The 55,914-nt window shown below is 63.3% G+C and carries 59 protein-coding genes and 1 CRISPR repeat array (2 of these 60 running past the window's edge); of the genes, 14 read left to right on the top strand and 45 right to left on the bottom strand.

Annotated elements, in window-relative coordinates; translation table 11 throughout:
- Window positions 1–250, bottom strand: partial view of an NUDIX hydrolase gene (locus tag GE073_RS10920; RefSeq protein WP_028599835.1) — the beginning only. Its footprint begins 332 nt before the window's first position; the window shows 250 of its 582 coding nt (coding positions 1–250); the start codon lies at window positions 248–250; the stop codon falls past the left edge of the window.
- An 84-nt stretch (window positions 251–334) separates the two neighbouring features.
- Between GE073_RS10920 and mciZ the strand changes: the two genes are divergently transcribed.
- On the top strand, window positions 335–487 hold the full coding sequence (gene mciZ / locus GE073_RS10915) for a Z-ring formation inhibitor MciZ (RefSeq protein ID WP_153783459.1): 153 nt from the start codon (window positions 335–337) through the stop codon (window positions 485–487).
- 133 nt (window positions 488–620) lie between these two features.
- Here the strand turns inward: mciZ and GE073_RS10910 are convergent, their stop codons facing one another.
- The 6 genes from GE073_RS10910 to lpdA form a co-directional block, all read right to left on the bottom strand.
- Complete coding sequence (locus tag GE073_RS10910) at window positions 621–1,748, bottom strand: M20/M25/M40 family metallo-hydrolase (protein ID WP_028599836.1); 1,128 nt, start codon at window positions 1,746–1,748, stop codon at window positions 621–623.
- A gap of 359 nt (window positions 1,749–2,107) precedes the next feature.
- A complete protein-coding gene (lipB, locus tag GE073_RS10905) occupies window positions 2,108–2,794 on the bottom strand; it encodes a lipoyl(octanoyl) transferase LipB (protein WP_153783458.1) in 687 nt (228 codons plus the stop codon).
- A gap of 49 nt (window positions 2,795–2,843) precedes the next feature.
- The gene (locus GE073_RS10900) at window positions 2,844–4,235 is read right to left on the bottom strand and encodes a dihydrolipoamide acetyltransferase family protein (protein WP_153783457.1); all 1,392 of its coding nucleotides are present in this window, start codon (window positions 4,233–4,235) and stop codon (window positions 2,844–2,846) included.
- A gap of 73 nt (window positions 4,236–4,308) precedes the next feature.
- Window positions 4,309–5,292 (bottom strand): alpha-ketoacid dehydrogenase subunit beta, encoded by a 984-nt coding sequence (locus GE073_RS10895; protein WP_028599839.1) that lies wholly within the window; start codon window positions 5,290–5,292, stop codon window positions 4,309–4,311.
- Between the two features lies 1 nt (window position 5,293).
- Complete coding sequence (locus GE073_RS10890; RefSeq protein ID WP_101809013.1) at window positions 5,294–6,316, bottom strand: thiamine pyrophosphate-dependent dehydrogenase E1 component subunit alpha; 1,023 nt, start codon at window positions 6,314–6,316, stop codon at window positions 5,294–5,296.
- Window positions 6,317–6,474: 158 nt separating this feature from the next.
- A complete protein-coding gene (gene lpdA, locus GE073_RS10885) occupies window positions 6,475–7,902 on the bottom strand; it encodes a dihydrolipoyl dehydrogenase (protein WP_101809012.1) in 1,428 nt (475 codons plus the stop codon).
- A 219-nt stretch (window positions 7,903–8,121) separates the two neighbouring features.
- Here lpdA and GE073_RS10880 point away from each other — a divergent pair, with 219 nt between their 5' ends.
- Window positions 8,122–8,406 carry a DUF2627 domain-containing protein gene (locus GE073_RS10880; RefSeq protein ID WP_028599842.1) on the top strand — a complete coding sequence of 95 codons (285 nt, stop codon included), beginning with the start codon at window positions 8,122–8,124 and terminating at the stop codon, window positions 8,404–8,406.
- Window positions 8,407–8,487: 81 nt separating this feature from the next.
- Window positions 8,488–8,790 carry a hypothetical protein gene (locus GE073_RS10875; RefSeq protein WP_084137433.1) on the top strand — a complete coding sequence of 101 codons (303 nt, stop codon included), beginning with the start codon at window positions 8,488–8,490 and terminating at the stop codon, window positions 8,788–8,790.
- A 73-nt stretch (window positions 8,791–8,863) separates the two neighbouring features.
- Here the strand turns inward: GE073_RS10875 and spo0A are convergent, their stop codons facing one another.
- The 31 genes from spo0A to GE073_RS10720 form a co-directional block, all read right to left on the bottom strand.
- A complete protein-coding gene (gene spo0A / locus GE073_RS10870) occupies window positions 8,864–9,685 on the bottom strand; it encodes a sporulation transcription factor Spo0A (protein WP_153783456.1) in 822 nt (273 codons plus the stop codon).
- Window positions 9,686–9,881: 196 nt separating this feature from the next.
- Complete coding sequence (gene spoIVB / locus GE073_RS10865; protein ID WP_028599844.1) at window positions 9,882–11,207, bottom strand: SpoIVB peptidase; 1,326 nt, start codon at window positions 11,205–11,207, stop codon at window positions 9,882–9,884.
- Between the two features lie 116 nt (window positions 11,208–11,323).
- A complete protein-coding gene (gene recN / locus GE073_RS10860; RefSeq protein WP_028599845.1) occupies window positions 11,324–13,024 on the bottom strand; it encodes a DNA repair protein RecN in 1,701 nt (566 codons plus the stop codon).
- A gap of 33 nt (window positions 13,025–13,057) precedes the next feature.
- On the bottom strand, window positions 13,058–13,507 hold the full coding sequence (gene ahrC / locus GE073_RS10855) for a transcriptional regulator AhrC/ArgR (protein ID WP_028599846.1): 450 nt from the start codon (window positions 13,505–13,507) through the stop codon (window positions 13,058–13,060).
- A gap of 3 nt (window positions 13,508–13,510) precedes the next feature.
- Window positions 13,511–13,978, bottom strand: coding sequence for a hypothetical protein (locus GE073_RS10850; protein ID WP_028599847.1), 468 nt, complete (start codon window positions 13,976–13,978; stop codon window positions 13,511–13,513).
- Window positions 13,979–14,123: 145 nt separating this feature from the next.
- Complete coding sequence (locus GE073_RS10845) at window positions 14,124–14,999, bottom strand: TlyA family RNA methyltransferase (protein WP_052333434.1); 876 nt, start codon at window positions 14,997–14,999, stop codon at window positions 14,124–14,126.
- Window positions 15,000–15,007: 8 nt separating this feature from the next.
- The gene (gene dxs / locus GE073_RS10840) at window positions 15,008–16,966 is read right to left on the bottom strand and encodes a 1-deoxy-D-xylulose-5-phosphate synthase (RefSeq protein ID WP_373864115.1); all 1,959 of its coding nucleotides are present in this window, start codon (window positions 16,964–16,966) and stop codon (window positions 15,008–15,010) included.
- A 47-nt stretch (window positions 16,967–17,013) separates the two neighbouring features.
- Entirely contained in the window at window positions 17,014–17,925 is a 912-nt protein-coding gene (locus GE073_RS10835; protein WP_028599850.1) for a polyprenyl synthetase family protein, read from the bottom strand.
- Window positions 17,922–18,185, bottom strand: a complete 264-nt coding sequence (xseB, locus tag GE073_RS10830; RefSeq protein WP_028599851.1) for an exodeoxyribonuclease VII small subunit — start codon at window positions 18,183–18,185, stop codon at window positions 17,922–17,924. The genes GE073_RS10835 and xseB overlap by 4 nt, the downstream gene beginning before the upstream one ends.
- Complete coding sequence (gene xseA, locus GE073_RS10825) at window positions 18,182–19,540, bottom strand: exodeoxyribonuclease VII large subunit (protein ID WP_028599852.1); 1,359 nt, start codon at window positions 19,538–19,540, stop codon at window positions 18,182–18,184. Before xseA ends, xseB begins: the two co-directional genes overlap by 4 nt.
- A gap of 3 nt (window positions 19,541–19,543) precedes the next feature.
- A complete protein-coding gene (gene folD, locus GE073_RS10820) occupies window positions 19,544–20,398 on the bottom strand; it encodes a bifunctional methylenetetrahydrofolate dehydrogenase/methenyltetrahydrofolate cyclohydrolase FolD (protein WP_028599853.1) in 855 nt (284 codons plus the stop codon).
- A gap of 32 nt (window positions 20,399–20,430) precedes the next feature.
- Window positions 20,431–20,877: a transcription antitermination factor NusB gene (gene nusB, locus GE073_RS10815; RefSeq protein ID WP_028599854.1), complete on the bottom strand. Its 447-nt coding sequence runs from the start codon at window positions 20,875–20,877 to the stop codon at window positions 20,431–20,433.
- A 115-nt stretch (window positions 20,878–20,992) separates the two neighbouring features.
- Complete coding sequence (locus GE073_RS10810; protein WP_028599855.1) at window positions 20,993–21,223, bottom strand: DUF2273 domain-containing protein; 231 nt, start codon at window positions 21,221–21,223, stop codon at window positions 20,993–20,995.
- Between the two features lie 13 nt (window positions 21,224–21,236).
- Complete coding sequence (gene amaP / locus GE073_RS10805; protein ID WP_028599856.1) at window positions 21,237–21,797, bottom strand: alkaline shock response membrane anchor protein AmaP; 561 nt, start codon at window positions 21,795–21,797, stop codon at window positions 21,237–21,239.
- Between the two features lie 82 nt (window positions 21,798–21,879).
- Entirely contained in the window at window positions 21,880–22,287 is a 408-nt protein-coding gene (locus tag GE073_RS10800) for an Asp23/Gls24 family envelope stress response protein (RefSeq protein ID WP_028599857.1), read from the bottom strand.
- 108 nt (window positions 22,288–22,395) lie between these two features.
- Window positions 22,396–23,772 (bottom strand): acetyl-CoA carboxylase biotin carboxylase subunit, encoded by a 1,377-nt coding sequence (accC, locus tag GE073_RS10795; RefSeq protein WP_153783455.1) that lies wholly within the window; start codon window positions 23,770–23,772, stop codon window positions 22,396–22,398.
- A gap of 29 nt (window positions 23,773–23,801) precedes the next feature.
- Window positions 23,802–24,290, bottom strand: coding sequence for an acetyl-CoA carboxylase biotin carboxyl carrier protein (accB, locus tag GE073_RS10790; RefSeq protein WP_028599859.1), 489 nt, complete (start codon window positions 24,288–24,290; stop codon window positions 23,802–23,804).
- Window positions 24,291–24,534: 244 nt separating this feature from the next.
- The gene (locus GE073_RS10785) at window positions 24,535–25,233 is read right to left on the bottom strand and encodes a SpoIIIAH-like family protein (RefSeq protein ID WP_101809010.1); all 699 of its coding nucleotides are present in this window, start codon (window positions 25,231–25,233) and stop codon (window positions 24,535–24,537) included.
- 67 nt (window positions 25,234–25,300) lie between these two features.
- Window positions 25,301–25,945, bottom strand: a complete 645-nt coding sequence (spoIIIAG, locus tag GE073_RS10780; RefSeq protein ID WP_028599861.1) for a stage III sporulation protein AG — start codon at window positions 25,943–25,945, stop codon at window positions 25,301–25,303.
- Window positions 25,946–25,961: 16 nt separating this feature from the next.
- Window positions 25,962–26,690, bottom strand: a complete 729-nt coding sequence (gene spoIIIAF / locus GE073_RS10775; RefSeq protein ID WP_153783454.1) for a stage III sporulation protein AF — start codon at window positions 26,688–26,690, stop codon at window positions 25,962–25,964.
- 37 nt (window positions 26,691–26,727) lie between these two features.
- Window positions 26,728–27,939 (bottom strand): stage III sporulation protein AE, encoded by a 1,212-nt coding sequence (gene spoIIIAE / locus GE073_RS10770; RefSeq protein WP_052333436.1) that lies wholly within the window; start codon window positions 27,937–27,939, stop codon window positions 26,728–26,730.
- A 5-nt stretch (window positions 27,940–27,944) separates the two neighbouring features.
- Entirely contained in the window at window positions 27,945–28,340 is a 396-nt protein-coding gene (gene spoIIIAD / locus GE073_RS10765; RefSeq protein ID WP_153783453.1) for a stage III sporulation protein AD, read from the bottom strand.
- Between the two features lie 23 nt (window positions 28,341–28,363).
- Window positions 28,364–28,567, bottom strand: coding sequence for a stage III sporulation protein AC (gene spoIIIAC, locus GE073_RS10760; RefSeq protein WP_028599864.1), 204 nt, complete (start codon window positions 28,565–28,567; stop codon window positions 28,364–28,366).
- Between the two features lie 13 nt (window positions 28,568–28,580).
- Complete coding sequence (spoIIIAB, locus tag GE073_RS10755) at window positions 28,581–29,099, bottom strand: stage III sporulation protein SpoIIIAB (protein WP_101809008.1); 519 nt, start codon at window positions 29,097–29,099, stop codon at window positions 28,581–28,583.
- Entirely contained in the window at window positions 29,092–30,156 is a 1,065-nt protein-coding gene (spoIIIAA, locus tag GE073_RS10750) for a stage III sporulation protein AA (protein WP_219623329.1), read from the bottom strand. Before spoIIIAA ends, spoIIIAB begins: the two co-directional genes overlap by 8 nt.
- 111 nt (window positions 30,157–30,267) lie before the next feature.
- Window positions 30,268–30,534: a YqhV family protein gene (locus GE073_RS10745; RefSeq protein ID WP_028599866.1), complete on the bottom strand. Its 267-nt coding sequence runs from the start codon at window positions 30,532–30,534 to the stop codon at window positions 30,268–30,270.
- A gap of 1,016 nt (window positions 30,535–31,550) precedes the next feature.
- Window positions 31,551–32,804: an aspartate kinase gene (locus GE073_RS10740; RefSeq protein WP_028599868.1), complete on the bottom strand. Its 1,254-nt coding sequence runs from the start codon at window positions 32,802–32,804 to the stop codon at window positions 31,551–31,553.
- Window positions 32,805–33,808: 1,004 nt separating this feature from the next.
- A CRISPR array of direct repeats spans window positions 33,809–34,899; the repeat unit is 32 nt; unit sequence GTTTCAATCCACGCTCCCCCACGGGGAGCGAC.
- A 295-nt stretch (window positions 34,900–35,194) separates the two neighbouring features.
- Entirely contained in the window at window positions 35,195–35,752 is a 558-nt protein-coding gene (gene efp, locus GE073_RS10735; RefSeq protein ID WP_028599869.1) for an elongation factor P, read from the bottom strand.
- Between the two features lie 24 nt (window positions 35,753–35,776).
- A complete protein-coding gene (locus GE073_RS10730) occupies window positions 35,777–36,844 on the bottom strand; it encodes a M24 family metallopeptidase (RefSeq protein WP_028599870.1) in 1,068 nt (355 codons plus the stop codon).
- Window positions 36,845–36,885: 41 nt separating this feature from the next.
- Entirely contained in the window at window positions 36,886–37,332 is a 447-nt protein-coding gene (aroQ, locus tag GE073_RS10725) for a type II 3-dehydroquinate dehydratase (RefSeq protein WP_028599871.1), read from the bottom strand.
- A gap of 79 nt (window positions 37,333–37,411) precedes the next feature.
- On the bottom strand, window positions 37,412–37,939 hold the full coding sequence (locus GE073_RS10720; RefSeq protein ID WP_153783452.1) for a YqhR family membrane protein: 528 nt from the start codon (window positions 37,937–37,939) through the stop codon (window positions 37,412–37,414).
- A gap of 179 nt (window positions 37,940–38,118) precedes the next feature.
- On the opposite strand from GE073_RS10720, the gene GE073_RS10715 reads away from it, so the two are divergent.
- Window positions 38,119–39,099 carry a DUF1385 domain-containing protein gene (locus tag GE073_RS10715; protein ID WP_153783451.1) on the top strand — a complete coding sequence of 327 codons (981 nt, stop codon included), beginning with the start codon at window positions 38,119–38,121 and terminating at the stop codon, window positions 39,097–39,099.
- A 31-nt stretch (window positions 39,100–39,130) separates the two neighbouring features.
- The gene (locus GE073_RS10710) at window positions 39,131–39,457 is read left to right on the top strand and encodes a hypothetical protein (RefSeq protein WP_153783450.1); all 327 of its coding nucleotides are present in this window, start codon (window positions 39,131–39,133) and stop codon (window positions 39,455–39,457) included.
- Between the two features lie 145 nt (window positions 39,458–39,602).
- Here GE073_RS10710 and mntR read toward each other — a convergent pair whose 3' ends face one another.
- Complete coding sequence (mntR, locus tag GE073_RS10705) at window positions 39,603–40,028, bottom strand: transcriptional regulator MntR (RefSeq protein WP_028599874.1); 426 nt, start codon at window positions 40,026–40,028, stop codon at window positions 39,603–39,605.
- Between the two features lie 201 nt (window positions 40,029–40,229).
- Here mntR and splB point away from each other — a divergent pair, with 201 nt between their 5' ends.
- The gene (splB, locus tag GE073_RS10700) at window positions 40,230–41,273 is read left to right on the top strand and encodes a spore photoproduct lyase (RefSeq protein WP_043111623.1); all 1,044 of its coding nucleotides are present in this window, start codon (window positions 40,230–40,232) and stop codon (window positions 41,271–41,273) included.
- A 12-nt stretch (window positions 41,274–41,285) separates the two neighbouring features.
- On the opposite strand, the gene GE073_RS10695 is transcribed toward splB, so the two are convergent.
- From GE073_RS10695 to yidD, 3 genes are all read right to left on the bottom strand, one after another.
- Entirely contained in the window at window positions 41,286–41,996 is a 711-nt protein-coding gene (locus tag GE073_RS10695; RefSeq protein ID WP_028599876.1) for a cytochrome c biogenesis CcdA family protein, read from the bottom strand.
- 45 nt (window positions 41,997–42,041) lie between these two features.
- Window positions 42,042–44,045, bottom strand: coding sequence for a methionine--tRNA ligase (gene metG / locus GE073_RS10690; RefSeq protein ID WP_028599877.1), 2,004 nt, complete (start codon window positions 44,043–44,045; stop codon window positions 42,042–42,044).
- Window positions 44,046–44,434: 389 nt separating this feature from the next.
- Window positions 44,435–44,644, bottom strand: a complete 210-nt coding sequence (yidD, locus tag GE073_RS10685; RefSeq protein ID WP_153784714.1) for a membrane protein insertion efficiency factor YidD — start codon at window positions 44,642–44,644, stop codon at window positions 44,435–44,437.
- Between the two features lie 208 nt (window positions 44,645–44,852).
- On the opposite strand from yidD, the gene GE073_RS10680 reads away from it, so the two are divergent.
- The 3 genes from GE073_RS10680 to GE073_RS10670 are packed head-to-tail and all read left to right on the top strand — an operon-like array spanning window position 44,853 to window position 47,937.
- Entirely contained in the window at window positions 44,853–45,857 is a 1,005-nt protein-coding gene (locus GE073_RS10680; RefSeq protein ID WP_028599879.1) for a Gfo/Idh/MocA family protein, read from the top strand.
- Window positions 45,854–46,825, top strand: coding sequence for an AraC family transcriptional regulator (locus tag GE073_RS10675; protein ID WP_043111596.1), 972 nt, complete (start codon window positions 45,854–45,856; stop codon window positions 46,823–46,825). The genes GE073_RS10680 and GE073_RS10675 overlap by 4 nt, the downstream gene beginning before the upstream one ends.
- A complete protein-coding gene (locus GE073_RS10670) occupies window positions 46,822–47,937 on the top strand; it encodes a Gfo/Idh/MocA family protein (RefSeq protein ID WP_153783449.1) in 1,116 nt (371 codons plus the stop codon). Before GE073_RS10675 ends, GE073_RS10670 begins: the two co-directional genes overlap by 4 nt.
- A 1,031-nt stretch (window positions 47,938–48,968) precedes the next feature.
- Here the strand turns inward: GE073_RS10670 and GE073_RS10665 are convergent.
- The 3 genes from GE073_RS10665 to GE073_RS10655 all read right to left on the bottom strand — a co-directional run bounded on the left by GE073_RS10665 (window position 48,969) and on the right by GE073_RS10655 (window position 52,294).
- Window positions 48,969–50,921, bottom strand: a complete 1,953-nt coding sequence (locus GE073_RS10665; protein WP_052333406.1) for a stalk domain-containing protein — start codon at window positions 50,919–50,921, stop codon at window positions 48,969–48,971.
- 437 nt (window positions 50,922–51,358) lie between these two features.
- Complete coding sequence (locus tag GE073_RS10660; RefSeq protein WP_101809002.1) at window positions 51,359–51,559, bottom strand: hypothetical protein; 201 nt, start codon at window positions 51,557–51,559, stop codon at window positions 51,359–51,361.
- Between the two features lie 240 nt (window positions 51,560–51,799).
- Window positions 51,800–52,294 (bottom strand): Hsp20/alpha crystallin family protein, encoded by a 495-nt coding sequence (locus tag GE073_RS10655; protein ID WP_028599641.1) that lies wholly within the window; start codon window positions 52,292–52,294, stop codon window positions 51,800–51,802.
- A gap of 180 nt (window positions 52,295–52,474) precedes the next feature.
- Between GE073_RS10655 and GE073_RS10650 the strand changes: the two genes are divergently transcribed.
- The 5 genes in view from GE073_RS10650 to GE073_RS10630 are tightly spaced (at most 24 nt apart) and all read left to right on the top strand, a layout consistent with a single transcriptional unit that may run on beyond the window.
- Window positions 52,475–52,714: a spore germination protein gene (locus tag GE073_RS10650; RefSeq protein WP_153783447.1), complete on the top strand. Its 240-nt coding sequence runs from the start codon at window positions 52,475–52,477 to the stop codon at window positions 52,712–52,714.
- The gene (locus tag GE073_RS10645) at window positions 52,711–52,926 is read left to right on the top strand and encodes a spore germination protein GerPB (protein ID WP_028599639.1); all 216 of its coding nucleotides are present in this window, start codon (window positions 52,711–52,713) and stop codon (window positions 52,924–52,926) included. The genes GE073_RS10650 and GE073_RS10645 overlap by 4 nt, the downstream gene beginning before the upstream one ends.
- A gap of 24 nt (window positions 52,927–52,950) precedes the next feature.
- Complete coding sequence (gene gerPC, locus GE073_RS10640) at window positions 52,951–55,344, top strand: spore germination protein GerPC (RefSeq protein WP_153783446.1); 2,394 nt, start codon at window positions 52,951–52,953, stop codon at window positions 55,342–55,344.
- A gap of 6 nt (window positions 55,345–55,350) precedes the next feature.
- A complete protein-coding gene (locus tag GE073_RS25950) occupies window positions 55,351–55,701 on the top strand; it encodes a hypothetical protein (protein WP_307719969.1) in 351 nt (116 codons plus the stop codon).
- Window positions 55,698–55,914: the 5' portion of a spore germination protein GerPE gene (locus GE073_RS10630; protein ID WP_028599637.1), read on the top strand. 380 nt of this gene lie beyond the right edge of the window; only the first 217 of its 597 coding nucleotides appear in the window; the start codon lies at window positions 55,698–55,700; the stop codon falls past the right edge of the window. Before GE073_RS25950 ends, GE073_RS10630 begins: the two co-directional genes overlap by 4 nt.

Genomic DNA, 55,914 nt, shown 5'->3' with positions numbered 1-55,914 from the left:
CGGCGGGAATCTCGACCTGGTACTTGTCCATCGGCTTGCGGTACTGGCCGACGGTCAGCAGCTTGCCGTCCACGATGCAGATGACCGCCGCCGCTCCGGGATGGCGGACGATCTCGCGCGAGGCGGTCGCGCCGCTCGGCAAGCGCACCTGGTCGACCTGCAGCGTGATGATCTTCCCGGAATATTTCATTTCGCTCGACAGCGTCACTTCCGCTCCCGGCCGTCCGTCCGTCTGGCTACGCTCGTTCATGCGCTTCTTCCTCCCTTGATGGCATAGCTTGTCCGCTTCCTGCATATCGTGAAGGCATAACGATCCGGAAGGCGGAATGTCGTCATGAAAATGTATATCGGCGAAAAAGAGCTGAGGCTCGTCGGAAAAGCATGGGAAATCCGCCATACGCTGCGAAGGCTCGCGCGCGAGGAAGGAGCAGGCACCCCTCTGCGGCAGGCAGCCGGCCCTGCGGGCAAAAAGGGCGCCCGGCGCTAGGCGCGGCCTGCTCGGCGCGCATGCAGGCAGGCGCGGCCTGCTTGGCCCGCCGGCAGGCGGGCCGCTTGCCGTGCCGCCGCTCGCGGCAAGAGCGTTCGGTCCGCCTGCCATTTCGGGACGGACCCGGCCCTCGCTAGCGGCTGGCCGCGCGCTCGATGATCGCTTTCACCAGCTCGGCGGTACGGACGAGATCGTCCGCCTTGAGCTGCTCCTTGGTCGTATGGATATGCTCGTAGCCGATCGCCAGATTGACCGTCGGCACGCCGAAGCCGTTGAAGATGTTGGCGTCGCTGCCGCCGCCGGAAGGGAATGTGCGCGGCTGCAGGCCGATCGCGCGGATCGCCTCGGCGGCCGCCTGCACGACCGGCGAGTCGTCGCTGTGCTTGTACGACGGATACAGATGCGTCGCCTCCAGCTTCGCGGCGGCGCCGAACTCCGCGGCCGCGGACTCCGCCGCCTGGCGCATCGCCTCGATCTGCCGCTCCAGCTTGGCGCGGTCGGCGCTGCGCGCCTCGGCCAGCAGCAGCGCCGAGTCGCAGACGACGTTCGTCGCGCCGCCGCCCTCGAAGCGGCCGATGTTGGCCGTCGTCTCGTGGTCGATGCGGCCGAGCGGCATGCGCGCGATCGCTTTGGATGCGACCTGGATCGCGCTGATGCCGTCCTCGGGATTGACGCCGGCATGCGCGCTCCGGCCCGTCACCTCGATCCGGATCTTCGCCTGCCCAGGTGCGGACGTCGCGATGCCGCCGATCTCCCCGTTGGAGTCGAGCGCGTAGCCGAACTCGGCGCGCAGCTTCGAGCGGTCGAGCGCCCTCGCCCCCGCCAGGCCTGATTCTTCGCCGACGGTGATGACGAACTGCACCTCGCCATGGCGCGCTCCCGTCTCCTTCAGCACGCGCAGCGCCTCGAGCATCGCGGCCAGCCCGGCCTTGTCGTCGCTGCCGAGAATCGTCGTGCCGTCGCTGCGCAGGTAGCCGTCGCCGTCGAGCCTAGGCTGGATGCCTTTCCCCGGACGGACCGTATCCATATGCGAGGTGAAAAAGATCGTCGGTCCCGAGACGCCTTCCGAGGCCGGCAGCGTGACGAACAGATTGTTCGCGCCGTGGCCGGTCGCCTGCGCCGCCTCGTCCTCCTCGATCGTCAATCCGAACGCTCCGAACTTCGCTTTCAGCACCTCGCTGATCGCCGCCTCGTCGCCCGTCTCGCTGTCGACGCGCACCAGCTCCATGAATTCCTCGATCAGCCTTTCGCGCTGGATCATCGTTTTTTTCCGCCTTTCCGGCTCCGCCCGCAGGCTTGCCGCTGCTTGGTCTTCCGCCTTGCCGAAGCCGCCTGGGGAGGCTTGGCTTTTCGCGGAGGTTTTCGGTACAATAGAGAGGTGAAGCTGACTCGCCTCGCCGCAGCCGCAGGCGACCTTCGGAAGGAGTAGATCTCATTGAATCCGCAAGGACGAGCCATCAAGATCGTCATCTACGTCGTGCTGATCACCTTGCTGGTGACGACCGTCGTATCGAGCATCGGTCTGCTGTTTTAAGAAAGGACGGGACTTTCGGCGCGCCGCGCCGCGAGTCCCGTCTTTTTTTTCAGCGGCCAGCCAGTCCGGACGGCCAGCCCGGACGGTCAGCCCGGACGGAAGCCGAAGCGCCGCATGAAATGCGGCAGAATTTCCCGGGCCGCCCGCTCCGGCTCCATCGCCTGGCCGGTCAGATCCTCGAACGAGGTGACGCCGAACTGCTGGATGCCGCATGGAACGATGCCGGAGAAGCCTTCCTCGCCGATCCCCGCCTTGAGGTTCAGCGCGAAGCCGTGGCTCGTCACGAAGCCGCGGCGGGTCCGCGAGCGGTTGAACTTGATGCCGATCGCGGCGATCTTCCGGTCCCCGACCCAGACGCCGGTGAATTCCGGCTTGCGCCCGCCCTCGATGCCGTAGCCGGCCAGCCAGTCGATCAGCACCTGCTCGAGCTCGCGCAGGAAGCCGTGCAGGTCGAGCCCTTTGGCGTCCAGCCGGATCAGCGGATAGCCGACGAGCTGCCCCGGACCGTGATAGGTGATGTCGCCGCCGCGGTCGATCTCGTAGACCGAGATGCCGCGCGCGCTCAGCTCCTCCGAGTCGAGCAGCAGATGCTCCGGATGGCGGTCCGTGCCGAGCGTGTAGGTCGGAGGATGCTGAAGAAGGAGCAGCGTCTCCACGCGCTCCTCCCGGTCGATCTCCCCTACGAATTCCTTTTGCAGCTCCCAGGCCTCTCCGTAATCGATGAAGTCGATGTATCGCGCGGCCAGCGGCCGCGCTTCATGATTCGCGTCCATCCGCGGTTCCTCCTGCTCCTGTTGTCGTTGTCGTAGGTGCTTTTTAGGCTCAGTACAGATGCGTTTCCGAATTGAAGCTCTCCAGATTCTCCTTGACGCGCTGCAGGAAGCGCCCGCAGATGACGCCGTCGAGGATGCGGTGGTCGAGCGACAGGCAGATGTTGGCCATCGAGCGCACGGCCAGCATGTCGTTGATGACGACCGGCCGCTTCACGATCGACTCGAACGTGATGATCGCCGCCTGCGGGTAGTTGATGATCGGCTGCGTCAGGATCGCTCCGAACGAGCCGGTGTTGTTGACGGTGAACGTGCCGCCCTGCACGTCGTCGAGCTTCAGCTTGCCCTCGCGCGTCTTGCGGGCGAGCATCTCGATCTCATGCGCCAGGCCGGCGATGTTTTTCTGGTCGGCGTTTTTGATGACCGGGGTGACGACCGAGTCCTCCGTGCCGACCGACAGCGAGATGTTGATGTCGCGCTTGACGATGATCTTGTCGACCGCCCAGACCGAGTTGATGATCGGGAAGTCCTTGATCGCATTGACGACCGCCTTGATGAAAAAGGCCAGGTACGTCAGGTTCGTGCCCTCGCGCTTGCGGAAGTCGTCCTTGAGCTTGCCGCGGAGCACGACGAGGTTGGTCACGTCGACCTCGATCATCATCCAGCCATGCGGAATTTCCGTCACGCTCTGGCGCATGCGCGAGGCGATCGTGTTGCGGACCGGCGTGACGTCGATGAACGTCTCCCCGCGCCCTGGAATCGCCTGGCCTTCGATCTCTACGGACGGGATGCGCGGCGTCTCGGTCAAATGCAGCCCGGTGGAGCGCACCGGACCTCTCGCCTCGACGATCCGGTCGCCGGCGCCCGGCTGCGACGCCGCGGCAGGAGCGGCGGATGCCGCCTGCGCCGCTTGCGGAGCAGGCGTCTGAGACGCGGCCGGACGGCCGCCCGCTGCGGCATAGGCCAGGATGTCCTTGCGCGTCACGCGGCCTCCCGCGCCCGTGCCGGGTACGGCGGACGGGTCGATGCCATGCTCGGCGGACAGCTGGAGCACGGCCGGGGAATAGCGGCCGCGCATGCCCTCGGCGGCCGCGGGACGGCCCGCAGGCGTTCCCGCCGAGGCGGGCGCGGCTGCTGCGCGCTCTCCGCTCGTTGCCGGAGGCTGCGCCGCCGGCACGGCCGGCTCGCCGGCCGCCTCCGACTCGATCAGGCAGATCGGCGTGCCGACCTCGACCGTCTCGCCGGCGCCGACGAGCAGCTTGACCAGCGTGCCTTCGATCGTCGACGGAATTTCGGCGCCGACTTTTTCGGTGATGATTTCGCATAAGGGCTCGTACATGCTTACTTTGTCGCCAGGCTGCTTCAGCCAGCGCTCGATCGTCGCGTTGACGACCGACTCGGCCAGCTGGGGCATGACGATTTCGTGGATCGTTGCTGCTTTCATCGGAATTCGCTCCTTGCCGGGAAGGCCGGTCGCAGGCCCCCGGATCAGTATGCTGGCGGACAGGATCCGCCGATCAGTACAGCGCGAGCTCTCTCATCGCGGCCAGCACCTTGTCCTTGTTCAGCATGAAGAACTTCTCCCCCGGAGGGTTGATCGGCATCGCCGGCACGTCCGGACCGCACAGCCGGCGGATCGGCGCGTCGAGCTCGTAGAGCATCTCCTCGGCGATGATCGCCGACACTTCGGCTCCGATGCCGCCGGTCTTGTTGTCCTCATGGATGATGAGCACCTTGCCGGTGCGGCGCGCGGCGGCCAGGATGCCCTCCTTGTCGAGCGGCTGCAGCGTGCGCAGATCGAGGATGTGAGCGCTGATGCCCTCCTCCTGCAGCTCCTCCGCCGCCTGCAGCGCGAAGTGCAGCGGCAGGCTGTAGCTGATGACCGTAATGTCGTCGCCTTCGCGCAGCACGTTCGACTTGCCGATCTCCACGACATGCTCGCCCTCCGGCACCGGGCCGGTGACGAGGCGGTAGCATTTCTTGTTCTCGAAGAACAGGACCGGATCGGGATCGCGGATCGCCGCCGTCAGCAGCCCCTTGGCGTCGGCCGGCGAATACGGCGCGACGATCTTCAGTCCCGGCGTGCCGAAGAACACCGACTCCGGACACTGCGAGTGGTACAGCCCGCCGAAGATGCCGCCGCCGATCGGCGCGCGGATGACGACCGGACAGCTCCAGTCGTTGTTGGAGCGGTAGCGGATCTTGGCCGCCTCGCTGATGATCTGGTTCGTCGCGGGGAACATGAAGTCGGAATACTGCATCTCGGCGATCGGCTTCATGCCGTACATCGCCGCCCCGATCGCCACGCCGGCGATCGCCGACTCGGACAGCGGGGTGTCCATCACCCGCGCCTCGCCGAACTGCTCCTGCAGTCCTTTGGTCGTCGTGAAGACGCCGCCCTTGACGCCGACATCCTCGCCCAGCACGAATACGTCCGGATCGCGCTCCATCTCTTCCTTCATCGCGAGGCGGATCGCCTCGATATAATCCATGACCGGCATGTTAACGTCCTCCTTGCGGCGCATCGCCTTCATACACATGCCAGAGCGTGCTCTCCGGCGTCGGGAACGGAGCCTCGTCCGCGTAGCGCGTCGCCTCGTCCATTTCCTTGCGGATCGCCGCGGCGAGCTCGTCTTCCTGCTCCGCGCTCCAGATACCGGCTTCCTCCAGATAGCGCTTGAACGCCGCTACGCCGTCGCGGCCGCGATTTTCCTCGACCTCTTCCTTGGTCCGGTAGGCCAGGTCGTTGTCCGAGGTGGAATGCGGCGACAGCCGGTACATCATCGCCTCGATCAGCGTCGGTCCGCCGCCGGCAAGCGCCCGCTCGCGGGCTTCCTTGACCGCGGCGTATATGGCCAGCGCGTCGTTGCCGTCTACGCGCAGCCCCTCGAAGCCGTAGCCTAGAGCGCGATCCGCGACACGTCCGCCGAGCTGCTTGTGCACCGGCACGGAGATCGCATACTGGTTGTTCTCGCACATGAGGATGACCGGCAGCTTGTGGACGCCCGCGAAGTTGCAGCCTTCATGAAAATCGCCCTGATTGCTCGAGCCCTCGCCGAACGTCACGAAGCTGACCAGCTTCTGCCCCTTCATCTTGGCGGCGAGCGCGATGCCGACCGCATGCGGCACCTGCGTCGTCACGGGAGACGAGCCCGTAACGATGCGCAGCTTCTTGTGGCCGAAATGGCCCGGCATCTGCCGGCCGCCGCTCGTCGGATCCTCCGCCTTGGCGAACACCGAGAGCATCAGCTCGCGCAGCGTCATGCCCACCGACAGCACGAAGCCGTAGTCGCGATAGTACGGGAGGAAATAGTCCTCGTCCCGATCGAGCGCCCACGCGGCTGCGACCTGAGCCGCCTCCTGTCCGATGCCGGAGACGTGGAAGTTGATCTTGCCGGCGCGCTGCAGCAGCAGCACCCGCTCGTCGAACATCCTCGCGCTCCTCATCATCTTGTACATTCCGACGGCTTCCTCGTCGGACAAGCCCAGCTCGCGATGGCGGGAATCCACCTGTTGTCGGCTCATGGAGGAACCTCCTTCATCTCCAGTTTTGATACCTGGTACTAATACTTGATAGCAGTATTATAACGCTCAAGAAGGAAAAAGGGAACCTTTGCCGTCCTCCGGCCGATTCCCTTCGCCTTCACAGCGGGATGACCGGCCGCTTCGCCGGTCGTCCCTTCTTAGAAGCTCAGCGATTTGCCGAGCGTCGCCAGCATCGCATCGCCGAGCCCCTCCGACAAGCTTGGATGCGGATGGAAGCTCGCTCCGACCTCCCATGGAGCCGCGTCGAGGAACTGCGCCAGCGAAGCCTCGGCGATCAGCTCCGTCACATGAGCGCCGACCATATGCACGCCGAGCAGATCCTGCGTGCCGCGGTCGGCGATCACCTTGACGAAGCCGTCCGGATCGCCTTGCACGATCGCCTTGGCGATCGCCGCGAACGGAATCCTGGCCGTGATCGGATCATGGCCCGCGGCGCGCGCCTGCTCCTCCGTATAGCCGACGCTGGCCGTCTCCGGGCGGCTGTAGACGCAGCGCGGAATGCGATGCGGCGCCGCAGGATGCGGAGCGAGTCCGAGCAGATGCTCGACGGCGGCGATGCCTTCATGAGCGGCGGCATGAGCCAGCTGCACCCCGCCGGTGACATCGCCGATCGCATAGATATGCGGCTCGGCGGTCTGCAGCGTCGGCTTCACCTTGATCCAGCCGTCCTGCACGGCGATGTCGGTATTTTCCAGGCCGATGCCCTCGACGTTGGCCTGGCGTCCGATCGAGACGAGAAGCCTCTGCGCCTGCAGCCGCTCCTCCGTCTCTCCCTTGCGGACAGCCACGCTCACTCCGTCGCCGTCCTTGCGCAACGATTCCGGCAGCAGCGCAGCGCCGGTCAGAATACGTACTCCGCGTGCCGCCAGCGCTTTGGAGACGGCCGCGGATACGTCCGAATCCTCTCCCGGCAGCACGCGCGATGCGGCTTCCACGAGCGTCACGCTTACGCCGAAGTCGCTCAGCATCGACGCCCATTCGATGCCGATGACGCCGCCTCCGGCGATCAGCATCGAAGAAGGCAGCGTCTCCATGCGCAAGGCGTCATCGCTCGTCAGCACCTGCTCGCCATCCGCTTCCAATCCCGGCAGCAGCCGCGGCCGGGAGCCGGTCGCGACGATCAGATGACGGGAGACGACGGACTCCATCTCGCCGTCCTCCAGCTCCACGGCCAGCGAGCCGCTTTTTGGCGAGAAGATCGACGGTCCGATGATCCGTCCCCGGCCTCGGATGATTTCGATCCCATGCTTTTTCATGAGCTGTTGCAGCCCTCGATGCAGCTGATCGACCGTTTTTTCCTTGCGCTCTTGCACGCCGGCGAAGTCAAGCTTCACCGCTTCCCGGTCCACTTTGATTCCATATGTATCTGCATGGAGCAAGGTAGCATAGACCTCCGCGCTGCGCAGCAGCGCCTTGCTCGGTATGCATCCTTGATGCAGGCAAGTGCCGCCCAGCTTGGCTTGCTCCACAATCGCGACTTTTTTTCCCTCTTGCGCGGCTCGGATAGCGGCTGTGTAGCCTCCGGGCCCGCCGCCGAGCACGGCGACGTCCACTTGAATTGGCATGCGATCGATCCCTTCCGTTGCATGCGGAACGCTTCCGCATTCGTCATGTCGAGGTGAAGGGGGACATTCCCTTCTCCTCCGAGAACCTATTCTACTCCTTTTCGCCGGAGAAGAACACCGCATGGACAAGCCGGCATTTGTTGAAGTATGATGAAATAAGGCTGTTCCTGCACTTGGCCTCATTTTTCCGCAATCAGGTCGGTTGAAGGAGAGAACGACATGAAAGCAGTCATTTCCAGGTTTGTCGCCATTCTCATTCTGGTCATTCCCGGCATCGTCGCCTGTTTTGGCTTTCTCCAGATGAAAACGGCTACGTTCGACTATTTTGCCGCGTTCGGCAACGACGCCGTCATACCGAAATTCAGCTGGCTGACGTTCATTGTCGGCTTCATTCTGTTCGCGGTCGGCATCGGCTTCATCGGCGGCTGGATTTTCTTCCGCGACCGCAAGCACAATTACGTCGCTCCCCGCTTCAAGAAGAAGCGCCCGAGACCCAACGTTTAGCCCGCCATGGCATTGGCACAAGCAATCTTTCCTTCGGACTCGTACAATGTAGCATCTCACGAAGGAAAGGAGCTTTTCCCAATGTCCTGCCGTCATTCTCATTGCTCTCCCGAAACGGTCGTCGATCCCGTTCAAACCGTATACCGCGATGTGTATCATCCTCAACAAGTCACGGTGGTCCACCCGATCGAGATCGTCACGCGGCATCACTGCGTTCCGGTCCGCTGCGACGTGTACAAATATATTTGTCGCGACGAAAACGTAGGCGGAGTCGAGTCGGTATCTGAAGAAGGGCATAATCACGAAGGTTATGACCGTTCTACGATTTCCCGCAAGAAATCGGCCAAGAAATCCGTCAAATCCCGCGCCCGCTCCCGCAAGTAGCCTGATAAAGAAGACCGTTGCGGCCATCGGCCCAACGGTCTTTTTTTTATTCCCCTCGCCGCGGCATCCCCGCTCAGCTCACCTTATGCTCGATGCGCAGCTTGTCGGCGACCATCGCGATGAATTCCGAGTTGGTCGGCTTGGATTTGCTGATGTTGATCGTATAGCCGAACAGATGGCTGATCGAGTCGATGTTGCCGCGCGTCCAGGCGACCTCGATCGCGTGGCGGATCGCGCGTTCGACGCGCGATGGCGTCGTTTTGAACTTTTCGGCGATTGCCGGATAAAGCGTTTTGGTGATGGCGCCAAGAATTTCGATGTTGTTGTACACCATCGTAATTGCTTCGCGCAAATACTGGTAGCCTTTGATATGGGCGGGAACGCCGATTTCATGAATGATGCTCGTAATGTTCGCGTCAAGGTTTTTGCCTTTGGCGATCGGAACGACATTCGACTTGATCATCGACGAAGCGGAGGAGAAGGCGCCGGAGCTCGATGTCGCCACAACCGCCTGGTTGCCGACGAGCTGGCGGACGCAATTGGCCAGCATCTCCATGTCGAACGGCTTCAGGATATAGTACGAAGCGCCGAGCTGAACGGCTTTTTGCGTGATGTTCTCTTGACCGAAAGCGGTCAGCATGATGATTTTCGGCATCGGATTGAGCCCGCTTTCACGCAGCTTCTCCAGCACGCCCAGCCCATCGAGATGAGGCATGATGATGTCCAGTATAAGCACGTCGGGGATGCGGTCCGTTTCCTTCAGCAGACGCAGCACTTCTTCGCCGTTATAAGCGATGCCCGTTACTTCCATATCCTCCTGCTCCGTTATGTATTCGGACAGCAGGTTCGTAAATTCACGGTTATCATCGGCCAGCAGTACCTCAATCTTTGGCAAGGTTGGTCCTCCTTCATCACGTTGGGATGGTCTGTTTTTTGCTTGTACTATCGTTTCGACACCCCCAAGGGATTTCCTTCTGTCGAATATTATTTTTCTTTCTTTTTGATTCTCAATTCGGTATAATAATTATTTTACTCCATTTCCCGATCTTATCCGATAAAATTCGATAAAAACCAACAAAGATCTCAAGGCTTTAAGCAGCCTTGAGATCTTTGTTCGCCGTACGAAGAATAATGCCGGCATCATGCAGCATCCACTCGATGAAACAGCCATAACCGGATGAAGGATCGTTGACGAAAACATGCGTCACAGCTCCGATCAGCTTGCCATCCTGCAAAATCGGACTGCCCGACATGCCTTGCACGATGCCTCCGGTTTTCTCCAGAAGCTTCGGATCGGTCACTTTGATGACCATGCCTTTTGTCGCGGGCTGCTTCTGCTTGCTGACGTGGCTGATTTCGACGTTGAACCGTTCGACCTTTTGACCGTTCAGCACCGTGAGGATCTCGGCCGGCCCTTCATGGACTTCCTCCGAAAAAGCGACCGGCACCGCCTCGGCCTGATAGCCGTGACCGGGCTTCTGCTCCATTTTTCCAAAGATGCCGAACGGAGTATTCCGTTCGATATTGCCGAGCACATGGCTTTCGTTGACGAAGGTGGCTCGCTTTTCGCCAGGCTCGCCGTTTTGGCTTTTGTTGATCGACGTTACATTCGACTCCAGGATTTGCCCGTCGCCGACTTCGATCGCCGTGCCCGTATCCAGGTCGGTGATGACATGCCCGAGAGCTCCGTATACGCCTTGATCCGGCGCGTAGAACGTCAGTGTCCCTACGCCTGCGGCGGAATCGCGGATATACAATCCGATCCTCCACGCGCTGTCTTCCTTGTCATAGGAAGGCTTGAGCTTGACGTTCAAAAGCTTCCCGGAACGCTTTACCGTCAGCTTCAGGGGACGGTCGCGGGAGCCTGCAATCTCGGTGTAGCGAGCGATTTCCTTGACTTCCCGCACCTTGCGGCCGTCGATTTCGACGATCAGATCGCCGAGACGGAGGCCGGCTTGCTCGCCGGGCGAGACTTTGGCATCGCCTTTTTCTCCTACAAGATGATGGCCGACGACAAGAACGCCTGCAGACTTGACCTTGACTCCGATCGTTTGTCCGCCGGGGATGACTTTGAGATCAGGGACGACATCGACATGAACGGTCTTGAATGGAATCTTGCCGAACAGCTTCAAAGACAGGACGGCTTGCCCGGTTTGTCGCGGTTCAAGGGATATCGGCTTTTTTAGATCCAGCAACTGGCGATGCTCCGCTTTGCCGTTGACATGAAGGATGGAGGAATCCACCGTCATGTCCGCATGGACAGGCATATGATAGTCCAGCCGTTTCATTTGCCCGGAGAATAAACGCAGTTCATTCGGGAAGGAGGCATAATTTTGGAACGGACTGGAGATGCCGATCATGCAAACGAAGAATACGAGAACTAATCCGAACCACCGCTTGCGCTGGTTGGCGTTCATGATCTCACGCTCCCTGTAGTTCCATCGCTTGACGATTGGTCTCGCCATTTGCGTACCTATAAGGTACCCCCGCCCCCCCGATTTATGTCCATCAAAACCTTCCCTGAAAGCCTGACTCAGGCTCCTTTTTGGCGATCTGCCAGCACAAGCATTTCCTGTGCATGATGCCTCGTCTTGTCCGTCACTTCGACGCCGCCGAGCATCCGCGCCAGCTCCTCGATCCGCTCCCGGTCGGTGAGCTCCTTGACCGAGGTGGAGGTCCGGTCGTGGACGACATGCTTGCTGATCTCATAATGGTAATCGGCCATGCAGGCCACCTGCGGCAGATGCGTAATGGAGAATACCTGGCATTTGCCGGATAATTGCGACAACTTTTCCGCTATCGCTTGAGCGGCGCGTCCGCTGACGCCGGTATCGACCTCGTCGAAGATAAGCACGGGCACCTGATCGATCTCGGCGAAGATGCTCTTGAGCGCAAGCATGATGCGCGACATCTCGCCGCCGGAGGCGATCTTGCTGAGCGGCTTGAGCGGCTCGCCCGGGTTCGGAGCGAGCAGGAATCCGGCTTCGTCGATGCCATGCAGCGTCAGCTTGTAGGATTCCTCCGCAGGCTGGGCGTCCACATGGGCTCTGAACTGCGTACGTCCCATGCCGAGATCCTTGAGCTGGGACTCGACGGAGACGGACAGCAGCTCTCCGGCTTGCTTTCGTCTTGCCGACAGCCGCTCGGCCAGCTCTGCCGCTTCCGCATACGCTTCCTTCAGCGCGGCTTTGAGCTCGCGAATATGATCGTCGCGATTTTCGATCAGGCTCGCTTCATGCTTGATTTTTTTGTAATAGGCCATAATATCCGGCAAGGTGTCCCCATATTTGCGGCGAAGCCCTTTCAGCAGCGTGATCCGGTCCTCGATGCTGGCTAGACGCTCCGGATCGGATTGGATGCCTTCCTGATAGCCGCGGAGCTGATGGACCGCATCCTCCGCTTGGAAATACGCGCCCTTGATCTGCTCCACGAGCGGCTCAAGCAGCGTCGGCTGATAAGGGGCGATCTCCTCCAGCTTGGCGATGGCGGCAGCCATCGACTCCAGCGCCCCGCTGTCATGCAGCAGTCCGTAAGCGCCGGCCGCATGCGACATGATCTTGTCCGCATGCGCCAGCGTCTCCTTCTCTTGCTGGAGCTGCTCCCATTCGTCCTTGCGGAGCGCGGCCGAACGGATCTCCTCCAGCTGGAACTTGTACAGGTCGAGCATCTGCATATTTTGGCGGCTGCCCTCCATCAAGCTCTTCAACGAGGAGCGAAGCTCCCCGTACCGGAAGAACGCCGCTTGGTAAGCCCGCTTCAGCTCCGCCACCTGCTCCCCGGCGAACAGGTCTAGCCATTCCAGATGCTGCTCGGTCCGCAGTAGCGACTGATGCTCGTGCTGTCCATGGACGTTCACGAGGCATTCGCCGATTTCGCGCAGCATCGTCAGGTTGGCGATGGAGCCGTTGATCCGGCATGAGCTCTTGCCCTGAGCGGACAGCTCCCTCCGGACCGTCAGCAGATCCTCGGAGCTGCCTTTAAGCCCGAGCCGCTGCAGCACATGCCAGACCGGATGGGCGGATCCCAGCTCAAAGGAGGCCTCCATCTCCGCTTTGTCGCATCCGTAACGGACCATGTCGGACGATCCCCTCCCGCCGATGAGCAGGATGAGCGCATCGATCAGAATGGATTTTCCGGCGCCGGTCTCCCCAGTCAGCACATGGAAGCCGTCGTGGAAGCCGACGGTCACTTCTTCGATGACGGCAAGATTTCGAATGGACAGTTCGCGAAGCATAAAAACACTCCTTTGATCCGAATGGATATGAAATCAGTTCATCATGGCGAGCAGCTGCTCGACGATCTTGCTGCCGTGCTCCTTCTTGCGGCAAATCAGCAGCAAGGTGTCGTCCCCGCTGATCGTGCCCATGATCTCCGGCCATTCCATGCCGTCGACGAGCGAGGCGATCGCGTTGGCCGTGCCCGGCAGGCACTTCATGACGACGAGGTTTTCCGCCTGGTCGACATGCAGGAAGTTGTCGAGCATCGCGCGCTTGAGCTTGTTCACCGGGATGAAGCGCTGCTCCTGCGGCAAGGAATATTTGTAGCGGCCATCCTCGGACGGAATCTTGATCAGCTGCAGCTCCTTGATGTCGCGCGACACGGTCGCCTGGGTCACCTGCAGCCCGGCGGTGCGCAGAGCTTCCACAAGCTCGTCCTGCGTCTCGATGACATGCCGTCCGATGATCTCGCGGATCTTGACATGGCGTAGTCCTTTCATGCTTCAGGCCTCCTTCTTTTTCGGTACTTCGTTTACCTCGAATTTAACCGTCCTGATCCTATTCTCCTCGGTGTCGATCACCAGTATGCCCTCCAGCTCCGGAAGCAGGAGGTGGAAGACGAGGAGCCGGTCCCGCAAGCCGCTGCCTGTCCAGTCCAGCGGCTGACGCTCGCGCATGAGCTTGACGGCATACATGTCGCCGTCGCGGATCGCCACGTAATCCACATACAGGCGGCTCGCCAGCTCCTGCCCGTCCAGGTCGACGACGAGCGGAACGCGATGCTTGCCCGAGACGACCTCGTATCCGTGCGATTCGAGAAAAAGCACATGCGGGTCGTCCGGGGCCAATATCTCTCCGCGGCCGAGCACGAGCCGCTTCAGTCCCTTGGGCTCATGAAGCCAGTTGTAGAAGGCCCGGTAGGCCCAATACACGATCAACAGCGCCGAGATTACCATCACCAGCCGGTCCAAGCGATCCCTCCCGCTTCATGGTGAGGGTAACATTCGCTTTTCGACGGCGGATTTCCTTCCGGCGGAGCTGGAGAGAAGTCCGAACATTTGTTTGCTGAATTCAGAATAGCAGAACATGCGTTTGCTTGTAAAGAGGGGGACGGAATTATTTGCCGGAATGGAAATGAGCCGAAGCCTCGGTCACGATTCTCTCCAGCAGCTCTCCGTCCGGAACTGCCGCGCCGTCCTCGCGCACCCAATGCGCGAGGAACTCGATGTTGCCCTCGCCCCCGGTGATCGGCGAGAACGTGAGGCCATCAAGCTTGAATCCGGCCGCTGCGGCCTCGCCGCATACGGCCTGCAGCACCTCCAGATGGACGGCCGGATCGCGCACGATGCCGGCTTTTCCGACCTTTTCGCGCCCCGCCTCGAACTGCGGCTTGATGAGGCCGGCGACTTCGCCGCCTTGGGGCAGCAGCGGAGCGAGCGCCGGCAGGATCAGCTTGAGCGAGATGAAGCTGACGTCGATCGAGGCGCAGTCCGGCGCCGGGCCGGACAGATCCTCCGGACGGATGTACCGGAAATTCACCCGCTCCATCACCTTCACATGCGGATGCTGGCGCAGCGACCAGTCGAGCTGGTTGTAGCCGACGTCGATGGCGTACACATAAGCGGCTCCGTGCTGGAGGGCGCAGTCGGTGAAGCCTCCCGTCGAAGCCCCGATGTCGAGCATGACCCGTCCGTCCATCGCGATGCCGAACTCGCGGATCGCCTTCTCCAGCTTCAGCCCGCCTCGGCTGACGTACGGATGGAGGCTTCCCTTGACCTTGATCTCGGAGTCGCGCCTCACCTTCGTTCCGCTTTTGTCTACCGGCTCGTTGTCCACGAGCACGAGGCCGGCCATGAGCGCGGCCTTCGCCTTCTCGCGGCTGGGGTAATAGCCGAGCTCCACGAGCAATAGGTCGATTCGTTCTTTGGTCGTCACTTCCGGTTCGCTCCTTATAACCGTAGAATGGCCTGCAGCCGGATCGCCGCAGGCCATACAAGGGTTCATGAATGCTGGTTGGTGGCGCGCTTGCGCCTCGGCTGCACGGCCAGCACCTCGGCCGCCAGCCGCTGCGCGGTCAAGCCGCAGGCTTCGCGCTGCTCCTGGATGGAGGCATGCTCGACGAACTCGTCGGGAATGCCGATCAGGCTGACGCGGACCCCCGAGCGGCCCGTCAAGGCGAAATGCTCCTGGACGGCGCTTCCGAGCCCGCCCATGACCGCTCCTTCCTCCATGACGATGAGCGGCAAGCCTTCGTCGGCCAGCTCATCCAGCATCGCTCCGTCGAGCGGCTTGATGAAGCGGGCGTTGACGACACGCAGCGACAGTCCGTCGCGGCGAAGCAGCTCCGCCGCCTGCTCGGCGACCTCGACCATCGGGCCGACCGCCAGGACGGCCGCCGCGTCTCCCGGCCGGACGATTTCCCATGTCCCGATCGGGATCGGCGTCATCGCCGGATCGAGCTCGACGCCCCTGCCGCTGATGCGGGGATAGCGCACAGCGATCGGTCCGTCGTTGTAGTCGACGGCCGTCTGCATCATGTTGCGCAGCTCGTTCTCGTCCTTCGGCATCATCAGGACGATGTTCGGAATATGGCGCAGGTACGGAATGTCGAACACCCCGTGATGCGTCTCTCCGTCCGGTCCGACGAAGCCGGCCCGGTCGATGGCGAAGATGACGTTGGCGTTATGCCGGCAGATGTCGTGGACGACTTGGTCGTACGCCCGCTGCAGGAACGTCGAGTAGACGGCGTAGACCGGCTTCATGCCGTCCATCGCGAGCGCGGCGGACATCGTGGCGGCATGCTGCTCCGCGATGCCGACGTCGATCATGCGGCCGGGGAAGCGCGCGGCGAACTTCATCAGGCCGGAGCCGGCGGGCATCGCCGGCGTGACGGCGACGATGCGCTCGTCGCGCTCGGCCAGCTCGATCAGCGCGTCGCCGAAGACGTCCGTGTACATCGGCGGACCGACCGCCTTCAGCATCTGGCCCGATTCGATCTTGTATGGCGAGGCACCATGCCATTTGAACGAATCGGCCTCCGCCGGCTTGTAGCCTTTCCCCTTGACCGTGACGACATGCACGAGCACCGGCCCTTGCACGTTCGACGCCTGCTGCAGCGTCTCGAGCAGCCCTTCGAGGTCGTGTCCGTCGACCGGTCCGATGTAATGCAGGCCGAACTGCTCGAAAAGGATGCCGCTGACGAGCAGATACTTGAGGCTGTCCTTGAACCGCTCCGCCGTCTTGGCCAGCTTGCCCCCGATCGCCGGCACCTTCTGCAGCAGCGACTGAAGATCCTCCTTGGCCTTTTGGTAATGGCGGTCGGTGCGGATGCGGCCGAGATACTGATGCATCGCGCCGACGTTCGGCGCGATCGACATCTCGTTGTCGTTCAGGACGACGATCATGTCGCGCTTCTCGTGGCCGATATGGTTGAGCGCCTCCAGCGCCATGCCTCCGGTCAGGGCGCCGTCGCCGATGACCGCGACGACCTTGTTGGTCCCGCCTCTGAAGTCGCGCGCCATCGCCATGCCCATGGCGGCCGACAGCGACGTGCTGCTGTGGCCAGCCTCCCAGACGTCATGATCGCTTTCGCTCCGCTTGATGAAGCCGCATAGGCCGCCTTGCTGGCGCAGCGTATCGAAGCGGTCCTTGCGGCCGGTAAGGATCTTGTGCACGTAGGACTGGTGGCCGACGTCAAAGATGAATTTGTCCGTCGGGCTGTCGAACAGGAAGTGCAGCGCCAGCGTCAGCTCCACGACGCCGAGATTCGGCGCCAGATGTCCGCCCGTCACGGAGAGCTTTTGGACCAGGAACTCCCGGATCTCGCTTGCGAGCTGTTCCAGCTCCGGCACGGACAGGCCTTTCAGATCTTCGGGTCCGTTTAGTTTGTCGAGCAGCACGATAGGTTCCTCGCTTTCGTGAGCGGCGGGCGGATCGCCCGCCGTCCCGTCAATACACATTATTCACCATTATACCATACGAAGCGACATGAAACCTCATGCCCGCCTCAGCGGTCGCGATTCATCAGGTAGTCGGCCAGCTCCGCGAGGCGCTCCGGCTTGGGAAGCCTCGCCTCGAGCAGAGCCTGCTTCGCTTCGGCGGTGAACTGTCCGAGCAGCCTGCGGCTCTCGTCCATTCCGACGAGGTAAGGATACGTCACTTTCCCTGCGGCGGTGTCGCTGTTCGTCTTTTTGCCGAGCTTGCTCTCGTCGCCGATCAGGTCGAGGATGTCGTCCTGGATCTGGAACGCGAGGCCGAGCTTGCGGCCGAACTGCTCCAGCCGGGCCAGCTGCTCCGAGCTGGCTCCTCCGAGCCGAGCGCCGGCGGTGACGGAGAAGATGACCAGATCGCTCGTCTTGTGCTCATGGATATATTGGAGCTCGGGCAGCGTCGTCGCGCCTTGCTCGCCCTGCATGTCGGCCGCCTGGCCGCCGACCATGCCGGCCGGGCCGGACAGCCGCGACAGGTCCTCGACGATGTCGAGCACGACGGCCGTGTCCGCGCCGAAGCGGCGCGCCGAGGACGCCATGTGGAACGCATGCGTCAGCAGCCCGTCGCCGGCAAGGATCGCCATCGCTTCACCGAACACCTTATGGTTTGTCGGCTTGCCGCGGCGGTAATCGTCATTGTCCATCGCGGGCAGGTCGTCGTGGATGAGCGAGTACGTGTGGATCATCTCCACCGCGCAAGCGACGCGCAGCGCCGCCTCGCGATCCGCCTCCCCGCCTCGGGCCGCCTCGGCGGCGGCCAGCACGAGCACCGGACGGAGCCGCTTGCCTCCCGCCGACAAGGAGTAGTCCATCGACTCCCGCAGGCGCGGCGGCACGGCCCATGCTTCGGGCAGCGACCGCTTCAGCTCCGCCTCGATGAGGGCCGCATTCGTCGCCAAATAATCTGCCAGCATCGGCTGCGCGCTCATCGGGCTTCTCCCCGATCGTCCGGCAGCGCGTCGAAAGGCTCGGTCGCAAGGCCCGCGCCTCGTTCCAGCAGCGTCTCGATGCGGCGCTCGACCTGCTCCAGCTTGCCGCCGCACAGGCGGGAAAGCTCCATGCCCTCCTGGAACAGCTCGATCGCCGTCTCCAGCGGGACGTCCCCGCTCTCTAGACGACCGACGATGCCTTCCAGCTTTTCCATCGCCTGCTCGAAGCTCAGCGCCTGATCCTGCTTGCTATCGCTCATTCCTGCTCATCCTCCTTGATCGCCCACACATGGCATTCGGCACGTCCGTCCGGCAGCCGCACCTGGATCAGATCGCCTGGCTCCAGATCCTTTACGGAGCGGACCAGCTTATCGTTGCTATCTTCATATACGAGACTGTAGCCGCGCGCCATGACCTTGAGCGGACTGAGCGCGTCGAGCTGCCGCACCGAGGAGAGGATCCGCTGGCGAGCGTCCTTGACGGCGCCTCGCGCCGCTTTGGCGAGCCGCTCGTCCAGCTGCCTCAGGTCCCGCCCGGCAAAAGCGGCGCGGCTGGAAGGCGACTGGCTCTGCAACCTCCGCTCCAGCCGCTCCAGCCGCTGGCCCGAGCGCTCCGGCAGTCGCCGAGCCAGCTCCTCGAGCCGCTGCGTCAGCCGGTCCAGCCGCTGCGCCTGATCCAGCAGATAACGCCTCGGATGGACAAAATAAGGAGAGCGGCGCGCCCTCTGCAGCCGCTGCCTGCGGCTGTCCAGCGTCCGCTCCATCGCGGCATGCAGACGCTGCTCCAGCCGCCGGAGCGATTCGCCGATCTCCCCGATATGGGGAGCCGCGAGCTCGGCGGCGGCCGTCGGCGTCGCCGCCCTCCGGTCAGCCGCGAAGTCAGCGATCGTAAAATCGGTCTCGTGGCCGACAGCCGATATGACCGGAATCGCCGAAGCGGCGATCGCGCGCGCCACCGTCTCCTCGTTGAACGCCCACAGCTCCTCCAGCGAGCCGCCGCCGCGGCCGACGATGAGCACGTCCGCGCGGCCGTGCCGGTTCATCGCCTCGATGCCCTTGACGATCGACGGCGCGGCTCCGGCGCCTTGCACGACGGCGGGATAGACGAGGATCGCCGCGGCCGGATAGCGTCTCTGCAGCGTCGTGATGATGTCGCGCACCGCCGCTCCGGTCGGCGACGTGACGACGCCGACGACCGACGGATGACGGGGCAGCTCCCGCTTGCGCGACTCCGCGAACAGCCCTTCCTCCTCGAGCTTGGCCTTGAGCTGCTCGTAGGCGAGATACAGGCTGCCGAGTCCATCCGGCTGCATGGAGATGCAGTAGAACTGATAGTTTCCGTCCCGTTCGTAGACGGAGATGTTGCCGCGCGCGATGACCTTCGCGCCTTCGCGCGGACGGAACGGCAGCCGCTGGTTGTGGCTGGCGAACATGATGCATTTGAGGCGGCTGTCCTTGTCCTTGATCGTGAAGTACATATGGCCGCTGGAATGATGCGTGAAGTTCGAGATCTCGCCCCGGATCCAGACGTCCCCGAGCAGGCGGTCTCCCTCCAGCTTCATCTTGATGTATCGGGTCAGCTCCTTGACCGAATAGATCCTCGGCGTATCCGTCACGGGCTACACGCCCGCTTTCCGCTTCGCCGCCTTGAGCGTGTTCTGCATCAGCATCGCGATCGTCATCGGGCCGACGCCGCCCGGCACCGGCGTGATCGCGCCGGCGACGTCCAGGCAATCGTCGTAATCGACGTCGCCGGCGAGCTTGCCGGTCTCCAGCCGGTTGACGCCGACGTCGATGACGACCGCTCCCGGCTTGACATAGCGGCGGCCGATCGCTTTGGGCTTGCCGATGGCGACGACGAGGATGTCGGCCTGGGAAGCGATCGCCTCCATATTGTCGGTGCGGGAATGGCAGATGGTGACCGTCGCGTTCTCGCGCAGCAGCAGCATCGCGACCGGCTTGCCGACGATGTTGCTGCGGCCGATGACGACGGCATGCTTGCCGGCGGGATCGACGCCCGCGCGCCGGATCAGCTCGATGATGCCGGCAGGCGTGCAGGGCAGCAGGCTTTCGTCGCCGATGACGAGGTTGCCGGTGCTTTGCGGGCTGAAGCCGTCGACGTCCTTCTCGACGGCGATCGCGTCGATGACCGCCTTTTCATGGATATGCTTCGGCAGCGGCAGCTGCACGAGGATGCCGTGCACCGCTTCGTTCCGGTTCAGATCGGAGACGAGCGCCAGCAGCTGCTCCTCCGTCGTCTCCTCCGGCAGGCGGTGGACTTCGGAGTGGAAGCCCATCTCCTTGCATGTCTTCTCCTTGCTGCCGACGTAGACAGCCGATGCCGGGTCTCCGCCGACGAGCACGACCGCCAGGCCGGGCACGATGCCCCGCTCCTTCAGCCGCGCCGTCTCCAGACGGATCTCCTCCCGAATTTCCTGCGCGATGCGCTTGCCGTCGATCACCTTTGCGCTCATCCCGATCTCTCCCCTCGAATCTAGAGCTTGCGTCAGTTGGCCTTGAGCTTGTCCAGCTCGGCGATGAGGCGGCCGAGCACGCCGTTGACGAACTTGCCCGACTCGTCCGTGCCGAAGCGCTTGGACAGCTCGATCGCCTCGTTCACGACCGCCTTGGGCGGAACGTCGGTGCGGAACACGAGCTCGTAGCATGCCAGACGCAGCACCTGATGGTCCACCTTGGACAGGCGGTCCACCTGCCAGCCGGTCAAATACTGCTGCAGCATCTCGTCGATGGCCGATTTGCGCTCCAGCACGCCGTGCACGAGCTCCTTGGCGAACTCTCCCGTCTCGCCGGCATCCAGCTTCCCGGCTCCGGCCTCGTTCTCCTCCCGCGCCTCGGCGAGCAGCATCGCTACCGCCTCTTCCGCCGACACCTCGTTCATTTCCATTTGGTACAGGCTCTGTACCGCTATCTCACGCGCCAACCTTCGTTTCATAATGCCTCCTGAGCTTAGCTTGATTTAGTCGTAAAAAAAACCTATGATCTCCTCCCTGCTCCGAACAGCCGCGCGAGTCGCGCGGCAGGTCCGAAGTACGGAGGAGACCACAGAATCAGCGATACCGCCCGAAGCGCTGCTCGACCCAAGCGGCGATCCGCCGCCACGGGACGAGCGGCTCGCCGCCGGTATCCTTGCGCTGGCCAGCCGCATAGCCGACCCATAAGATCAGGCCGACGAAGAGCATGTCCCAAAAACCGGATACGAGGAAAACGATCGCCAGAAAAAGCGCCGCGCCGACGCCGACGATCCTGCCGCCGTATCCGTCCCACCAATCTCTCCACATCGCTGCAGGCCTCCTATTCTACGCGGCTCTTGAAGGACGGGGAAGAAATGACGTTGGCGACGAACACCGACACGGCCGCGACGGGAATGCCCGTAATCTCTTCCACGTGGTCCTTGACCGCCCGCTGGATCTCCTCCGTCAGCTGGGGAATCGACGTCTCGCCGTCCACGACCGCGCGTACGGCGATATCAAGTCCCGCCTCGGCGGTGGTGATGCGGGTCTTCAGATCCTTGACGCCGCGCTGGCGGCCGGCCGCCTTCAGCACGAGGCTCTCGACCGTATCCATCGAGATGCGGATATCGCCGAAATCGTTGCGCTGGTCGATCGAGGACGACGCGGCGCCCTTGACCCGGACGGCGACGTAGAACATCCGCAGGCTGAGCAGCAGCAGCAGGACGGCGCCGATCAGCATGGCCAGATGGACCGCGCTGCCGGAGTCGTACCATTCGGCTAAGAACGCGCTTGCATCCTCCCGGTGAATGCCGCCGGCGCTGGCGATGATGACGATGATGGCGATGATGCCGGCCGCAAGGCTGTACAAAAACAAGAGCAATCTGTCCACGATTCGGCTCAAGACGAGTTGACCTCCCATAAAGCGGAATAAACCCCCTTGCGCCGAGCGGCAGCCCAATCACAAGGGGGTGATGGTGTTTGGCTTATTTGACTCGGAGCGCCGCGTCTTCCTCTTCGATGCGCTCGCCGGCCTTGAAGTAGACGTCATGGATATGTACGTTCACTTCGACGACGATCAGCCCGGTCATCATTTCGATCGATTTCTTGACGTTGCGCTGGATTTCGGATGCGATCTCCGGAATCGGGTTGCCGTATTCGACGATGATGGACACGTCGACGGCCGCCTCGCGATGGCCGACCTCGACCTTCACGCCTTTGGAAAGGTTCTTGCGGCCGAGCAGCTCGGCGATGCCGCCGGCCAGCCCTCCGCTCATTCCGGCTACGCCGCCGACCTCGATCGTCGCCAGTCCCGCGATGACCTCGATGACTTCCGGCGCGATCTGGATCGTGCCGATATCCGTCTTTTCGTAGTCTGCTGCCATGATGCTCATCCTTAGGCGCACCTCCGTGTTGAGTAGGTGTCCCCCGATGCACGCCGGGGGCTCATCCGATTTCATATTCCTATACTATAACATTGGGCGAGTTTTATGACAAACGGATCAGCCCGACACGGATTCGTCGCCGTAAGGCTTGTTCACATCATGCTCCTCGAGGAACTTGATGTCGAAGCGGCCGCCCAGGAAAATCGGATGCTCCAGCAGCTTGAGATGGAACGGAATCGTCGTCTTGATGCCCTCGATCGCGAACTCGGACAAAGCGCGCTTCATGCGGTTCACCGCTTCGGCGCGGGTCGGAGCCCATACGATCAGCTTGGCGATCATCGAGTCGTAGTGAGGCGAGATCGTATAGCCCGGATAAGCCGAGCTGTCGACGCGGACGCCGACGCCGCCAGGCGGCAGGTAGAAGCCGATCTTGCCGGGCGACGGCATGAAGTTGCGCTCGGAGTCCTCGGCATTGATGCGGCATTCGATCGACACGCCGTCGATCTGCAGCTCCTCCTGGCGGAAGGACAGCGGATTGCCCTCGCAGACCGAGATCATTTCCTTGATGAGGTCGATGCCGGTAATCATCTCCGTCACTGGATGCTCGACCTGGATCCGGGTATTCATCTCCATAAAGTAGAACTGGCCGTCGGGACCGAGCAGGAATTCCAGCGTGCCGGCGCCGCAATACTCGACGGCCAGCGCGGCGCGAACCGCCGCCTCGCCCATCCGCTCGCGCAGCTCGGGGCTGAGCACCGGACAAGGCGCCTCCTCGACCAGCTTCTGGCGGCGGCGCTGCACGGAGCAGTCCCGCTCGAACAGATGCACGGCGTTGCCGTGGCGGTCGGCCATGATCTGGATCTCGACATGCTTCATGCCCGTCAAGTATTTCTCCAGATAGACGCCGGCGTTGCCGAACGCCTTTTGGGCTTCCTGCTGCGCCGTCGTGATCTGCTGCACGAGCGCCTCCTCGTTCTCGGCGATGCGGATGCCCTTGCCTCCGCCTCCGGCCGTCGCCTTGATGATGACCGGATAGCCGATGCCTCGCGCGATGCGCACCGCTTCGTCCAGATCCTCGATGATGCCGTCGGAGCCGGGAATGACCGGCACGCGCGCGTCCTTCATCGTCTGCTTGGCCATCGCCTTGTCGCCCATGCGGCTGATCGCCGACGGGGACGGTCCGATGAAGGTGATGTTGCAGGATTCGCAGATCTCCGCGAAGTCGGCGTTTTCGGCGAGGAAGCCGTAGCCCGGATGGATGGCGTCGCATTCGGTGAGCGTCGCCACGCTCATGATGTTCGTCAGGTTCAGGTAGCTGTCCTTGGACAGCGTCGGCCCGATGCAGTAGGCCTCGTCGGCGAGGCGCACATGCAGCGAGTCCCGGTCCGCCTCGGAATAGACGGCGACGGTCGAGATGCCGAGCTCGCGGCACGCCCGGATGATCCGCACGGCGATTTCGCCGCGGTTGGCGATCAGGATTTTTTGGAATTTCAACGCGCTTGTCTCCTCCTCACGCACCATGCTTATTCGGGACGAACCGTGAACAGCGGCTGGCCGTACTCCACCAGCTGGCCGTTCTGCACGAGCACTTCCACGATCTCGCCGCGGACCTCGGCCTCGAGCTCGTTCATCAGCTTCATCGCCTCGAGAATGCAGACGACGCTCTTCTCCGTCACCTTGCTGCCCGGCGAGACGTACGGAGGGCTGTCCGGCGTGGAGGCGGCATAAAACGTGCCGACCATCGGCGATACGATCTGGTGCAGGTTCTCCTTCGGCGCGGCCGAAGCCGCCGGAGCGGCGGAAGCCGGCGCAGCAGCCGCGACGGAAGCCGCAGGCTCGGCTGCCGGAGCCGTATATGTAGAGATCGCCGGCGCACCTTGCACGAAGACGGTTTCGGCCTTGCCCGGCTTGCGGATCGCAAGCTTCGTTCCTTCGTTCTCGATCTCGAACTCGTGCACGGAAGTCTGGTCGATCAGCTTGATCAGCTCTTTGATTTCATTAAGTTTGAACAATGCGATTCACTCCTTCGACGATTGCAGCTTGAAAGGCGTACTCACTCATGCCCAAGCGCGGCCATGGCCAGGGGCCTTGCAGCGCATCCGGGGCCATGACGTAGTGTATTATAGCACATGGCCCCTCCGAGGACGAGTCATTCTGCCAAACTCGGGAACGAACCTCCTCTTCGGGACGCCGCCCGGCCTGCGAGCAGCCGAAAAGGGGCTTTCCGGATCGCCCGGAAAGCCCCTCGTTTGCCGCCTACGGCAGGTACTGCACGAGCACGTCGCCCGCGTTCACGTCGAGCGCCGCGCTGACCGTAGAGATGATCGCGGCCGCCTGGCTGCGCTCCAGCTTCTGGCTTTGGACGACGACCTTGACCGCATCGCCGTTCTCGTCGATGACGACGTTCTTGAACTCCTTCTCCAGCTGGCCGCGCAGCTCCGTCAGCTTGCTCTGGCGCTCCTCGAAGCCCTCCAGCTCCGTGACGGCCTTGGCGGACGTCTCGCTGTCGCTCTTGACGTCGGAAATCTTCTGCATGATCTTGTCGTATTCCGCGTTGACCCGCTCCTGCGAGCGGAGGCCGAGCTCCGTGAACTGGCTGGAGGAGCCGCTCGACTCATACTGCTGCAGCACCGCCTGATCCTCCGGCGACAGCCCGCCGTCCGCAGCGGTCTCCTTGTCTGCGCCCGCCGCGTCCTTGCCTGGCTCTGCCGACTCCGCCGACTCCGCCGTCTCCGCCGCTTCCGCGGCCGCTTCAGCGTCCAGCGCGCCGTCGCCCGTCACCTGCTGCACTTCGATGCCGTCCGTCTGCGACACCTCGGCCGCTCCCGCCTGCGTCTGGGCCGTATCGGCCAAGCCTTTCGTACCCGCATCCTCCGTGAACAGATAATAAGCGGACAGCACGACCATCAGGCTAAGCATCGACACCAGCCAGATCGTTTGACGTTTGGAATTCATCGTTCATATCCCTCCTTGGATTGGTTTACCGCTTTTCCCGCTCGCTTGCGCTTGCCGCCGCCCCGCTTCAGCCCGTCTTGCGAGGCACGATCGAGATCGCCGAGAGCGGCACGTCCATGCCGCGCTCGACCGCCTCGGCGATGATCCTCCTGACGGTGGCGTTCTCCGCCCCGTTCGCGACGACCAGCACCCCCCGGACCTTCGGCTTGACGATCTTGGTGACGACCGGCTTCTGCTCGCCGGACACCTCGTACATGACGATCTTGCCGCTGCTCGTCATCTGCGTCACATGACGCTTTCCGCCTGACTTGTCGGTCTCGTCCGTCACCTGCTGCGACGTATTGTCGTCCTTGCCCCAGACGTTCTCCTCGGTAGAGTCGACCGTGACCAGCACGTCGACCTCGCCGACGCCGACGATCTTCTCCAGAATATCCTTGAGCCGCGCTTCCAGCGGCGCCTCGATGCCGCCGAAGTCCGTGCCCGGCGACTGCACGCGGCCGCCGAGCGCCGCCTGATCCTCCGCTGCCGGCGGCGGGGCCGCGTCGCCGCTCGGCAGCGTGCCGACATCCCGGAAGTTCAGGACGTTGCCGGCCAGAATGAGCAGCACGCCGATCCCCCCGAGCACGAGCAGCCAGCGCAGCGACTTGATGCGGCTCGGCCCTTCGGCTCCTCCGGCAGCCGCCTGCCGCAGCTTTTCCCACCAATTGGCCAAAAGGCCTCCCCTCCCTTCAGCTGCCGTCCGCCGGCTCCAGCTCTACGCTCACCTGCGCCGCTCCGATCGGCCAGGACCCGCTCACGATCTGGCGGATCCGGCTCTCCAGCCGCGCGTCCGCCTTTCTCGGCGAGGCCTCCCCCATGCCGGCCATCGCCTCCTGCGCCTCCGGCTCCGACAAGCGCACCTCGACCGGCTCGACCGGCTTCACCGGCTCGATCGAAGCTTCTCCGGCGGAGGCATCGTCTGCCGCGGCCGCTTCTGCCGGCAGGACCTCGCCGCTCGGCGCAGCCGCCAGCCGCACGTTCACGCTGCGGATCTCCCCGCCGCCTTGCCCGTCCCAGGCGACGGCGGCCGCGACTTCCTTGACCGCCGCCCCCGTCTCCCGCTCGACCGCTTCCCGAATGCCCATCTCAAGCTGGGTCCGGGCCAAAGCGACCGCCTGCTCGCCGGAGCGGCCGGCTGCGATCTCGGCTTGCCGCAGAATCTCGTCCAGCGAAGGCATCTTCACCTGGGAGCGCTCCAGCTCGCGGTTCCATTCGCGGTAGCCGGTCTCGAGCCGGGTCTGGAAATCGCCCTGCACGAGGCGCAGCAGCGGCGTCAGGATGACGAGCAGCACGATCAGGCCGGTGACGAGCCGCGCATAGCGCTGCATCCGCTGGTTCGGCAGCAGCAGGTCGACGAGGGCAGCCAGCAGGACGACTGCGACGACGTCTTTCAGCCAGGAGCTCAGCCAGTCCAGCATGCCGCTCCTCCTCCTCTCCTCTCGCCGCGGTTCCGCCTCATCGCATCATGATCGCGGCGTTGCCGGCGGTGAGCAGGATCGTGACCGCGAGGAAGAACATCAGGCTCACCGCCGCCAGCGCGCCGAACACATAGAGCATCGTCTTGCCGATCGTGCTCAGGCAGGTCGTGATCGGGCTCGCTCCGAGCGGCTGGAGCACCGCTCCGCAGGCGTTGTAGATGACGGCGAGCACGAGGATCTTGATCGCCGGGAAGGCGCTGATGAACAGCAGGATGATGACGCCTGCGAGCCCGACCGCGTTTTTCGCCAGCATCGACGCCGAGATGACCGTGTCGGCCGCGTCGGAGAACGTCTTGCCGACGACCGGGACGAAGCTGCCGCTGATGAACTTCGCCGTCCGCAGCGTCACTCCGTCGGTCATCGAGCCGGTCGCCCCCTGGATCGAGACGACGCCGAGAAAGACGGTCAGCATGACTCCGAGCAGCCCCGCTCCGATCGTGCGCAGCATGTTCGCCAGCTGTGTCACCTTGAAGCGGTCCGACATCGCGCTGGCGATGTGGAGGACGGCCGAGAAGAACAGGAGCGGAAAGACGACCGTGTAGATGAGCGTGCCGACCAGATGGACCATGAAGATGATGACCGGATGCAGCAGCGTCACGGTGGCGATGCCTCCGGAGCTGGCGATCAGCGTCATGAGCAGCGGCACCATCGCCATCATGAACTGGATCATCGTCTCGATCGCGTCCTTGGCGTAGCCGATGGCGACGTGGAAGCTGTTCACCGCCAGCACGATCAGCACCATGTAGGCGACCGCGTAGGCGACCTGGCTGACCGTCTGCCGCTCGAACGCCGACTGCAGCGTCTGCAGGATCGAGCTGAACACCGCGAGCAGCACGATCGAGACGAGCAGCTTGCCGTTGTAGAGCACCTCATGCGTCAGCATCGCGAGCAGGCCCTTGAGCACGTCCGACGCCTTCAGCCCTTGTCCGCCCGGCGCGACCATCTCGAGGAAGCTCGGCATCGTGCCTTCCGGAAAATAGCCACCGTACTGCCGGACGAGATCGTCCCAGTACGACTCGACCGCATCGGTGCCGTAGCTCTGCGCCTGCTCGCGCGCCAGCTCCTCCGTGATGCCGGCCGCCGTTCGGCTGCCGTCTCCGCCGTCCGGAGGCTGCGCCGAAGCGGCGGGCGCGAGGCCGAGACCCCATGCGGCGAGCAGCAGCCACAGCAGCGCCAGCTTGAACCGCATCCTTCTCACCCCCCGGCCGGCAGCAGGCCGACGACCGTCTCGACGATGACGTTGATGATCGGCACCGCGAGCACGAGAATCAGCACCTTGCCGGCGAACTCGACCTTGGACGCCACGCCTTCCGCTCCGGCATCCCGGATGATCTGGGCGGCGAACTCCGCGATATAGGCGATGCCGATCATCTTCAGGATCGTCTTGAGGTAGACCGAAGGGATGCCCGAGCGCTCCGCCAGCTGCTGCATCGTGCCGATGACCGCCTCGATGCGGCCGATCATGAGCAGGAAGATGAAGATGCCGGCGAACATCGCGAGCAGGAACGCGAAGAGCGGCTTCTGCTCCTTGAGGACGAGCACCAGGATCGCGGCGAGCAGCCCGATGCCTGCAATGTGTACCATTTCCATAAGCGTCTCCCGTCCCGCCGCCGCTACTGGAACAGGAAGATCGTCTTGATCTCCTGGAACAGGTCGTTCAGCATGCGCACGACCATGAAGAGCACGACGACGAATCCGATCAGCGTTACCCAGTGCGCCATGTCTTCCTTGCCCATCTGCTTCAGCACCGTGTGGATCATGGCTACGATGATGCCGATGCCGGCGATCTGGAAGATGGCGCTTATATCCATTGTCATGTCATCGGCACCCCTAAACGATCAGTATGACGACCAGCGCGGCAAGGAGGATGCCGAGCGCGCGGGACAGCTTCTCGTACCGCGCCTGGTCGTCCCGGGCGCCGCTTTCCTCGGCGAGCAGCTGCTGCTGCGCCAGCTTCAGATGCTTGAGCTGGTCCTCCCGATCGCTCATGCCGAGGATCGAGCCGAGCCGGCGGAGCGAGGCGAGCTCAGGCGCCTTCAGCGCCGTTCTCGGCCCGTAGGCTTGGATCGAGGCTTCCCAGCCGGCTTGGAAATCGGCGCTGCGTCCGCTCTCGATGTCGTCGGCCGGAGACAGCAGCATCGAGGCGAGCGGCTCGCTCGTCTGCGCCGCGACTCGGCGCAGCGCCTCGGGCAGCGGCGTGTAGCCGTAGCCGATCTCCGTCTCGAGCCGCTGCAGCCCGTGCGCCAGCTCGCGCAGCTGCTTCGGACGGCGGGCGAAGCGCGCCGCCTGCAAAAACCCGATGAGCGTGCCGGCGATCAGCACCAGCACCGCGCCCGCCGCCTTAATCACCGCTCCGCCCTCCTTTGCCCGTCGCTGTCGGCTCCCGGGCCGTCGGCGCTCCCCGCAGCAGCGGTCCGGCAAGCACGGCCGCTGCGCCAGGATCCGAGGCCGTTCCCGCTGCCGGCAAGCGATGCGTCCGCATGCGGAACCCGGTCCGATCCCGGCTCAGCGCGACGACGCGGGCGAACGCTCCTTCGTCCAGCAGCTCGCGCAGGATCGGCCGGCCTCTCGCCTCTTCCAGACTCGAGGCGTGGGCGGTGGCGAGCACCGCTACGCCGGCATGCGCCGCTTCCCGCAGCGCCGCCGCGTCTTCCGGACGGCCGATCTCGTCCGCTGCGATAATCTCCGGCGACATCGAGCGGAGCATCATCATCATGCCTTGAGCTTTCGGGCAGGCGTCCATCACGTCGGTGCGCGGACCGACGTCGAAGGAAGGAATGCCCCGCACCGAGGCCGCGATCTCGGAGCGCTCGTCCACGACGGCAACCCTTCTCCCCGGCCAGCCTGCCAGGCTCGCGCCCGGCCAGCTGCCGGCGCTCGCCATCCGCACGAGATCGCGCAGCAGCGTCGTCTTGCCCGTGCGCGGCGGCCCGATCAGCAGCGTCGAGTGCAGCGAGCGGCGCGCGGCGTCGACGAGGCTTTCCGCCAGCGGCTCGGCCGATCCGACCGTCTCGCGGGCGATCCGCAGGTTGAACGCGCCGATGTCGCGGATCGCCTTCACTTCTCCGCCCTCCAGCACCGTCCGGCCGGCCAGCCCGACCCGATGGCCGCCGGCGACCGTGATGTAGCCCTTGCGAAGCTCCTCCTCCATCGCATAGAGAGAGTGGTTGGTCAGCTGGCCGAGCAGCTTGCGGCAGCAGGCCGCGTCGGGCCGGAACGCCTCCAGCGGAACGTCCGTCCAGCCGCCGCCGCGTCCAAGAAAGCCGGAGCGGCCGCCGGCGACAAGCTCGAGCGGCCTGTCCTCGCGGATCCGCACTTCTTCCAGCTGGTCCAGCACCGCCTCGGGCAGCGTTCCGATGCGCTCCTTCAGCTCCGGCGGCAGCAGATGTCCGATGGCTGTCAGCATATCCTTTCACCTCCCCTGGATTCGTCCGGGTCCAAGCCGGGCTTGGCTCTTTCCGCATGATTAAATGTATGCCCGCCTGTCCGCAATATGCCTTCGAATCTAGCGGCGGCTCTATTTTTTGAGCACGCCGATCAGTAGGCAGGCGACGCCTGTCCCGATCCACAGCATCCGCGACGGCGACAGCTTGTCGGACAGGCCGATGAGGCCGATCGCCGTCGTCGTCAGCAGCACGATCGGACCGACGAGCGCCAGCGCGGAGTTGACCGCGAGCGCCTTGTCCACCTGGTTGAGGCGCAGCATGAGCAGCGCCGCCATGATCTCGATCGAGCCCGAGACGAGGCGCAAGGATGCCATCGCGGCGACAGCTTTGTTCAACATGAGTCCGTTCCCCCTTTCGACCCGCTAGATTGATGTAACGGCTTGGTCCAGTCTATGAGCCGGATGGCGGAATTATGGCCCGTCCCGCATCAAGCGAAGGAGCTTGAAGGCGGCGAGGGCGAGCTTGAAAGGTGCAAGGCTGGTCAGCGCGCCGAGGCGGGGCAAGCGGGACAGCACGCGGACTTGAGGCAAGCGGGACAGGCGGGACAGCGCGCGGACTCGAGGCAAGCGGGACAGGCGCGGTTGACGGGGCATTGAGGCAGGAGAGCTGTTTCGAGGCGACTGAGGATGACGCATGCGCGTTGATATAGTTCGGACGTATGGCGGGGCTCTAACGATGGGGCTGTATGGCATCGCGGCTTGACATGTTGATAGGCCGTAGGCGTACGGTGTTCCTTTTCAGGGGGGACGGCGAGGCAACGACGATTCAGCTCGTTAGAAGGCATATTTCGGCTGCCAGGAAAATCTTGCGATTCGTGAGGAGCTTAGATCCAGATCAGCAGCGGTCAGACGCCATTTATAGGGTCAACTCGCTCTTCTAAGCAGCTGATTCGTCATTGCTTGTCAGGAGGATGGCGAAAACAGCCTTCTAAGCGCATGGGACGTCGTTACGGTCGAAGAGGTATACGAGGAAGAGCGTTCACCCACGCTCCCCTGCGGGGAGCGACGTCAAAGGAGGCGACGAGCGTCAGCGGAAACCGAGTTTCAATCCAAGACCCTACCGTTCGCCAATCGCTCCTGAACATGCGGGTATATGCAGGTAAAGAAACGTTCACCTGATCGGATGCGTCCGTTGCGAGCCGCTCGACTTCCCCCTATTTCGCAAAAAAGTCCAGCCTCTGGGGAGAGGCTGGACTTTTCCAATAATCAATCCTTGAACAATAGCAGCAGCAATCAAGCAGCATGTCGGCCAAGACGCTCCGCCGCCCTGGCGGCGGGCCTACTGCCCGCTTACCAAGTTGCTCCGCCGCCTTAGCGGCGGGCCTACTGCCCGCTTACCAAGATGCTCCGCCGCTCTAGCGGCGTTCCGAAGGTCCGCCGACGAACACCTGCTCCGCCGTGTCGAGGCCGTACGTCGTGTGCAAAGCGCGCACGACGTCCTGCAGCGGCTCGGCCGCGATGACGCAGGAGGTCTTGATTTCCGACGTGCTAACCATCTTGATGCTGACGCCGAGATCGGAGATGGCGCGGAACATGCGGGCCGCGACGCCCGGGTTGCTGACCATGCCCGCTCCGACGATCGACACCTTGACGAGGCCCGTCTCGGAGGTCGTCTCGCGGTAAGGAACTTCCGAGCGGATGCCGGCGATGATCGACACCGCCTGCTCGGCGTCGCCGCCGGCTACGGTGAAGCTGAAGTCGGCCTTGCCGTCCTGCACGCCGCTCTGCACGATCATGTCGACGTCGATGCCGCCGTCCGCCAGCGCGCCGAAGACGCCGGCGAGCACGCCCGGCACGTCCTCGACGCCCAGAATGCTGATGCGAGCGACATCCTTGTCGAATGCGATTCCGCGTACTACGATTCCTTGTTCCATGACCGCTTCCTCCTTGACCGTCGTTCCTTCGTTGTGCGTGAAGCTGGAGCGAACGACCAGCTTGACGTTGTTGTGCTTGGCGTACTCCACCGCGCGCGGATGAAGCACGGCTGCGCCTAGATGCGCCAGCTCCAGCATCTCGTCGTACGAGATCTCCGGCAGCTTGCGCGCGTTCTTGACGACGCGCGGATCGGTTGAGTAGATGCCGTCCACGTCAGTGAAGATCTCGCACACATCCGCCTCGATCGCCGCCGCGAGCGCGACCGCCGTCGTGTCGGATCCGCCTCGTCCAAGCGTCGTGATCTCGCCTTGCTCCGTCATTCCTTGGAAGCCCGCGACGATCACAATACCGCCTTCCTCCAGCGCCGCGTGGATGCGGTCGGGCTGGATGTCCGTGATGCGCGCCTTGCCGTGCAACGGCTCCGTGCGGATGCCTGCCTGCCAGCCCGTCATCGATACGGCCTTGCGGCCCATCGCATGTATCGTCATCGACAGCAGAGCGACCGAAATCTGCTCTCCCGTCGTCAGCAGCATGTCCATCTCCCGTGCCGGCGGATTCGGATTCAGCCGTTTGGACTGGTCGATCAGATCGTCCGTCGTATCTCCCATCGCCGATACGACCACGACGACCTTATGGCCCGCATCCCTGTTCTCCACGATCCGTTGTGCTACTCGCTGCATGCGTTCCGTCGTGCCGACCGAACTGCCGCCGAACTTCATTACGATCAACGACACCGCTGTCTCACTCCCCACCTATAGCTGTTGCAATCAAGTATCGATTATAGCACACTCCCGCATTGCAGAGTAGATGTTTCAAATCATGCTCCCCGGCGGGGAACGACGGCCGGTATCCCGTTGGATCTCGAGGCCGTGGAGTTTCAATCCACGCTCCCCTGCGGGGAGCGACATCTGCTTCATTTCCAAAATGCACGACTCTTTGCTGAGTTTCAATCCACGCTCCCCCACGGGGAGCGACCGTCACCCCCGCCCGAACAAGACGAGCATGGCGGCCAGTTTCAATCCACGCTCCCCCACGGGGAGCGACATCTTGAGACGTTGTCTCATATAAAGAACCAGACGTTTCAATTCACGCTCCCCCACGGGAAGCGACGATCGTTGTGCATCGGCGTCGCGTCTCGCCAGGCGGCGTTTCAATCCACGCTCCCCCACGGGGAGCGACCCTTGTTTATTATGATAGAGGCTTTTGTGGAGAGTTTCAATCCACGCTCCCCCACGGGGAGCGACGTTCCGCGAACGTCCGCAGGCCGTGCGTCAGTCGTTTCAATCCACGCTCCCCCACGGGGAGCGACTCACGAACGGGTGTTCGGTGATATGTTAGCTTCCGTTTCAATCCACGCTCCCCCACGGGGAGCGACGCTTTTTGCGTCGTGGTAGTGGTAGTCAAGGGGTGTTTCAATCTACGCTCCCCTGCGGGGAGCGACGTCGCGGACGTGCTGCAGGCGCTGGGTGTGTCCGTGTTTCAATCCACGCTCCCCTGCGGGGAGCGACATACGACGCACCACCCAGTTGATCGCCCAGATCAGGTTTCAATCCACGCTCCCCTGCGGGGAGCGACTCCAAGACCTCGGGAAAATCGCAGGCGTCCTCCAGTTTCAATCCACGCTCCCCTGCGGGGAGCGACATAACGGCCAGTCGACGATGGCCGGCAAGTAGCAGTTTCAATCCACGCTCCCCTGCGGGAGCGACGCCCTCTTCTCCTTTTCGCGGCTCTGGCTCGGTGTTTCAATCCACGCTCCCCTGCGGGGAGCGACACGGATCGCAGGTCTTTGCCAATTTCCCGCTGCGGTTTCAATCCACGCTCCCCTGCGGGGAGCGACGAGTCGAGAATGAGAATTATCGGTATCTGCGAATGGTTTCAATCCACTCTCCCCTGCGGGGAGCGACGACGTTCGCAGGCTTCATACGATTGCGGCTTTTGCGTTTCAATCCACGCTCCCCTGCGGGGAGCGACTGCATGCACAGCTTCCATCATTTGCATATATGAGTTTCAATCCACGCTCCCCCACGGGGAGCGACGCAGGAGGCGCGGGAGTCGATCCAGCGGCAATGGTTTCAATCCACGCTCCCCCACGGGGAGCGACTAAAGTAGCGCATTGTGGATATGCCGATATATGGGTTTCAATCCACGCTCCCCCACGGGGAGCGACAGAAAAAGCAATTCAAGCCATTATTAAAGAATTGGTTTCAATCCACGCTCCCCCACGGGGAGCGACGTCGATGGTCTACCGGCAACTCATGCGTCTTATTGTTTCAATCCACGCTCCCCCACGGGGAGCGACTCCAGCACGTCGCGAATGACCGTGCCGAACGAGCGTTTCAATCCACGCTCCCCCACGGGGAGCGACTAGTGACGAACCACCGTGAAGCCCTTCGATTCGAGGTTTCAATCCACGCTCCCCCACGGGGAGCGACGACGTCGCGCCCGCGCCGGTGCCAGTTGGACAAGGTGTTTCAATCCACGCTCCCCCACGGGGAGCGACCAGCATGGTTCACGCCTTTCCAACCCCGCCGGCGTTTCAATCCACGCTCCCCCACGGGGAGCGACCGACTATATGGCGATCCTCGCCAAGGCGGGAAAAGTTTCAATCCACGCTCCCCCACGGGGAGCGACCTCGACCGTACTTCCGAATAGGGCCTCGCCTGGGGTTTCAATCCACGCTCCCCCACGGGGAGCGACAGCAGCTGAAGCTATTTTGACTCTTAAACACGAACGTTTCAATCCACGCTCCCCCACGGGGAGCGACCGTCGGGCCTTCCGCCGAACAGCGAGAAAGGGTGTTTCAATCCACGCTCCCCCACGGGGAGCGACAGCAAATAACAGCGCTTTCAGCGCTGAAAAGTCATTTCGGCAACTGTTGCTACTATAAAATAAGCATAAGTTTAGACTTGACAAAAATCAAGACTGCGATTTTTCGATCGAATTCGACAATTTTCGAGGTGCGAATCTACTAGAGAATTCATGGGAGCTTGGCATTCGCACCGGCCGCAACAGGCTCCCGCTCGAGGCCGCCAAAATAACAAAAAAGCCGTCCGGCAAGCCGGACGGCCTTGCAAATCCCACAACCGATCTCCGCCAAAGCGGAGCGGCACGGTCGGACAAGCGTCTAGGCGCGGGAGATGTAGCGGCCTTCGCGCGTATCGATCAGCAGCAGGTCGCCTTCGTTGATGAACAGCGGCACCTGGACGGTGTAGCCGGTCTCGAGCGTCGCGTTTTTCGTCGCGCCTTGAGCCGTGTTGCCTTTGACGCCCGGCTCGGTCTCGGCGACCTTGAGCTCGACGCTGTTCGGCATCGTGATGCCGATGATCTCGCCCTTGTAGCTGGCGATGTTGACGTTCATGTTTTCTTTGAGGAAGTTGATCTCCCACTCCAGCTGCTTCTTGTCGAGGTTGAACTGGTCGAAGGACTCGTTGTCCATGAACGTATATTCGGAGCCGCTGTTGTACAGGTACTGCACTTCGCGGTTCTCGACATGGGCGCGGCCGAGCGTCTCGCCGGCGCGGAACGTCTTCTCCACGATGTTGCCGTTGCGCAGGTTCTTCAGCTTGGAGCGGACGAACGCCGCGCCTTTGCCCGGCTTAACGTGCTGGAACTCGATGACGGTGAAGATGTCGGTATCTACTTCGATCGTAAGGCCGGTCTTGAAATCATTCACTGAAATCACGGGTGATTCCTCCTAAGATGGGTTTTAAAGCGTGATGAGCTGCTTGGTCGACGAGGTCAGGATGCGGATGCCGTCATCTGTCAGGACGATGTCGTCCTCGATCCGCACGCCCCCGAAGCCCGGAATGTAGATGCCCGGCTCGACGGTGACGACCATGCCCGGCACGAGCACGATGTCGCTGCGGACGGACAAGGACGGCTGCTCATGCACTTCCATGCCGAGGCCGTGGCCAAGGCTGTGCCCGAACCGGTCTCCGTAACCGTGCTTGGCGATGACGTCGCGCGCCAGCGCGTCCGCCTGCTTGCCGGTCATGCCGGGACGGATATGCTCCAGCGCATGCAGCTGCGCCTCGAGCACGATGTCGTAGATCTCGCGGTGCTTGTCCGACACCTGGCCGACGGCGACCGTACGGGTGATGTCGGAGCAATAGCCGCGGTAGAGCGCGCCGAAGTCCAGCTTGACAAACTCGTTGCTGCCGATGACGCGGTCGCTCGCCACGCCATGAGGCAGCGCCGAACGCTCGCCGGAGGCGACGATCGTATCGAAGCAGGACGAGGCCGCGCCGCCGGAGCGCAGGAACACCTCAAGCTCGAGCGCGATGTCGGACTCCTTCATGCCGGGCTTGATCAGACCTTGGATGTAGGAAAAGGCGCGATCGGCGAGGTCGGCGGCTTCCTGCATGACCGCCAGCTCCGCCTCGTCCTTGATCATCCGCAGCTCCTCGACGAGGCCGGGAACGGGTACGAGCTCGACGCCCTGCAGCGTCTTGCTCCATTTGGCGAACTGGGCGTACGTCGTATGGTTCTCCTCGAAGCCGAGCTTCGACAAGCCGGCCCCGCGCAGCAGGTCGCCGATCGAAGCGATCGGATCCGGACCGTGCTCGACGATGTCGAAGCCGTGGACCTGCTCCGCCGCCTGCTCCGTGTACCGGAAATCGGTCAGGAACCAGGCCCGGTCCGCGGCGACGAGCACCCAGCCGGCCGATCCCGTGAATCCGCTTATGTATTGCCGATTGTATGCGCTGCCGATGAGAAGCGCCTCCAACCCTTGACTTGCCAGCTTCTCGCGAAGCTTGTCCAGCCGTTGCGCCATGTGCCGGCCACCTCCTTCAAGCTATTGATCGCTCTTCTCGCCTACTGTCCTCCGGCCTTCAGATGGTCGAGCAGCGCCGTCAGACCGAGCGAGTAGCTCGCCGGTCCAAAGCCGGCGATCTGTCCGATCGCGGCCGCGGCCGTCACCGAGACATGCCGGAACGCTTCCCGCTTGTGGATGTTCGACAGATGGACCTCCACCGCCGGCACCGACACCGAGCCCAGCGCGTCCCGCAGCGCGTAGCTGTAATGCGTGAGCGCTCCGGGATTGAGGAGGATGCCGTCGGCCGATCCATGGGCGGCATGGATCAGGTCGATCAGCTCGCCCTCATGGTTGGACTGGCGGAACTCCAGCTCCGCGCCTGCGGTCTCGGCGATGCCGCGGAGCATCGCTTCGATGTCCTGGAGGGTTGCCGAGCCATAGATGCCCGGCTCCCGAACGCCAAGCATATTGAGGTTCGGACCATTCAATACGAGAATACGGATCATTCCGCGCCTCCCATGCCCAGACGTTGAAAAAAAGGCTACTTGCCATTCTACCACAACCGGGCAGCGGTTGAGAAGGGCCTCACGGCTCCTTGCGAGGCTCGCGGGAGGCTTCGTCGTTGAATTCAAATGCGATCGAATAGCCGATGAACATGCCCCAGACGATGAACAGGCTGATCTCCGTGAAGATGGAATTCCAGCCGATCCGGGTGACCGGCTCCATCATGCCGAGCAACGGGCCGAACGCGAGGAAGAGCAGCGTCCACCAGAGCAGTCCGTAGAAAAACCCCGCCCACGGCCCCCGGAAGCGCCCGAGCAGCAGCTTGTACAAATAAGCCGCGACGATCGAGAACACGATGAACGCCGCGATGCCCGTCCCATGTCCCCAGCCGGTGACGAGGAACGAGCGGCGGAAGAACGGATCGGCCAAAAAGGCCGGCAGCACGGAGGTGAACTTGAAGGTATAAAGCAGCCAGCGGATCGTCCCCCAGAACAGGCCGGCCCAAAACCCGAGCGAAGCGCAGTACGACCATGGGTTCGTGACGCGGCGGGAGCGGCGGGAGCGGCGCGATGCCGACGAGGCCTCGCGGGAAGCGGCGGATGCGCTCATGTCGATAATTCCTCCTTGTTAGACCGTTGTCGCAGGTAGTATGCGCCAATGCCGCCAGGATTACCGCGGCCGCCGAGGCGATCGCACGCTGGCAATGGCTGGTGCCATCAAGTACAATAGAAGCATGCCAAGCAGGCGGCCTTCGCGGCCGTCCGAGACCTAGAGGAAGGTGAGCTTCGTTGCCAGAACCAACTACATCCATCTACGGCGGACAAGCGGTGATCGAGGGCGTCATGTTCGGCGGACGCAACGTCAACGTCACCGCCGTCCGGCGCAAGAATGACGAGATCGCCTACTATGAAGTGCCCGCCAGCCGCAAGAAGCCGTGGTATCAGCCGCTCAAGAAAGTGCCGTTCGTGCGCGGCGTCATCGGCATCCTCGAGTCAAGCGCGAGAGGCTCGCAGCATCTGAACTTCTCGATGGAAGCCTATGCCGAGGACAACGAGGAAAAGGACGAGGCGTCCGCTGCCGATTCCTCCAAGCCCAAGCCGGAAAAGAAGGAAGGCTGGAGCCTCGCCATGGTGTTCGGCGTCGCCGTCGCCGGCGTCATCAGCTTCATCCTCGGCAAGGTCGTGTTCACTGCCGTGCCGGCGATCGTCGAGGACCTGCTTTTTCAAGGCCGGTTCGGGAACATCGTCATCCACAACCTGCTCGAGGGCGCGATCAAGATCCTGTTCCTGCTCGCTTATCTGTACTTGCTCTCGCTCACGCCGATGATCAAGCGGCTGTTCCAATACCATGGCGCCGAGCATAAGGTCATCACCGCCTACGAGCACGGAGACGAGCTCACCGTCGAGAACGTGCAGCGCCGCACGCGTCTCCATTACCGCTGCGGCAGCAGCTTCATCATTTTCTCGGTGCTCGTCGGCGTCATCGTCTATTCTTTCTTCACTTGGGATACGCTATGGGAGCGGGTCTACATCCGGCTGCTGCTGCTCCCGGTCGTGCTCGGCGTCTCCTACGAGGTGCTGCGCTTCACCAACTCGCTGCGCGAGGTGCCGGTGCTCCGCTTCCTCGGCTATCCGGGCCTCTGGCTGCAGCTGCTGACGACCAAGGAGCCGACCGACGACCAGGTGGCGGTCTCCATCGCTTCGTTCAAGCGGATGCGCGAGCTTGAGCAGCAGGTCAACGAGCCCCAGCCGGCCGGCGCAGCCGTATAATATCCACCCTATCGCGAAAGGCGGAATGAACGTGAAGCGTAGAACGGCGACGATCTGGATGGCCGTGCTGGCTTTCCTAGCCCTCATCGGCCTGGTTCAAATGGTGTTGAGCCGCAACTTTACCGCCCTGCTGCCGCTTGTCGTGCTGGCGCTGATCTTCGGCCTGTACCGGCTGAGCCCAGCCGGGCGGGCGAGCCGCGCCGCGCGGCCCCGCGTCAAGCCAGGCCGCGCGGCCGCTGCTTCTTCCGCCGGCAAGCCTCGCCAGGCTGCCGCGGCCAAGCCGCGTTCGCGCAAGGCTTCCCCGTTCCGCGTCATCGAAGGCGGCAAGGACGAGGACGGCATGCCCAAATATCACTGATGCCGAATGGCACGGGAAACAAAAAAGAAGCGCCCCAGTCGGGGCGCTTCTTTTTTTGGCAGGGAAGCGGCGGCTGTCCCGTAAAAACAGGAGGAAGTGCCTGCCGACAGGCGCTTCCTCCCGCTCTCCGGCTCCACAGCCCGGCTCAGCTATCCGCTTCAAGCTCGCCGCGCAGTCCGCGGAGCGATTCGAGCCGCTCGCTGTCGCGGCGGAAATATTCGACGAGCGTCTCGATGCAGGTGATCGAATCCCAGCTCAGATGATGCTCGATCCCTTCGACGTCGCGATAGATGTTCTCCTCCTGCACCCCGATCAGCTCCAGGAACTCCTCGAGCAGATGATGGCGCTCGACAAGGCGCTTGCCCATTTTTTTGCCTTTGCTGGTCAAAACGAGTCCCCGATACTTCTCATAAATGAGGTATTGGTCTTTGTCCAGCTTCTGGATCATCTTGGTGACGGACGAGGGATGGACCTCCAGCCCCTCCGCGATGTCGGAGACGCGGGCGTACCCTTTCTCCTCGATCAGCTTGTAGATCCGTTCCAAATAATCCTCCATGCTCGGTGTAGGCATGCGACCCCTCCTAACCGGCCGTACACCTGCGCAGGGTGACTGCCATGCTCCTTAGTATCATACAACGTAAAGAATCGCCCTCGCAACTTGCCCCTCTCCTGAATGTACCGGATTGCCGGCGCTCCGCAGCGGTCAAAATAAGCTTGTTTTCCGTTCTCCCATCCCGATCGAGCAAGGAGGCCGCCGACCTTGAGCACCACGATGGAAAGACCCCCCGCTAGGCTCGAATCGTTCGTACCGGAGCTGGTCTATTTTGAGCCGGATGCGCTGAGCTATCCGAAGGGCAAACGGATCTACGAATGGGCGGTCCAGCAAGGACTGCCCGTCCGCATGACGACCTCGCACAACCGGATCACCGATCTGCCCGGCGAGTCGGAGCTGGAGAAATACCGGATCGCCAAGCGCACGCTTGTCGTCGGCCTGCGCAAGACGCTGAAGTTCGATACGTCGAAGCCGTCCGCCGAATATGCCATTCCGATCGCCACCGGCTGCATGGCCCATTGCCATTACTGCTACCTGCAGACGACGCTCGGCGCCAAGCCGTATGTGCGCGTCTACGTCAATACCGAGGAGATCATGGACGCGGCGCGCGGCTATATCGCGGAGCGGGCGCCGCAGATCACCCGTTTCGAGGCGGCCTGCACGTCCGATCCGGTCGGACTCGAGCCGATCAGCGGCTCGCTCGCCGAGCTGATCGAGTTCATGGCGGACCAGGAGCTCGGGCGGCTGCGATTCGTCACCAAGTTCCACCATGTCGACTCTCTGCTCGGACTGCGGCATAACGGCCATACGCGCATCCGCTTCAGCGTCAACGCCCGCTATGTCATCAAGAACTTCGAGCCGGCGACCTCCAGCTTCGAGCAGCGGATCGAAGCGGCCGGGAAGGTCGCCCGCGCCGGCTATCCGATCGGCTTCCTGATCGCGCCGATCATCTGGCATGACGGCTGGGAGGAAGGCTATGCCGAGCTGCTGGACAGGCTCGCCAAGGCGCTGCCGTCTGGAGTGCCCGATCTGACGTTCGAGCTGATTCAGCACCGCTTTACGAAAACGGCAAAAAATACGATTGAAAAGCGCTACCCGAAGACGAAGCTTGAGATGGACATCGAAAAGCGCAAGTACAAATGGGGCCGCTGGGGACAGGGCAAGTACGTTTATCCCGATGAACAGGCAGATGCGCTCCGGATGTTCATCTCGGAGCGCATCTTTGACCGCTTCCCCCAGGCGACGATCGATTACTTCACCTGAGGCAGCGATGTTCTAGAACTTGAGCCAGTCCGGCGTGATGCTGTTCAGATAGACCGTAATGATGTACATGCGGTCGGTGAACAGCAGCACCCCCATGACGAGCATCAGCCCGCCGCCGAGCTTCATCAGCAGCGACGAATACTTGAGGATCCAGCGGGCGGAGCCGATGAAGAACGCCAGCAGGAAAAACGGAATGGCGAAGCCGAGCGCGTAGGCGGTCGTCAGGCTGAACCAGGTGCCGGGATCCGACGCGGCGAGCGCCAGGATGCCCGCCAGGATCGGTCCGATGCAGGGCGACCAGCCCGCCGAGAAGCCGATGCCGAAAATAAAGGAGCCGAGATAGCCCGAGCCTCTCTTGACCGGCAGCTTGAAATCCCGCATGAGCGCTCGCGGCTGGAACAGGCCGAGCAGGAACAATCCCATCAGCATGATGAGGATCGCCGACAGCATGCGGATCAAATCCTGATAATCGGAGAACAGCTCCGCGAACTTGTTCGTGCTGTAGCCGAGCGTGTAGTAGACGACCGAGAAGCCGAGAATGAAGAACAGCGTGTGGGTCATTGTCCGCCGCCGCACTTCCGCTCCCGGCTTTTCGCTTTTCAGATCGGCGACCGAGATGCCCGTAATATAGGAAAGATACGAAGGATAGAGCGGCAGGCAGCACGGCGAGATGAACGATGCGATCCCGCCGATGAACGCCAGGCCGATATTGATGCTGGACATGGCTGGGGCGATTCCCCTTTCGGTGATGCGAGTGGAAGCCTGGCCTTACTTCACGACCGCGCCGTTCGGCATCGAGTCCGGCACCGTCGCCAGCGTCAGCTGATCGCCCTGCGAAGCGGCCAAAATCATGCCGCGCGAAAGCTCTCCTCTAAGCTTGACCGGCTTGAGGTTCGTCACGCAGATGACTTTGCGCCCGACGAGCTCCTCCGGCTTGTAGAACTTGGCGATGCCGGAGACGACCTGACGCTGCTCGAAGCCGAGGTCGAGCTGCAGCTTGAGCAGCTTGTCGGCCTTCGGCACCGGCTCGGCGGCGATGACCTGGGCGACGCGCAGCTCCACCTTGGCGAAGTCGTCGATGCCGATCTCCTCCTTGAGCTCCGGCGCCTCCACCGGCTCGGCGGCCGCAGGCAGCGCCGCGGCCGATGCCGCGGCTTCGGCTGCTGGAGCCTCGGCCGGTTTGGAGCCGCCGGAGATCGCGCTCACGATGTAGGCGATCTCTTCCTCGGCGTCGAGGCGCGGGAACAGCGGGCTGCCCTTGGCGACGCGCGTGCCGCCCGGCAGGGAGCCGAACTCGCGCGCGCTGTCCCATGAGGCGAGCGGGCCTTCCTCGACGCCGAGCTGGACGCGGATCTCCCTCGGCGCGCGGGACATGAACGGCGTCAGCAGCACGGAGACGATGCGCAGCGACTCGGCCAGATGATGCATCGCGGAGGCGAGCTCGGCGCGGCGCGCCTCGTCCTTGGCGAGCACCCACGGCTGCGTCTCGTCGATGTATTTGTTCGTGCGGCTGACGAGCTGCCAGATGGCCGAGAGCGCGACGGAGAACTGCATCGACTCCATCGCTTCCTCGACGGCGGCGATGGAATCGGCCGCCTGCTTCTCCAGCGCCTCGTCGAACGGCGTGACCTTGCCGGCATAGGCCGGAATCTCGCCGCCGAAGTATTTGTCGATCATCGCGACCGTCCGGTTCAGCAGATTGCCGAGGTCGTTGGCGAGATCGAAGTTCAGCCGCTCGACGAAGCCTTCCGGCGTGAACGTGCCGTCCGAGCCGAACGGCACCTCGCGCAGCAGGAAGTAGCGCAGCGCGTCCAGTCCGTAGCGGTCAAGCAGCACGACCGGGTCGATGACATTGCCTTTGGACTTGGACATCTTGCCTTCCTTGACGAGCCACCAGCCGTGGCCGAACACCTTTTTGGGCAGCGGCAGGTCGAGCGCCATCAGCATGATCGGCCAATAGATCGTATGGAAGCGCACGATCTCCTTGCCGACGAGATGCACGTCCGCCGGCCAGAACTTGCGGTAGGCCGACTCGTCGTCCGAGCCGTAGCCGAGCGCGGTGATGTAGTTGGAGAGCGCGTCGATCCATACATAGATGACATGCTCCGGGTCGTTCGGCACCTGGATGCCCCAGTCGAACGTCGCGCGCGATACGGCCAGATCCTCGAGCCCCGGCTTGATGAAGTTGTTGATCATCTCGTTTTTGCGCGACTCCGGCTGGATGAATTCCGGATGCTCCTCATAGTAGCTCAGCAGCCGGTCGGCGTACTTGCTCATGCGGAAGAAATAGCTCTCCTCCTTGACCAGTTCGACCGGGCGGCCGCAGTCGGGACAGTTGCCGTTCTCGAGCTGGCGCTCCGTGAAGAACGACTCGCATGGCGTGCAGTACCAGCCCTCGTATGTTCCTTTGTAAATGTCGCCCTGATCCAGCAGCTGCTTGAAGATCTTCTGCGCGGACAGCTTGTGGCGCTCCTCCGTTGTGCGGATGAAGTCGTCGTGGCTGATCTCGAGCTTCGCCCACAGCTTTTGAATCTCCGAGACGTTGCGGTCGAGGAACTGGATCGGCGTGAGGCCTTCTTCCTTGGCGGAGCGCTCGATCTTTTGGCCATGCTCGTCAGTGCCGGTCAGGTACCAGACGTCGTAGCCGCGCGCGCGCTTGTAGCGCGCCATCGCGTCGCCGGCCAGCGTGCAGTAGGCGTGGCCGATATGCAGCTTGCCGCTCGGATAGTAGATCGGAGTCGTGATATAGAACGATTTGGTCTCGCTGGACATGGGGATCCCTCCGGATTTTCTTTTGAAAAAAAACAAAAAGCCCCCGTCCGCCATGGGACGAGAGCGGGAGCGCTTCGTGGTACCACCCAAATTCCCTTCGCCGCGGGGCCGGATGCCGGCTGCGGGGAAGGCTTCGTGCGCCGCCTCCGAGCTGGAGGCGACGGGGACCGGTAACGTCGGCCTGACGTCCGCGCCTGGCGCTTCCGCCGGCTAGGCGGAGCGATCGGAGCGGATTCCTCCGGGGCCATCTTCATCCCGCTCCTCCGGCCGGCTTGCACCGTCGAGCCCGGCTCTCTGAGAGCGGAGGCTGCGGAACTACTCTTCCCATCATTGGAAATTCGATATGGTACGGTAATGATACCGAATGGCGGCCGGACCTGTCAAGGAAGCTACGGCACCGGATCGTAGCCTCCCGGATGGAACGGGTGGCAGCGCAGGATGCGCCTCGCCGCCAGCCAGGAGCCTTTGGCTGCGCCATGCTTCTCGATCGCTTCGAGCGCGTAGGCCGAGCAGGTCGGATAAAAGCGGCAGGTCGGCGGCTTGAGCGGCGAAATGACCTTGCGATACACATGGACCGGCGCCTGCACGACGCGTTTCATCCCCACTCCCTGCTCCCCCTTCCTATGAAATGCTTGTGCTTCCTTCTATTGTGAAGGAGCGCCTATGCGAATGCAACCGAATCGCTTGGCGCGATATCGAAGCTTTTATGTCCGATTCGCGCACTATGAAGACGGTTTCTTCTATGATAACTTGGAGGCATGTCGTATTATCATAGTTATGCCCATCTCGAGAGGAGTTCGTGAACCGATGAAGATCCGTCTAGCCAAGCTCAGCTACTGGCATGTCCATGCCTGGGAGTATACCGGTTATGCCCAGGAGCATCCCGATACGGAAATCGTGGCCGTATGGGACGAGATTCCATCCCGCGGCGAGGAGGCGGCGGCCAAGCTCGGCGTGCCGTTCCATGCCGACCTGGACGCCTTGCTGGCGTCGCCCGGCATCGACGGCGTCATCGTCGACGCGCCGACGACGATGCATCGCGACATCATGGTGAAGGCCGCGCGCGCCGGCAAGCATATCTTCACCGAAAAGGTCGTCGCGCCGACGACGGCCGAGCTGAACGATATTCTCGACGCCGTGCGCAAGGCGGGCGTCAAGCTGACCGTATCGCTGCCGAGACTGAACGATCCGTATACGGTCGCGGTTCGCGATGTTCTTTCCCGCGGCCTGCTCGGCCAGCTGACCGAGATCCGCGTTCGGCTCGCTCATGACGGCTCGCTCGCGAACTGGCTCCCGGAGCATTTCTATGCGCCGGAAGAGACGGCGGGCGGCGCGCTGATCGACCTCGGCTGCCATCCGATGTATCTGACCCGCCTGTTCGCAGGCTCGATGCCCGAGAGCGTCACAGCCGCTTACGGCTATGTCACCGAGCGTCAGGTCGAGGACAACGCCGTCGCGCTCCTGTCCTGGCCGGACGGCGCCGTAGGCGTCGTCGAAGCAGGCTTCGCGAGCCGCCACTCGCCGTTCCAAATCGAGCTGTTCGGCACGGAAGGCGCGCTGCTGTTCGGCACGCCGGACGAGCGGCTGCTCGTCCGCAGCACCAAGCTTGAAGGCGAAGGCTGGAGCGAGCTGCCGCTGCCCGAGCGGCTTCCGAACGCGTTCAGCCAATGGGTCGGCCATATCCAAAACGGCACGGAAGCCGAGGAGAACATCGCGCTGGCGTCCGATCTGACGCGGCTCATGGAAGCGGCGAACCGTTCGGCGGCCGAAGGACGGCGCGTCGCGATCTCCGAGCTGCCCGCACGGGGATGAGGACGCTGGCCAAGCCCTATGCCGTCATGCTGGAGAAGCAGGACAGCCTCGACCGGCTGGAGCTGGGCTTCCGCTGGGGCGGGTATCGGCTGCGCGTGCTTCATTTCCATCTCGCCCCTTTTCCGGAGCATCATCTCATCCGCTTCCACAAGCATTCCGAATACGAGTTCCACTTCATTGCCGGCGGCAGCGGCATGCTGGCGCTCGAGGACAGCGAACACGCCTTTTCCGAGGGCATGTTCTATCTGACCGGCCCGGGCGTCGTCCATCAGCAGCTGGCCGGGCCAGGCGGCGGCATGCAGGAGCTCTGCCTTCATATCGACATCCAGCCTGAGTACGGCCCTGCGCCGGAAGGCGAGGAGCCGTGGGAAGCCGAGGAAGCGCGCAACTGCGTCGAGGCGCTCGACCGGCTCGGCGCCATGCCGATGGCAGACCGCTGCAAGGCGATGCCGTGGTTCCTCGCGGCCTATCAGGCGGTCGCCGAAGGGGCGCCCGGCTGGGCGACGACCGTCAAGCAAGCCGTCATCCAGATTCTGCTGCGGGCTTCCCGCGCCGCGCTCGACAGCCAGCCCGCCGTCCGGCAGCCCGAGCGTGACATGGCGAGCTACCGCTATCAGCGGGTGACGCAGTTCATCCGCGACAACTACGCGCGGCCGATCACGCTCAAGGAAGTCGCCGAGCGCATCCATGTCAGCAGCCGCCAGCTGCAGCGCATCATGAAGGAGCAGGGCGGCACCTCGTTCAGCGAGTACGTCGAGCGCTGCCGGCTCGAGCGCGTCTGCGCGTCGCTCGCCGAGGACAGCGTCTCGATCGAGCGGATCGCGGCCGATACCGGCTTCCAGAGCGGCAACTACCTTCATTATGTGTTCCGCAGGCGCTTCGGCATGACGCCAAGCCGCTACCGCGAGCACTCCCGCAGCCTGCCCGGCTGGCAGCATATCCACGAGGAGGGAAAGATATCCCTATGACGACAACCACCATCCGCATCGGCATCATCGGCAGCGGCGGCATCGCCGGCATGCATGCCGCCGCCTACAAGACCATTCCCGGCGTGGAGATCGCAGCGGTAGCCGACGCCATCCCCGGCAAGGCCGCCGAATTCGTCGAGCGCCACGGCCTGAGCGGCACGCTCGCCTTTGACGACTATCGCGAGCTGCTGCAGCTCGATCTTGACGGCGTCAGCGTCTGCACGCCGAACTCCGCCCACCGGCAGCCGACCGTCGACTCTCTGGAGGCCGGCAAGCATGTGCTGCTGGAAAAGCCGATGTCCGTCACCCTCGACGAGGGGCTGGACATGGTGCGGGCTTCGCGCCGCAGCGGACGCATGCTGACGATCGGCTTCCAGCCGCGCTATGATCCGAACATGAAGCTGATCCAGGACATCGTCCGCTCCGGCAAGCTCGGCAAGGTGTATTACGTCGAGACCGGCGGCGGACGCCGCCGCGGCATGCCGGGAGGCACGTTCATCCGCAAGGAGCTGGCCGGCGCCGGCGCGATGGCCGACATCGGCTGCTACTCGCTCGACCTGGCGCTGAACGCGCTCGACTATCCGAAGCCGCTGACCGTGTCGGCGAGCACGTTCAACCATTTCGGCCGCAATCCGGTCTATCATCCGGAGGCGGACCGCTTCGACGTCGAGGACTTCGGCACGGCGCTCATCCGCTTCGAGGGCGATCTGACGCTGCATTTCAAAATCAGCTGGGCGATGCATCTCGACTCGCTCGGCACGACCAACTTCCTCGGCACCGACGCCGGGCTGAAGATCACGCCGTTCGGCCAGGGCAACTGGTCCGGCGTCTGGGACGGCAAGGTCGGCAGCATCCAGATGTTCCATGACTTCATGGGCGGCCAGACGATGACGCAGGTGCCGCTCGTCGAGCATGCCATCGATCTGTTCCGCGAAAAAGTCCGCGACTTCGTCGACGCCATCCGGGAAGGACGAGGCGCGCCGATTCCCGGCGAGCAGATCCTCATCCAGCAGGCGATCATCGACGGCGTGCTCCGTTCCGCCGAGCAGCGCGCCGAGGTGAGCGTCTCCGTGCCGGACTTCGCCGGCGGCCCGGCCGAGGACCAGGGCTAAGGAAGCAACCGCGGCCGAATCGCTTCGCGCGGCGGTACGGCAAGCTGGAACCGCCCGCGCGGCGAGGGGCGCATGGCTTTGGTCAAGATCGATCGAAACGCAGCTAGCGCTCCGTCTCTTTTTCGTGGGAGAGGGTTCTGCCCGCTGCCTGGTTTCGCGCCACTCTGCCCGTTTGGCCTCCGCCTACCCGAGTTACTCGGTTTCTCCGCGCAACTTTCCCCGTTTGGCCTCCGCCGACCCGAGTTACTCGGTTTTTCCGCGCAACTCCCCCCGTTTCGCCTCCTGACTACCCGAGTTACTCGGTTTTTCCGCGTAACTCCCCCCGTTTGGCCTCCTTCCTACCCAAGTTACTCGGTTTTTCCGCGTAACTCTGCCCGTTTCGCTTCCTACCAACCCGAGTTACTCGGTTTTTCCGCGTAACTCCCCCCGTTTGGCCTGACAGCACGAATCAAGTAACTCGATTTTTTCGACTTAATCCCTCAGCTCCGTGCCTCCAACCGCCATGTAACTCGATTTTTTCGACTTATCCCTCAACTCCGTGCCTCCGACCATCTATTAAGCTATCAAGCAAGTTTATACTCAAACGAACGCACGTTGGAACGTCAACTCCGACTCTCCCGGACCGGAAAGGAGAGCTTATCTGCCGTCTCCCGGGTATGCGGGAGACGATTCTCCCCAAATAAAAAGGGGGTGGAGAAGAGCATGGACAAGGCGAAGCGGAGCGAGACGATGCCTTTCGGAGAAGCGGCAGCGGTCCTCTTGGAAGACGGATGGCCTCCGCATAGGAGGTCAGGGGATCAAGCCATCCGGCTTCCAGTGGAATCGGAGAAAGGCTCGGCTCGCGCAGCGGGTTCTTTGTCAAACATAGCCTGCTTCTCCGGCTTCCGCCGAGAAAGGCTCGGCTCGCGCAGCGGGTTCCTTGTCCCATTGCTAGCCCCACCCGCGCAAGCAAAAAGAGCCTGCTCCCCAGGTCCGCTGGACCTTGAGAAACAGGCTCTCCCCATTACAGGCTCTCCCATTCAATCGACTAGCTAGCTCTTCTCCGCCGGGAGCGGCTGGAAGATCATCGTGATTGGCAGGTTGCTGCCCGACGCGATCAGGTACGTCAGGTTCAGCGTCTCGCGATAGTTGCCCGAGCGATAGAGCACCATCGCTTCGTCCTGCGAGCGCAGCCAGCCGCTGCGCGGCACCGGCACGAGGCTGCCGTTGACGATGAAGGCGCCCGTGTATAGGCCGCCGCGCGGGTTGAGCGCGACGAGCGTGCGCGGAGCGAGCTGGATGTTCATCTTGTACAGCACGCCGAAATTGCCGCGGTTGAGCTGCAGCGAGCCGTCCGTATTGTCGTAGCCGTCAAGATACGGATCGAGCTTGTTGTCGCCGAGCACGATGCGCTCCGCCTTGCCGCCGAGCACGCCAGGGATGTCAATCTCACGCGTAGCGTTGTTGAACGAGCCGCGCGTATGCTTGCCGTCGGCCGGCATGAGCTGCAGGCGGCTCAGCTCCTTGATCGGGTCCTTGCCGTCGGCGACGACGACGACGCGGAAGCGCAGCGTCTGGTCCGAGGTGACGTCCGCATAGGCGGAATAGATCAAGTTCGGCTTGATGAGCGTCGAGATCTCCGTCAGCACCTTGACCGACTGGCCGGGCTTCACCGTCGTGTACTTGACCGTCGGAGGACTCAGCAGCGAGTCCAGATAGCGGACGGTCGACATCTTGCCGGTATTGTCCTCGTACTGGTCCGGTCCGCCGGCACCGAAATGCTTGACGCCGAACGTCGCCGTGCGGTATCCCTCGTTCGTAGCGACCAGGTACATGCGCACCGGATAGCCGGTCGTGTTCTTGTTATGGAACAGCAGCCGGATGTCGCCCTGAAACTGATCGTCGTACGCGATGCCCTCGGAGGTCCACAGCTCCGGGCTGTTGCTGCGGATCATCTTGGACGGCTCGGAGTGGAAATCGTACGACAGCGTCGGAATGTTCAGCACCGACTTGCCGTCGACCGGGAACATGTCGCCGATCGCCGTGAACAGCTTGCCGTACTCCTCGCGCGTATAAAGCACCTCGTCCGAGATCCGGATCGTCTTCGTGACGCTGGAGGCGTAGCCCTCCTCGTCCGTCACCTCGAGCGTGATCGCCTTCTCGCCGGGCTCGAAGAACACCTCCTGCTTGCCGATCCAGTATTCCTTGAGATCCTTCGTATTGTCGTCCGTGCTGAGGTTCGTAAATTCGATGCGCTCGCCTTGGCGGTAGACGTCCTTGTCGGTGCGGAAATCCGCGACCGGAGGCTGGTTCGGCGCATGCACCTGGATCGTCAGCGTGAACGGATCGCTCCAGGCGCCGGTCGCGTCCTGGACGGTGCGGGTAATCGTATACGTGCCGGGATCGAGGAACACCTCCTGCCGGCCGATCCATTCCTCATTGAGGAGCGGCGCTCCCTCCGGGGAGCTGTAGCGGTCTACGTACGTCACCGGGTCGCCGGTATAGATCTTGGCCGGGTACACGCTGAACGCCGCGCTCGGCTTGGTGTCCCAGGCGAGCGTCACGTTGACGCCGGCCGCCGAGACGCGGCTGCCGGTCGCCAGCGCCCAGGTGCGGATCGGCACCATCATCGAGCCGTTCAGCGAAAAGGCGGCCGCTTGGCCGGTCAGGCTCTGGCCGTTCGCGTTCACGACTTTTGTGTTCATGCGGAAACGGATCTCGCCGGACGGCGTCCGGGCGATGGATTCCTTCGTCTTGGCGTCGTAGGAGACGGCATAGCCGTAACGGGCCGCCATCGAGGCGAACGAGGCGTAAGAGACGCCATCGCGGATGGTGAGAGGCTGAGCGCCGATATGAATCGTGCCGTTCAGCACCATCTGCTTGCTGTTTTTGGTAAGCACGAGCACATTGGACGCGGCTCGCGCGGTCGCGGTGTCCGCGGCGGCTCCACCTAGCAGGGGAACGAGAATAAGAGCAACGACGAGCAGCCACTTGATCGGTTTCATGCTTCGACTCCTTTGTTGTCGGACGGCACCGGATGCCGTGCCTTCCCTATGTCGATAGCATAAACGCCTTTGCCACCGGAAAGTTGCGAGACGGCCGGGAACCGTCACCAATTCGCCACTAAATCGCCTGCCCGGGTTGCGATATCCGTTCAGTCTCATATTCGTCAGAAACGCGGCGGAGGCGGCGACGAAAAGCGCCGCGGCCAGGATCGCCGTCAGCAGCCTGCGCCGCCGCAGCAGCCGCAGCCGCTCCGGAGCGTCTCCGCGATGGAGCGCGTCGGCATAGGCGCGGTGCATGAACATCGACCAGATCACCATCGCGACGAAAGCGAGATTGAAAAAGAACCATACGAACTGCCACATCTGACTCGACCTCGATTCGGCTGAAATAAAAGGAGGAGCCTGCCCGGCTGCGGGAGGCTCCATCGGCGTTCAGGCTAGATATACCATATATCCAGCAGCAGATAGAAGACGACGGCGCTGATGACGCTGCCGGCGAAGTAGAGCCAGCCTGCGCGGAACTGCTGCTGGAACATCTTGAGCACCCCGAGGCTGAGCAAGGAAAAGATAAGCAGGATGAAGACGGCGCCGAGCACGAACAAGCCCGCCGGCACGTTGCTGACATCTACGGCAGTCACCTATGACACTCCTTAATGTAAAGAAATCTCCTTCTAGCATCATATCGGAAGCGTTTGCCGAACGCAACCCGCATCCGGGCCGGGCCGCTAGGCCCGGTTCGCCCGATCCGCTAGGCGCTGTCCGCCCGAGCGGACCGGGCCGCTCGCGAGGCGGCCGCGCATGCCGCTGCGGCATGCGCGGCCAACATCGCTCGACCGGCTTTACGCTGCCGCTCGGCTCGACCGGCTTGACGAGCGGACTCAATCCATGCCCTCTTCGACCGAAATGGTGATATAGCGGCTCACCGGCTTCTTTTTCATCCGGATGCGCAGCACGCCTCCCCGCAGCACCGCTCGCGTCGAACGCGGCAGGATCGGCGAAGGCAGCTTCAGCACCTGCGGCTTGCGTCCGGGAAGTCCTTCCAGCTTGAGCCGCTCCTCCTTGGCCATCACGCGCAGCGTATCCCAGTCCGGATCGCCGTTCATCGGCAGCTTGAGCACGAGATAGTCGCGGCTCTCGCTCCACTGGGCTTCGATCGAGGAGATCGCCGCCTGGAACTCCTTCTCCCGCGCCTCCGGCTCGGCCGCCGCTTCCTGCAGTCCCGACAGACCGGCGCTCGGATTGCCGCTCATCGCGCTTTCCATCATGCCTTTGACGAACCGCGCCACCCATTCCGGATCCTTCATCATCTCAAATCCTCTCGGGAGCTGCTGCCTGGACAGCCAATCCTGCAGCCGCTCGAATCTCTCGCCCATGGGCATTCGCCTCCTCATGCCTACGCTATGCACGGAGCCGTCATGCCGTGACAGCTTTCGCCGGGACGGCCCGCCTTTTGGAACATTTGGGCGAATGCCGCATATAGTGGGGATATAGGCGGCAGCCCGGGCGTGGCTGCGGCTCGCCTATCTTTCCGATACCGATACGAGGTGAATCCCATGCCAGCAGCTGTAGGCTTCGTCAACATCGTCAGCATCGGCTCCAGCGGCGTCGTGCAGTTCGGGGATACGGTGCAGATCTCTCCGTCGAGCACATCCAAGACGTATGCCGGCTCCGGCTCCTTCCTCACCGGCGGTCTCACGAACGCCAACAACGGACTGAGCGCGACCAATACGCTGGATCCGGACCTGCAGGACAACTCCAGCAATCAAGTGGCGTCGGGAGCGAACATTATATGAACCTGACCGTCCATCAATCGATCACGATCCATCAGCTGCGCGTCGACAGCGTCGCCAACAGCTCCGTGCTCCAGATCGGCAGCGCCGGCTCCATCCGTCCGGTCTCTCAGCTGTACAACTCGGGCGGCTTCGACAAGCCGGCCGAGGCGCTTACCGCTGCCGAAGAAAGCTCCAACGCCCTGAACTTCGTTCCTTTGCCCAATCCAAGCTGATCCGCCAAGGAGGTGCTGTCCCGGATGGACCCTAAGGACTCTTCCGCCTCCGGCGGATCTTCCCCGAGCGGAGCGCCCGAAGCTCCTCCGAACCGCTCCTTCCTGAGCAACCCATTGCTCGGCATGCTGACCGGAACCGGCGGCATGGGCGGCATGGGGAGCGGCATCGTACCGAAGCTGCTCGGCAAAAGCATGGCATGGCCGGGGCTCGGGGGAGCCTTTCCCGGCATGATGGGCGGGAAAGGCGGCGGAGCGGGCTGGCCGCCTCCCTATCCCGGAGCTGCGGCCGGCCCTGGCGCTTGGCCCCCTTATCCGGGCGGCGGCGTCCCGGGATCGTGGGGAGCTCCTGCCCCCTCGCCCGGCTTCCCCGGCGCATGGGGCGGCGGGTTCCCCGGCGGAGGCGCGCCGCAAGCGGGGAACTGGATTGCTCCCCAAGGCGCGCCGCAGCCGGGGAACTGGAACGTCCCCCAAGGCGCGCCGCAAGCTGGAAACTGGATCGCTCCCCAAGGCGCGACGCAAGCTGGAAACTGGATCGCTCCCCAAGGCGCGACGCAAGCTGGAAACTGGATCGCTCCTCCAGGCGGCCCGCAGGCCGGGGGCTGGATTGCTCCTCCAGGCGGCCCGCAGGCCGGGGGTTGGATTGCTCCTCCAGGCGCACCGCAGCCGGGGAACTGGGCCGCTGCGCCGCAGGCGGGCTGGCCTCCCTCGGCGGCTCCGCCGCCCGCCGCACCGCCCGACCCTAGCCTGTCGCCGGCTCCGGGCATCACGGCAGCGACTCCCGCTTCGCCCGCCATCGAAGGCGACAATACGTTCCAAATCCCCGGCGCGACGGTCGTGCCCGAACCGGGCGGCTCGGAGGCCAGCTCGGGCAGCTGGCTGCAGCCGCCTGGCCAGACCTCCTTCGCGCCCCCGTTCGTGCCGCCGCCCGCTCCCATCCCTCCGCCGGCCGGACCGCAAGCGGCTCCGCCCGGCTCGGCTGCCGGAGGCGCTGCGCCTGCCGGCTTTCCGCCCGGAGCCTTTCCGGCCGGCATCGGCATCCCGGGCATCGACCCTAACTTCGCGCCGGGCTTGAACGAAGAGGCGATTCCAAAAGCAATCGCCTCCATCGACCCGAACTGGGTCCAAAAATGGCAGCATTATCAGGGCTGGCCCTTTTCGGCGCCGCCCTTCCCGTTTGTTCCCGATCAAGCCTCGGAAGCAGCCGCCGAGCAGGCTGCCGCCGAATATCCTTGCGCCGGCAATCTGCTCGATCCGATCTGCCTGCAGCGCTGCTTGCAGGCGCTCGCCGCCGGCTGGACGGCCCAGCAGCGGCTGAACGAGCATTTGACCTCCTCCATGAAGCGGATCGAAAGCCGGCTGGCGGAGCTCGAGACGCGTCCTTCCTATACGATCGAGAAGCTGGAGTACAACTTCGACCAGCTCAAGGTCGAGCAGCTCGACGGGACGCTGAACATCGGCATGACCGCGCCGTCCGAAGCGCAGATGCAGGAGTTCGGCCAGATGGCTCTGCCCTCCCAGGTGAAGGGCGGCGCCAAGGTGTATCCGCTGCCGATCCCGCAGTCCGCCGCGCCGGGCATCGCGCAGCAGCTGGCCGCCCAGGCGGCCCATTCAGGCACAGGGAGCGGCATCGCGTCGACTCCTGCGGGAAGCCAGGGGCCGGGCGCGCCGGCAGGAGCCTGGACGCCCGGCCCCGAGCAGCCGAGCTTCGGCAATGCGCCGGGCACTGCGCTCGCGCCGAATCTCGTCGGCAGCCAGGCGCCGGGCGTCTTGCCGCCGCAAGCCGGCGGACAGACGCTCGCTCCGGGCGCTGCCGCCCCGCCCGGATTTTCCGGTCCGCCCGGCGCGCCGAACGCCGGGGCCGCCGGCACGAGCGGTATCGCGCCTCCCGGCGGACCAAATGCGCCGGGACTCATTCCCGGCTCTGCGGGCTTCGGCGTGCCGGGAGCGCAAAGCGGCCTGCAGCCGGGGCCGGGCGCCTTCACCGCTCCGGCGCTCGACAACTTCAGCGGGCAGCCGCCGGCCGGCAGCGCGGCCGTTCCGCCAGCCGGCGCCGCTCCGGCTCCGCAGCCCGGCGCCTTGCCCGGCTTCACCGACGTCCGCAGCGTCGTCCACCAGTGGCTGAGCGAGTCGGCGCACGACAAGCTGGAGAGCGCGGCCCGCGGCCATCGGCTGGAGCTGGACCCCTCCCATCGGCAGATGGTCATCGAAGACGTGCGCCGCCAGCTTCCCGACCGGATCCGCCTCTATCTGAACGAAGAGCTCTCCTCCCGCAGCGCGATGCAGGCCGCGGCCGGCTCCCCGCTGCGGAGGGAGCAGCTCCAGCGGACGGCCCAGCGCGCGATTCGCGACGCGGAGACCGCGCTGGAGCAGTACGCGGCCCAGCTGGCGCGGATCGCGCCGCAGCGTAGAAAGGACTGATTCCACTTGGCGATGAATGTGAACATCACGAACCATGTGCTGTCGGTCGGCTCGCTTGAGCTGACCGGCGTCGCCGCGGCCTCGATGCTGCAGATCGGCGACACCGATGCCATCACGCTTTATTCCATCTTCGATACGCCGCCGGAGGCGGTCATCATCGGTCCGTTCGCGCCGCTGCCCGAGCCGCAGGCGGCGCCGGAGGCGGGCATCATCCAGAGCGAAGGCGGCCAGTCGGTCGTGCCGATCGCCGGCACCGGCGAAACGGTTCAGCCGGAAGTCACGCCCGGCGGCCCGATTCCGTTCGGCGCGAACAGCTTCCTGAACCCGACCGGTCCGGTCAACGTGGTCGGCGGATGATCGATTCCGACGCTTCGATCCGCACGTCGTACATCGGCTCCGCCGAGCTGATCAGCATCGGCCTCTCCTCCGTCGTCCAGTTCGGCGACACGGGCAGCGTCAACGCGCGCGTCACCGGCTTGGCGGTGCAGCGGCAGCTCGACCATCGGGCGGGCGGCGAGGTGGACTTCGCCGGCTACTCCCTGTTCGTCAAGCCGTTCAACCCCATCGAGG

The sequence above is a fragment of the Paenibacillus sp. B01 genome (assembly GCF_009649995.1).
GTDB classification, from domain to species: Bacteria; Bacillota; Bacilli; order Paenibacillales; family Paenibacillaceae; genus Paenibacillus_O; species Paenibacillus_O pasadenensis.
The sequence above is the reverse complement of the archived record's forward strand: the minus strand, read 5'-3'. Positions and strand labels throughout refer to the sequence as shown.

Bases quoted from the DNA above. Each gene is read 5' to 3' on its own strand.
- mciZ (WP_153783459.1), top strand. From the start codon at position 335: ATGAAAATGTATATCGGCGAAAAAGAGCTGAGGCTCGTCGGAAAAGCA.
- GE073_RS10910 (WP_028599836.1), bottom strand. From the start codon at position 1,748: ATGATCCAGCGCGAAAGGCTGATCGAGGAATTCATGGAGCTGGTGCGC.
- lipB (WP_153783458.1), bottom strand. From the start codon at position 2,794: ATGGACGCGAATCATGAAGCGCGGCCGCTGGCCGCGCGATACATCGAC.
- GE073_RS10900 (WP_153783457.1), bottom strand. From the start codon at position 4,235: ATGAAAGCAGCAACGATCCACGAAATCGTCATGCCCCAGCTGGCCGAG.
- GE073_RS10895 (WP_028599839.1), bottom strand. From the start codon at position 5,292: ATGCCGGTCATGGATTATATCGAGGCGATCCGCCTCGCGATGAAGGAA.
- GE073_RS10890 (WP_101809013.1), bottom strand. From the start codon at position 6,316: ATGAGCCGACAACAGGTGGATTCCCGCCATCGCGAGCTGGGCTTGTCC.
- lpdA (WP_101809012.1), bottom strand. From the start codon at position 7,902: ATGCCAATTCAAGTGGACGTCGCCGTGCTCGGCGGCGGGCCCGGAGGC.
- GE073_RS10880 (WP_028599842.1), top strand. From the start codon at position 8,122: ATGAAAGCAGTCATTTCCAGGTTTGTCGCCATTCTCATTCTGGTCATT.
- GE073_RS10875 (WP_084137433.1), top strand. From the start codon at position 8,488: ATGTCCTGCCGTCATTCTCATTGCTCTCCCGAAACGGTCGTCGATCCC.
- spoIVB (WP_028599844.1), bottom strand. From the start codon at position 11,207: ATGAACGCCAACCAGCGCAAGCGGTGGTTCGGATTAGTTCTCGTATTC.
- recN (WP_028599845.1), bottom strand. From the start codon at position 13,024: ATGCTTCGCGAACTGTCCATTCGAAATCTTGCCGTCATCGAAGAAGTG.
- ahrC (WP_028599846.1), bottom strand. From the start codon at position 13,507: ATGAAAGGACTACGCCATGTCAAGATCCGCGAGATCATCGGACGGCAT.
- GE073_RS10845 (WP_052333434.1), bottom strand. From the start codon at position 14,999: ATGGCCTGCGGCGATCCGGCTGCAGGCCATTCTACGGTTATAAGGAGC.
- dxs (WP_373864115.1), bottom strand. From the start codon at position 16,966: ATGTGTATTGACGGGACGGCGGGCGATCCGCCCGCCGCTCACGAAAGC.
- GE073_RS10835 (WP_028599850.1), bottom strand. From the start codon at position 17,925: ATGAGCGCGCAGCCGATGCTGGCAGATTATTTGGCGACGAATGCGGCC.
- xseB (WP_028599851.1), bottom strand. From the start codon at position 18,185: ATGAGCGATAGCAAGCAGGATCAGGCGCTGAGCTTCGAGCAGGCGATG.
- folD (WP_028599853.1), bottom strand. From the start codon at position 20,398: ATGAGCGCAAAGGTGATCGACGGCAAGCGCATCGCGCAGGAAATTCGG.
- nusB (WP_028599854.1), bottom strand. From the start codon at position 20,877: ATGAAACGAAGGTTGGCGCGTGAGATAGCGGTACAGAGCCTGTACCAA.
- GE073_RS10810 (WP_028599855.1), bottom strand. From the start codon at position 21,223: ATGTGGAGAGATTGGTGGGACGGATACGGCGGCAGGATCGTCGGCGTC.
- GE073_RS10800 (WP_028599857.1), bottom strand. From the start codon at position 22,287: ATGAGCATCATGGCAGCAGACTACGAAAAGACGGATATCGGCACGATC.
- GE073_RS10785 (WP_101809010.1), bottom strand. From the start codon at position 25,233: ATGAATTCCAAACGTCAAACGATCTGGCTGGTGTCGATGCTTAGCCTG.
- spoIIIAF (WP_153783454.1), bottom strand. From the start codon at position 26,690: ATGCTGGACTGGCTGAGCTCCTGGCTGAAAGACGTCGTCGCAGTCGTC.
- spoIIIAE (WP_052333436.1), bottom strand. From the start codon at position 27,939: ATGCGGTTCAAGCTGGCGCTGCTGTGGCTGCTGCTCGCCGCATGGGGT.
- spoIIIAD (WP_153783453.1), bottom strand. From the start codon at position 28,340: ATGGAAATGGTACACATTGCAGGCATCGGGCTGCTCGCCGCGATCCTG.
- spoIIIAC (WP_028599864.1), bottom strand. From the start codon at position 28,567: ATGACAATGGATATAAGCGCCATCTTCCAGATCGCCGGCATCGGCATC.
- spoIIIAA (WP_219623329.1), bottom strand. From the start codon at position 30,156: ATGCTGACAGCCATCGGACATCTGCTGCCGCCGGAGCTGAAGGAGCGC.
- GE073_RS10745 (WP_028599866.1), bottom strand. From the start codon at position 30,534: ATGTTGAACAAAGCTGTCGCCGCGATGGCATCCTTGCGCCTCGTCTCG.
- GE073_RS10730 (WP_028599870.1), bottom strand. From the start codon at position 36,844: ATGGCGCAACGGCTGGACAAGCTTCGCGAGAAGCTGGCAAGTCAAGGG.
- aroQ (WP_028599871.1), bottom strand. From the start codon at position 37,332: ATGATCCGTATTCTCGTATTGAATGGTCCGAACCTCAATATGCTTGGC.
- GE073_RS10720 (WP_153783452.1), bottom strand. From the start codon at position 37,939: ATGAGCGCATCCGCCGCTTCCCGCGAGGCCTCGTCGGCATCGCGCCGC.
- mntR (WP_028599874.1), bottom strand. From the start codon at position 40,028: ATGCCTACACCGAGCATGGAGGATTATTTGGAACGGATCTACAAGCTG.
- splB (WP_043111623.1), top strand. From the start codon at position 40,230: ATGGAAAGACCCCCCGCTAGGCTCGAATCGTTCGTACCGGAGCTGGTC.
- GE073_RS10695 (WP_028599876.1), bottom strand. From the start codon at position 41,996: ATGTCCAGCATCAATATCGGCCTGGCGTTCATCGGCGGGATCGCATCG.
- metG (WP_028599877.1), bottom strand. From the start codon at position 44,045: ATGTCCAGCGAGACCAAATCGTTCTATATCACGACTCCGATCTACTAT.
- yidD (WP_153784714.1), bottom strand. From the start codon at position 44,644: ATGAAACGCGTCGTGCAGGCGCCGGTCCATGTGTATCGCAAGGTCATT.
- GE073_RS10680 (WP_028599879.1), top strand. From the start codon at position 44,853: ATGAAGATCCGTCTAGCCAAGCTCAGCTACTGGCATGTCCATGCCTGG.
- GE073_RS10675 (WP_043111596.1), top strand. From the start codon at position 45,854: ATGAGGACGCTGGCCAAGCCCTATGCCGTCATGCTGGAGAAGCAGGAC.
- GE073_RS10670 (WP_153783449.1), top strand. From the start codon at position 46,822: ATGACGACAACCACCATCCGCATCGGCATCATCGGCAGCGGCGGCATC.
- GE073_RS10665 (WP_052333406.1), bottom strand. From the start codon at position 50,921: ATGAAACCGATCAAGTGGCTGCTCGTCGTTGCTCTTATTCTCGTTCCC.
- GE073_RS10655 (WP_028599641.1), bottom strand. From the start codon at position 52,294: ATGGGCGAGAGATTCGAGCGGCTGCAGGATTGGCTGTCCAGGCAGCAG.
- GE073_RS10650 (WP_153783447.1), top strand. From the start codon at position 52,475: ATGCCAGCAGCTGTAGGCTTCGTCAACATCGTCAGCATCGGCTCCAGC.
- GE073_RS10645 (WP_028599639.1), top strand. From the start codon at position 52,711: ATGAACCTGACCGTCCATCAATCGATCACGATCCATCAGCTGCGCGTC.
- gerPC (WP_153783446.1), top strand. From the start codon at position 52,951: ATGGACCCTAAGGACTCTTCCGCCTCCGGCGGATCTTCCCCGAGCGGA.